The sequence below is a fragment of the Salinimicrobium aquimaris genome (assembly GCF_035607535.1).
Lineage (GTDB): Bacteria > Bacteroidota > Bacteroidia > Flavobacteriales > Flavobacteriaceae > Salinimicrobium.
The window spans coordinates 1-57671 of sequence record NZ_JAYDZX010000014.1 but is presented as its reverse complement, the minus strand read 5'-3'; the positions used below and the strand labels follow the sequence as shown (position 1 = coordinate 57671).

Annotated in this window: 55 protein-coding genes and 1 pseudogene (1 of these 56 running past the window's edge); 46 read left to right on the top strand and 10 right to left on the bottom strand. The window is 42.4% G+C overall.

What is annotated here, in order from left to right; all coding sequences use genetic code 11:
* On the bottom strand, positions 1-674 hold the 5' portion of the coding sequence (locus VR862_RS13180) for a tetratricopeptide repeat protein (protein ID WP_324721453.1). Its footprint begins 97 nt before the window's first position; 674 of the gene's 771 nt are visible here — the first part of the coding sequence; it begins with the start codon at positions 672-674; its stop codon lies beyond the left edge, outside the window.
* A 138-nt stretch (positions 675-812) separates the two neighbouring features.
* Between VR862_RS13180 and recF the strand changes: the two genes are divergently transcribed.
* The 4 genes from recF (at position 813) to VR862_RS13160 (ending at position 3645) form a co-directional block, all read left to right on the top strand.
* Positions 813-1892, top strand: a complete 1080-nt coding sequence (recF, locus tag VR862_RS13175; RefSeq protein ID WP_324721452.1) for a DNA replication/repair protein RecF — start codon at positions 813-815, stop codon at positions 1890-1892.
* Positions 1889-2326: a lipocalin family protein gene (locus VR862_RS13170; RefSeq protein ID WP_324721451.1), complete on the top strand. Its 438-nt coding sequence runs from the start codon at positions 1889-1891 to the stop codon at positions 2324-2326. The genes recF and VR862_RS13170 overlap by 4 nt, the downstream gene beginning before the upstream one ends.
* Complete coding sequence (locus tag VR862_RS13165; RefSeq protein ID WP_324721450.1) at positions 2307-2603, top strand: DciA family protein; 297 nt, start codon at positions 2307-2309, stop codon at positions 2601-2603. Before VR862_RS13170 ends, VR862_RS13165 begins: the two co-directional genes overlap by 20 nt.
* A 397-nt stretch (positions 2604-3000) precedes the next feature.
* Positions 3001-3645, top strand: a complete 645-nt coding sequence (locus tag VR862_RS13160; RefSeq protein WP_324721449.1) for a protein-L-isoaspartate(D-aspartate) O-methyltransferase — start codon at positions 3001-3003, stop codon at positions 3643-3645.
* 54 nt (positions 3646-3699) lie between these two features.
* Here VR862_RS13160 and VR862_RS13155 read toward each other — a convergent pair whose 3' ends face one another.
* A complete protein-coding gene (locus VR862_RS13155) occupies positions 3700-4119 on the bottom strand; it encodes a nucleoside-diphosphate kinase (RefSeq protein WP_265163058.1) in 420 nt (139 codons plus the stop codon).
* A gap of 165 nt (positions 4120-4284) precedes the next feature.
* On the opposite strand from VR862_RS13155, the gene VR862_RS13150 reads away from it, so the two are divergent.
* The 3 genes from VR862_RS13150 to VR862_RS13140 are packed head-to-tail and all read left to right on the top strand — an operon-like array spanning position 4285 to position 6999.
* Positions 4285-5301 (top strand): DHH family phosphoesterase, encoded by a 1017-nt coding sequence (locus VR862_RS13150; RefSeq protein WP_324721447.1) that lies wholly within the window; start codon positions 4285-4287, stop codon positions 5299-5301.
* Positions 5298-5861, top strand: coding sequence for a gliding motility-associated peptidyl-prolyl isomerase GldI (gldI, locus tag VR862_RS13145; RefSeq protein ID WP_324721446.1), 564 nt, complete (start codon positions 5298-5300; stop codon positions 5859-5861). Before VR862_RS13150 ends, gldI begins: the two co-directional genes overlap by 4 nt.
* Positions 5862-5877: 16 nt before the next feature.
* Positions 5878-6999: a peptidylprolyl isomerase gene (locus VR862_RS13140; protein ID WP_324721445.1), complete on the top strand. Its 1122-nt coding sequence runs from the start codon at positions 5878-5880 to the stop codon at positions 6997-6999.
* 77 nt (positions 7000-7076) lie between these two features.
* On the opposite strand, the gene VR862_RS13135 is transcribed toward VR862_RS13140, so the two are convergent.
* A complete protein-coding gene (locus tag VR862_RS13135) occupies positions 7077-8540 on the bottom strand; it encodes an aminoacyl-histidine dipeptidase (RefSeq protein WP_324721443.1) in 1464 nt (487 codons plus the stop codon).
* Between the two features lie 255 nt (positions 8541-8795).
* On the opposite strand from VR862_RS13135, the gene VR862_RS13130 reads away from it, so the two are divergent.
* The 3 genes from VR862_RS13130 (at position 8796) to VR862_RS13120 (ending at position 14215) form a co-directional block, all read left to right on the top strand.
* Positions 8796-9866, top strand: a complete 1071-nt coding sequence (locus VR862_RS13130) for a DUF3810 domain-containing protein (protein WP_324721442.1) — start codon at positions 8796-8798, stop codon at positions 9864-9866.
* Between the two features lie 65 nt (positions 9867-9931).
* Positions 9932-12889, top strand: coding sequence for an amidohydrolase family protein (locus VR862_RS13125; protein WP_324721441.1), 2958 nt, complete (start codon positions 9932-9934; stop codon positions 12887-12889).
* Positions 12890-12901: 12 nt separating this feature from the next.
* Complete coding sequence (locus VR862_RS13120; RefSeq protein ID WP_324721440.1) at positions 12902-14215, top strand: amidohydrolase family protein; 1314 nt, start codon at positions 12902-12904, stop codon at positions 14213-14215.
* A 54-nt stretch (positions 14216-14269) separates the two neighbouring features.
* Here VR862_RS13120 and VR862_RS13115 read toward each other — a convergent pair whose 3' ends face one another.
* Entirely contained in the window at positions 14270-14713 is a 444-nt protein-coding gene (locus VR862_RS13115; protein WP_324721438.1) for a hypothetical protein, read from the bottom strand.
* 108 nt (positions 14714-14821) lie between these two features.
* Between VR862_RS13115 and VR862_RS13110 the strand changes: the two genes are divergently transcribed.
* From VR862_RS13110 to VR862_RS12990, 25 genes and pseudogenes are all read left to right on the top strand, one after another.
* Complete coding sequence (locus VR862_RS13110) at positions 14822-15643, top strand: TrmH family RNA methyltransferase (RefSeq protein WP_324721437.1); 822 nt, start codon at positions 14822-14824, stop codon at positions 15641-15643.
* Positions 15644-15995: 352 nt separating this feature from the next.
* The gene (locus VR862_RS13105; RefSeq protein ID WP_324721436.1) at positions 15996-16484 is read left to right on the top strand and encodes an endonuclease domain-containing protein; all 489 of its coding nucleotides are present in this window, start codon (positions 15996-15998) and stop codon (positions 16482-16484) included.
* Positions 16485-17334: 850 nt separating this feature from the next.
* Positions 17335-18567 (top strand): annotated as a pseudogene (locus VR862_RS13100) (M48 family metallopeptidase).
* Positions 18568-18610: 43 nt separating this feature from the next.
* Complete coding sequence (locus VR862_RS13095; protein WP_324721473.1) at positions 18611-20815, top strand: RelA/SpoT family protein; 2205 nt, start codon at positions 18611-18613, stop codon at positions 20813-20815.
* A gap of 23 nt (positions 20816-20838) precedes the next feature.
* Positions 20839-21294, top strand: coding sequence for a Fur family transcriptional regulator (locus VR862_RS13090; RefSeq protein ID WP_265163223.1), 456 nt, complete (start codon positions 20839-20841; stop codon positions 21292-21294).
* 10 nt (positions 21295-21304) lie between these two features.
* Positions 21305-22576, top strand: a complete 1272-nt coding sequence (locus VR862_RS13085; RefSeq protein ID WP_324721435.1) for an adenylosuccinate synthase — start codon at positions 21305-21307, stop codon at positions 22574-22576.
* Between the two features lie 328 nt (positions 22577-22904).
* Complete coding sequence (locus tag VR862_RS13080) at positions 22905-23519, top strand: hypothetical protein (protein WP_324721434.1); 615 nt, start codon at positions 22905-22907, stop codon at positions 23517-23519.
* A complete protein-coding gene (locus tag VR862_RS13075; RefSeq protein WP_324721433.1) occupies positions 23516-23815 on the top strand; it encodes a winged helix-turn-helix domain-containing protein in 300 nt (99 codons plus the stop codon). Before VR862_RS13080 ends, VR862_RS13075 begins: the two co-directional genes overlap by 4 nt.
* 70 nt (positions 23816-23885) lie before the next feature.
* Positions 23886-24221, top strand: a complete 336-nt coding sequence (locus VR862_RS13070) for a hypothetical protein (protein WP_324721432.1) — start codon at positions 23886-23888, stop codon at positions 24219-24221.
* A gap of 15 nt (positions 24222-24236) precedes the next feature.
* Positions 24237-25484 carry a hypothetical protein gene (locus VR862_RS13065; protein WP_324721431.1) on the top strand — a complete coding sequence of 416 codons (1248 nt, stop codon included), beginning with the start codon at positions 24237-24239 and terminating at the stop codon, positions 25482-25484.
* A gap of 30 nt (positions 25485-25514) precedes the next feature.
* Positions 25515-25799, top strand: coding sequence for a hypothetical protein (locus VR862_RS13060; RefSeq protein WP_324721430.1), 285 nt, complete (start codon positions 25515-25517; stop codon positions 25797-25799).
* A gap of 16 nt (positions 25800-25815) precedes the next feature.
* On the top strand, positions 25816-26085 hold the full coding sequence (locus VR862_RS13055) for a hypothetical protein (protein WP_324721429.1): 270 nt from the start codon (positions 25816-25818) through the stop codon (positions 26083-26085).
* Positions 26086-26173: 88 nt separating this feature from the next.
* A complete protein-coding gene (locus tag VR862_RS13050; RefSeq protein ID WP_324721428.1) occupies positions 26174-26962 on the top strand; it encodes an oxygenase MpaB family protein in 789 nt (262 codons plus the stop codon).
* Positions 26963-27122: 160 nt separating this feature from the next.
* Positions 27123-27806 (top strand): hypothetical protein, encoded by a 684-nt coding sequence (locus tag VR862_RS13045; RefSeq protein WP_324721427.1) that lies wholly within the window; start codon positions 27123-27125, stop codon positions 27804-27806.
* Positions 27807-27946: 140 nt separating this feature from the next.
* Positions 27947-29260 (top strand): erythromycin esterase family protein, encoded by a 1314-nt coding sequence (locus VR862_RS13040; RefSeq protein WP_324721426.1) that lies wholly within the window; start codon positions 27947-27949, stop codon positions 29258-29260.
* A 299-nt stretch (positions 29261-29559) separates the two neighbouring features.
* The gene (locus tag VR862_RS13035; protein ID WP_324721425.1) at positions 29560-30594 is read left to right on the top strand and encodes a serine hydrolase domain-containing protein; all 1035 of its coding nucleotides are present in this window, start codon (positions 29560-29562) and stop codon (positions 30592-30594) included.
* A 169-nt stretch (positions 30595-30763) separates the two neighbouring features.
* Entirely contained in the window at positions 30764-31246 is a 483-nt protein-coding gene (locus tag VR862_RS13030; RefSeq protein WP_324721424.1) for a hypothetical protein, read from the top strand.
* A 223-nt stretch (positions 31247-31469) separates the two neighbouring features.
* Positions 31470-32702, top strand: a complete 1233-nt coding sequence (locus VR862_RS13025; RefSeq protein ID WP_324721423.1) for an MDR family MFS transporter — start codon at positions 31470-31472, stop codon at positions 32700-32702.
* Positions 32703-32828: 126 nt separating this feature from the next.
* Positions 32829-34661 carry an OstA-like protein gene (locus VR862_RS13020; RefSeq protein ID WP_324721422.1) on the top strand — a complete coding sequence of 611 codons (1833 nt, stop codon included), beginning with the start codon at positions 32829-32831 and terminating at the stop codon, positions 34659-34661.
* 4 nt (positions 34662-34665) lie between these two features.
* Positions 34666-35847 (top strand): aspartate aminotransferase family protein, encoded by a 1182-nt coding sequence (locus VR862_RS13015; protein ID WP_324721421.1) that lies wholly within the window; start codon positions 34666-34668, stop codon positions 35845-35847.
* A gap of 103 nt (positions 35848-35950) precedes the next feature.
* Positions 35951-37351, top strand: a complete 1401-nt coding sequence (locus VR862_RS13010) for a tetratricopeptide repeat protein (RefSeq protein ID WP_324721420.1) — start codon at positions 35951-35953, stop codon at positions 37349-37351.
* 33 nt (positions 37352-37384) lie between these two features.
* Positions 37385-38332 (top strand): DUF368 domain-containing protein, encoded by a 948-nt coding sequence (locus VR862_RS13005; protein WP_324721419.1) that lies wholly within the window; start codon positions 37385-37387, stop codon positions 38330-38332.
* Entirely contained in the window at positions 38310-39332 is a 1023-nt protein-coding gene (locus VR862_RS13000) for a DUF368 domain-containing protein (RefSeq protein ID WP_324721418.1), read from the top strand. Before VR862_RS13005 ends, VR862_RS13000 begins: the two co-directional genes overlap by 23 nt.
* Positions 39325-40059: a shikimate dehydrogenase family protein gene (locus VR862_RS12995; RefSeq protein WP_324721417.1), complete on the top strand. Its 735-nt coding sequence runs from the start codon at positions 39325-39327 to the stop codon at positions 40057-40059. The genes VR862_RS13000 and VR862_RS12995 overlap by 8 nt, the downstream gene beginning before the upstream one ends.
* A gap of 117 nt (positions 40060-40176) precedes the next feature.
* On the top strand, positions 40177-42633 hold the full coding sequence (locus tag VR862_RS12990) for a DUF349 domain-containing protein (protein WP_324721415.1): 2457 nt from the start codon (positions 40177-40179) through the stop codon (positions 42631-42633).
* A 106-nt stretch (positions 42634-42739) separates the two neighbouring features.
* Here the strand turns inward: VR862_RS12990 and mazG are convergent, their stop codons facing one another.
* The 5 genes from mazG to ruvX all read right to left on the bottom strand — a co-directional run bounded on the left by mazG (position 42740) and on the right by ruvX (position 45606).
* Entirely contained in the window at positions 42740-43513 is a 774-nt protein-coding gene (mazG, locus tag VR862_RS12985) for a nucleoside triphosphate pyrophosphohydrolase (protein ID WP_324721414.1), read from the bottom strand.
* Positions 43514-43598: 85 nt separating this feature from the next.
* The gene (locus tag VR862_RS12980) at positions 43599-44060 is read right to left on the bottom strand and encodes a DUF5606 family protein (RefSeq protein WP_324721413.1); all 462 of its coding nucleotides are present in this window, start codon (positions 44058-44060) and stop codon (positions 43599-43601) included.
* A gap of 56 nt (positions 44061-44116) precedes the next feature.
* Positions 44117-44707, bottom strand: a complete 591-nt coding sequence (def, locus tag VR862_RS12975) for a peptide deformylase (protein WP_324721412.1) — start codon at positions 44705-44707, stop codon at positions 44117-44119.
* A 48-nt stretch (positions 44708-44755) separates the two neighbouring features.
* Entirely contained in the window at positions 44756-45139 is a 384-nt protein-coding gene (locus tag VR862_RS12970) for a four helix bundle protein (protein ID WP_324721410.1), read from the bottom strand.
* A 59-nt stretch (positions 45140-45198) separates the two neighbouring features.
* On the bottom strand, positions 45199-45606 hold the full coding sequence (gene ruvX, locus VR862_RS12965; RefSeq protein WP_324721409.1) for a Holliday junction resolvase RuvX: 408 nt from the start codon (positions 45604-45606) through the stop codon (positions 45199-45201).
* Positions 45607-45795: 189 nt separating this feature from the next.
* Here ruvX and VR862_RS12960 point away from each other — a divergent pair, with 189 nt between their 5' ends.
* The 5 genes from VR862_RS12960 to VR862_RS12940 are packed head-to-tail and all read left to right on the top strand — an operon-like array spanning position 45796 to position 50522.
* Positions 45796-46611 (top strand): 2,3,4,5-tetrahydropyridine-2,6-dicarboxylate N-succinyltransferase, encoded by an 816-nt coding sequence (locus VR862_RS12960; protein ID WP_324721408.1) that lies wholly within the window; start codon positions 45796-45798, stop codon positions 46609-46611.
* A gap of 41 nt (positions 46612-46652) precedes the next feature.
* Entirely contained in the window at positions 46653-47738 is a 1086-nt protein-coding gene (locus tag VR862_RS12955) for a glycosyltransferase family 9 protein (protein ID WP_324721407.1), read from the top strand.
* A 4-nt stretch (positions 47739-47742) separates the two neighbouring features.
* On the top strand, positions 47743-48423 hold the full coding sequence (locus VR862_RS12950; protein WP_324721406.1) for a phosphocholine cytidylyltransferase family protein: 681 nt from the start codon (positions 47743-47745) through the stop codon (positions 48421-48423).
* A 2-nt stretch (positions 48424-48425) separates the two neighbouring features.
* Entirely contained in the window at positions 48426-49481 is a 1056-nt protein-coding gene (locus tag VR862_RS12945) for a CDP-glycerol glycerophosphotransferase family protein (RefSeq protein ID WP_324721405.1), read from the top strand.
* A gap of 51 nt (positions 49482-49532) precedes the next feature.
* Positions 49533-50522, top strand: a complete 990-nt coding sequence (locus VR862_RS12940) for a stealth family protein (protein ID WP_324721404.1) — start codon at positions 49533-49535, stop codon at positions 50520-50522.
* 50 nt (positions 50523-50572) lie between these two features.
* Here VR862_RS12940 and VR862_RS12935 read toward each other — a convergent pair whose 3' ends face one another.
* The gene (locus tag VR862_RS12935; protein WP_324721403.1) at positions 50573-51325 is read right to left on the bottom strand and encodes a lipopolysaccharide kinase InaA family protein; all 753 of its coding nucleotides are present in this window, start codon (positions 51323-51325) and stop codon (positions 50573-50575) included.
* A 278-nt stretch (positions 51326-51603) separates the two neighbouring features.
* On the opposite strand from VR862_RS12935, the gene VR862_RS12930 reads away from it, so the two are divergent.
* The 6 genes from VR862_RS12930 to VR862_RS12905 all read left to right on the top strand — a co-directional run bounded on the left by VR862_RS12930 (position 51604) and on the right by VR862_RS12905 (position 57502).
* Positions 51604-52710: a glycosyltransferase family 4 protein gene (locus tag VR862_RS12930; protein ID WP_324721401.1), complete on the top strand. Its 1107-nt coding sequence runs from the start codon at positions 51604-51606 to the stop codon at positions 52708-52710.
* Positions 52694-53263 (top strand): L-threonylcarbamoyladenylate synthase, encoded by a 570-nt coding sequence (locus VR862_RS12925; protein WP_324721400.1) that lies wholly within the window; start codon positions 52694-52696, stop codon positions 53261-53263. The genes VR862_RS12930 and VR862_RS12925 overlap by 17 nt, the downstream gene beginning before the upstream one ends.
* A gap of 90 nt (positions 53264-53353) precedes the next feature.
* Positions 53354-54775, top strand: coding sequence for a CCA tRNA nucleotidyltransferase (locus tag VR862_RS12920; protein ID WP_324721472.1), 1422 nt, complete (start codon positions 53354-53356; stop codon positions 54773-54775).
* Positions 54776-54803: 28 nt separating this feature from the next.
* On the top strand, positions 54804-55823 hold the full coding sequence (locus tag VR862_RS12915; RefSeq protein WP_324721399.1) for a COX15/CtaA family protein: 1020 nt from the start codon (positions 54804-54806) through the stop codon (positions 55821-55823).
* 50 nt (positions 55824-55873) lie between these two features.
* Positions 55874-56383: an IS1096 element passenger TnpR family protein gene (locus VR862_RS12910; RefSeq protein WP_324721398.1), complete on the top strand. Its 510-nt coding sequence runs from the start codon at positions 55874-55876 to the stop codon at positions 56381-56383.
* 60 nt (positions 56384-56443) lie between these two features.
* Complete coding sequence (locus VR862_RS12905) at positions 56444-57502, top strand: nucleoid-associated protein (RefSeq protein ID WP_324721397.1); 1059 nt, start codon at positions 56444-56446, stop codon at positions 57500-57502.
* Positions 57503-57671 lie beyond the last annotated feature (169 nt).

Here is a 57671-nt window from a genome sequence, read left to right as displayed (position 1 = left end):
GCAGTAGCTCCATCTCCTAATTTGATAGCTGTGACTGCAGCTTTCATAAGAAACTTGGGAGTAGTGAAGTTATTGTCCCTCATCTTTGCAGCCTCTTCGTAATATCCAAGAGCTTCTTCCGGCTGGTCGAGCTGAAGAAAAGCGTCTCCGATTCCACCTTTTGCCAGGGGAGCGAGAATTTGGTCATCACTTTCGAAGTCATCAAGAGCTTCGATTGCCTGCTGGTATTGATTTGTATTTAAGTAAGCCATTCCTGCATAATAGTGAGCAAGGTTTCCGGCTTTGGTAGAACCGTAGTTCTCAATAATATCTTCAAATCCATATTTTCCCTGTCCCCCTGTTAAAGCCAGGTTATACAGAGAATCACTTTGAGCTCCCGAAGCTTGCAAAGCATTGTCGAAGTACTGCTGAGCCATGAACATTTCATTGGCAGCTTCAGCCTCTTTTGGCTCCTGTATGAATTCCTCGTAAGCAAGATATCCAAGGATCACTGCAGCAGCAACACCAATAATAATAAAAATGTACTTCTGGTTTCGGGCAACCCATTCTTCGGTCTTACTCGCCCCTTCATCAAGAGTGTTAAATACTTCGGCAGTTGTTGATTGTTCCTCAACAGCAGCATCCTGTTCTTCCTTGCTTCTGGGCTTATATCCTCTTTTCTTGTAAGTAGCCATAAATAAACGTTAATTGAAGCGCAAAAATAGAATATTTCTTTAAAATTAAAAGGGAATTAAATTGTTTATTTATGCTAATTTGCGATGCTCAAAGGCCGGTTCACGGCTTCTTCTTATGATGCTGAATAACAGTTTTTTATGTTTCTTAAAAACCTTTCCTTACTCAATTACAAGAATTTTGCCTCGACAGAATTTGAATTTGATCGCAAGATCAATTGTATGGTAGGAAATAACGGAATTGGGAAAACCAATGTCCTCGACAGCATTTATCACCTCTCCTTTGGAAAAAGTTATTTCAACCCTATTACCAGTCAAAATATAAAACACGAGGCAGACTTCTTTGTGATAGATGGCATTTTTGAGAAGAATGAACGGGAAGAACAGATCATTGTTAGCGCCAAACGCGGACAGAAAAAGGTCATCAAACGGAATAACAAACCCTATGAAAAGTTCAGTGAACACATAGGTTTTATTCCCACCGTGATCATCTCTCCTGCCGATCGTGACCTTATTATCGAAGGCAGTGAAACCCGCCGGAAATTTATTGATGGCGTCATCTCTCAAAGCGACAATAAATACCTCAACAGTTTAATTGACTACAGCAAGATCCTGGCGCAGCGCAATTCCCTGCTAAAATATTTTGCAGCAAACAACAGCTTTGACCGCGACACTCTATCTGTTTACGATATGCAGCTGGAAGAATTAGGAAATATCCTGTTCCGTAAACGCAAAGCTTTCCTGGAAACTTTTATTCCCATATTTCAAAAGCGGTATACAACAATAAGTAATGGCCGGGAAGAGGTCTCCATAAGTTATAAAAGTCAGCTGGACGAGGGTGATTTTAAGACTCAGTTGGAAGAGAATCTACAAAAGGATATGGCTCTGCAGTACACCGGAGTGGGAACGCATAAGGATGATCTCGTCTTTGAAATTGAAGAACATCCCATAAAAAAATTCGGTTCCCAGGGGCAGCAAAAATCTTTTTTGATCGCTTTGAAGCTGGCCCAGTTCGATTTCATGAAGGAATTGAGTAAAGTCTCTCCTATCCTGCTAATGGATGACATCTTTGACAAACTGGATGAGCATAGAGTAGCTCATATTGTAGATCTTGTTGCTACAGATGAGCTGGGACAACTTTTTATTAGCGACACCCATGGAGATCGTACTGAAAAAGTGGTTAAAAGCACCGGACAAACCTATAAAATGTTTTACCTGTGAAAAAGGTCTTTTTTTTACTCTTTTTAGGCACCCTGTTGCAGTCCTGCGCCAGTGATACTTCCCGTGAAAAGATCGACAACCTCAACGGCTACTGGGAGATCACCAAAGCAGAACTTCCGGAAGGTATCATTAAAGAGTTTAAGTTCTCAGAGCTGGTAGACTACATCAAAGTAGACAGCACTGCCGGTTTCCGTAAAAAAGTACGTCCACAACTGGACGGCAACTTTATAGCTTCAGAAGATGTGGAGATCTTTGAAGTTAAAGTTGAAAATGACAGTATTAATTTGTACTATTCAACTCCCTACACAAACTGGAAGGAAACTGTTATTTCTTCCGAAGAAAATGAACTGGTGGTCCTTAATCAGGATGGGATCATCTACACCTACAAACGTTTTACCCCATATTCAGGAAATTATGGCCAAGAGGATCAATGATCACATAAGCATAAGCGAAGCATTAAATGAATTTGTTAGCCACAACAAGTTGCAAAAAGGGCTGGACAAGGTGCACGTGCGCGATGTGTGGAACAGCCAGATGGGCCCTGCCATTGAAAAATACACTACTTCGATCAAGCTTGACCGAGATACACTTTACGTGCAGTTAAGTTCCTCCGTCCTAAGAGAAGAATTGAGCTACGGCAAAGAAAAGATCGTGAAAATGCTCAACGAGGAACTGGGAAGAGACTTGATCAAAAAGCTAATACTGCGATAGCATAAGGCCTAAGGTTTAAGGTTTAAGGTTTAAGGTTTAAGGTTTAAGGTTTAAGGTTTAAGGTTTAAGGTTTAAGGTTTAAGGTTCAAGATTCAAGATTCAAGGTTCAAGATTCAAGATTCAAAATTTAAGATTCAGGATTTTTAATTACATTTCTAAACTTTCAATTCAAGATTGTTAGCTTCATTTTCAAATCTTCAAATTTCCACATCTTCAAATTTCCACATCTTCAAATTTCCACATCTTCAAATCTCCACATCTTCAAATTCTTTTCTGAAATTTCGTGCTTGTAATTTGAAATTTCTAAACTTCTGTCCTACAAAAAAAGGACCTCCAATTCCCTTTTCAAAAAGGTCATTTTTAAGTATCTTATTAGAAACCAACATTTTAAATAAAAATGGTTACCAAACAAGAAATGATCGAGCGACAACTCAAAGGTCGGGGCATTTCAGATCCCGGGGTGCTCAAGGCCATGGAGGAAGTCGATCGCAGCCTCTTTGTTCCCGAAGATCAGCAGGATAAAGCATATGAAGATAGACCGCTGCCAATAGGAAAGAACCAGACTATTAGTCAGCCATATATAGTCGCTTATATGGCCGAACAGCTACAGCTGCAAAAGGAAGAAAAAGTACTGGAGGTAGGTACCGGCTGCGGATATAATGCCGCTGTCATTTCCCGACTCGTAAAGCATGTCTATAGTGTAGAGATCATCGAATGGCTGGCAGAGCTAGCTAAACAAAATCTCGCAAAAACAGATTATGTAAATATCACAACCAAACACCGGGATGGATATGCAGGCTGGCAGGAGTTCTCTCCTTACGATGCTATTATCCTTACAGCTGCACCCTCCTCTATTCCCAAACCTTTAAAGGATCAACTAAAGATAGGCGGTCGAATTCTGGCACCGGTGGGTCGTATGAATCAGCAGTTGGTTATGCTTTACAAAACAGGAGAAGAAGAATTTGAAGAAAAAACTCTACTCCCGGTACGGTTCGTACCTATGACAGGCCGGGCAGATAAAGGCGGCAGCTACGGAAGATGAAAACAAAAAAACCACCCAAAAAGGTGGTTCTTTGAACTTATTTAAGAAGAGGTTTTAGAACATCTCTCTTCCGGCGAAATGGAAAGCACCTTCAATTTGTGCATTCTCATCACTATCACTTCCATGTACGGCATTTTCACCTACAGAAGCAGCATATTTCTTTCTAATGGTCCCTTCGGCAGCATCTTCAGGATTTGTAGCCCCAATCAGGGTTCTGAAATCTTCAACAGCGTTCTCTTTTTCAAGAATAGCGGCAACGATTGGCCCGCGGCTCATGAATTCAACCAGCTCTCCGTAAAATGGACGCTCACTGTGCACTTCGTAAAATTTTTCAGCATCACGACGTGTCATTTGAGTAAGTTTCATTGCAACAATTCTGAAACCGGAAGCGGTGATCTGCTCTAAAATAGCGCCAATGTGTCCTTTTTCAACTGCATCGGGCTTAATCATGGTGAAAGTTCTATTTCCTGCCATTTCTTCAATTTTTAATTTGGCTGCAAAAATAGACAAAACAAACCCATATACAAGGTGCTTAGGCTTTTATTCGTTCTAACGGAAAGAAAGCCCTTCAAAAATGACATTTTTGGAACTTGATCCAGGGCTTTTTACATCTTTAAATATTCGGTATCTTCGCCCTCTATGACAAACGAAGATATTTCGCGTGTAAAGGAGTTGCTTGGAGGCAAGAGGAAAATAGTTATTGTTCCCCATAAAGGTCCCGATGGGGACGCCATGGGTTCTACCTTAGCACTTAAGATTTTACTCGAGGGACAGGGACATTACGTACAGCTTATTGCTCCAAATGACTATCCCGATTTTCTAAAATGGATGCCTTACCAGGACGAGGTTTTAGTCTATGAAAAGGACACTAAAAAAGGAAATGAACACATAGCTGCAGCAGATGTGATCTTTACCCTCGACTTCAACCACCTCTCCCGTGCAGGAGAAATGTATGAACCCCTTAAGGAATCTAAGGCTGCTTTTATTATGATCGATCATCACCAGCAGCCCGATGACTATGCCGAGGTCACCTATAGTGATGTGACCATGTGCTCCACCTGCCAAATGGTCTACCACTTTATTGAAAATATAGGTTTAGCTGAACATATCACTCCGCAGATCGCGACCTGCCTCTACACCGGGATCATGACCGATACCGGCTCCTTTAGGTACCGCTCTACCACCAGTCTTACTCATCGTGTGATTGCCGACCTTATTGAAAAAGGTGCCGATAATACTTCTATTCATGAGAATGTATTTGACACCAGTTCCTACGGGCAGCTGCAGTTACTGGGTTGTGCGCTTCAGAATTTAAAAGTAGTGGAAGGACTTCGCACCGCTTACATCACTCTTTCCCAGGAAGAACTCGACAGGCATAACTTTAAAAAGGGAGACACAGAAGGTTTTGTGAATTATGGCCTTTCTTTGCAAGGGATTGTATTTGCCGCAATTTTTATTGAAAATGCAGCCGATAAAATTGTAAAGATCTCCCTTAGATCAAAGGGAACTTTCTCTGTCAATGATTTTGCCCGAAAGTACTTTGACGGGGGCGGTCATATCAACGCCGCAGGAGGTAAAAGTGATCTCTCTCTGCAAGAGACAGTTGATAAATTTATTAGTATCTTGCCCTCCTACAAAACGAATCTGGCGCTATGAAGATAAAATTTTTAATGCTACTTGCCGGACTACTCCTTTTTTCCTGCAAGTCGCCCGAAGCAAGAAGGCCGGTAACGCAAAAATCGGGTTCCTACATCAATGAAGCCGTAGAACGAAACCGCGCCATTGTAGCCGAAGAAGAAGCCCGAATTCAGAAGATCATCGAAAACGATTCCACCAGAGAATACATCTCCTCTCCCAACGGTTTCTGGTATTACTATAACACAAAGGACACTACCTCAACTAAAACCCCGGAATTTGGTGACGTAGTGGAGTTCGATTACAACATCAAATCCCTGGGTGGAGAAAACATATATAGCGATGAAGACATCGCGCCCCGCACCTATGCCATTGACCAGGAAGAGCTGTTTAGCGGATTAAGGCAGGGGTTGAAACTTATGAAAGAAGGTGAGACAGTCACTTTTCTTTTTCCGTCGCATAAGGCCTTCGGGTATTATGGAGATAAGAACAGAATAGGTTCGGATGTTCCGGTGATCTCTACCGTGACACTTATAGACATTTCAGAAGCATCTGAACCTGAACAGGAGAATAACAACTAAAACAATCAATTACGAAATGAAGAAAATCAGTTTTTTGCTTTTATGCAGTATTTTATTTGCCTTTACTGCCTGTAATGAAGAATATCCCGAACTTGAAGACGGGATGTATGTGGAATTCAACACCAACAAAGGGCCTTTTGTTGCAGAACTTTATTACCAGGCTACACCAATGACAGTAGCCAGTTTTGTCTCTCTTGCTGAAGGTGAAAGCACCATGGCCGAAGAGCAGTTCCGCGATAAGCCTTTTTATGACGGACTTGTTTTTCACAGGGTGATAGGAGATTTCATGATCCAGGGAGGTGACCCACAGGGAACCGGAAGCGGAGGCCCGGGGTACAAGTTCCCTAACGAGATCGTTGATACCCTTACCCATGATTCTGCAGGAATACTTTCAATGGCAAACTCCGGTCCTAATACCAATGGAAGCCAGTTCTTCATTACCCTTAAGGAAACTCCATGGCTTAATGGAATGCACACTGTATTTGGAGAAGTGGTAAAAGGAATGGACGTGGTAAATGCTATCGGAAATGTGGAAACCGATCCAGGTGACCGTCCTGTCGAAGAAGTTGTAATGCAGGAAGTGAAGATCATTCGCAAAGGAAAAGAAGCAAAGAACTTCAATGCTACCGAAGTACTTTCTCAAAAGCTTCAGGATTTCAAAGCCGAAGCTGAAGCAAAACAAAAAGAAATGGAAGAAAAGCGCACTACTAATGCACAGCGTTATGAGGAGCTAAAAGCCGAAGCTAAAGAACTGGAAAGTGGCTTGCAGTATACCGTTCTTGAAGAGGGTGAAGGGCCACAGCCAAAACAGGGAGATACTGTGATGGTGAACTACAAAGGATATTTAAGCACCGGTGAACTTTTTGACACCAATATTGAGCAGGTAGCCGAAGAAGCAGGCATGGTCAATGAGAGAAGAAAACAAATGGGCGGTTATGCTCCAATGCCGATGCTTTACAGCAAAGATGCACCTATGATCCCCGGATTCAAGGAAGGAGTACAACAGCTACAGGTTGGAGACAAAGCAGTCATTTTCATTCCTGCCCACCTGGGTTATGGAGAGCGTGGTGCACCACCGGTAATTCCTCCGTCTGCCGACCTTATATTTGAGGTAGAGCTTATGAATATTAAGGAATAAATAAAAAGCCTATAAACTAAAACACCTCCCAAAAATGATCTTTTTGGGAGGTGTTTTTATTTTGAAGCTTTTCAGTATCAATTCTTCTGCGGAATATTCTTTAATACTTCCAGCACAAATTTCCAGTACTTCTGTGCAGAAGAGATACTTGCCCTTTCATCGGGCGAGTGAGCACCGCGAATAGTGGGTCCAAAGGAGATCATATCAATCTCGGGATAATTCCTTCCCAGGATCCCGCATTCAAGACCAGCATGGCAGGCAGCAATATCCGGCTCATCTGTATTCATCTTTCTGTATAAATCATCCAGCACTTTGAGTATTGGCGAATCCATGTTAGGACTCCAACCCGGGTAAGCTCCCGAGAGTTCTACCTCAAATCCTGCCAGTTCAAAACCTGCACGCAAACTGTTGGCAAGATCGGTTTTTGAAGAATCAACCGAGGAACGGGTTAAACAAAGTACCTCAATTTTGCCATTTTTGACAGTTACACGGGCTATGTTGTTTGAAGTTTCTACAAGACCTTCAATATCCGGGCTCATTCTGTATACCCCGTTATGAGCAGTGTAAACCGACTTTAGCAGCAATTCCTGAGCTCCCAGCTCCATAACTTTTTCTGGCGCTTCCGTTTCTGAAACCTCTATATGTAGTTTTGGCTCCAGCGATTTGTATTCCTGCTGAATTTCCTGAATGATCTTCCCTACTTCGGAATTAAAGTCCTCCTTCTGGATCTTTTCAACCACCACCACAGCTTCGCTTTCCCGCGGAATTGCATTGCGGAGTCCGCCACCGTTGATCTCTGCGATCCTCATTCCGAATTTTTCAAATCCTTCGAAAAGAATGCGGTTCATCAGTTTATTGGCATTTCCCAGGCCTTTGATGATATCCATTCCTGAATGTCCACCCTGTAAGCCTTTTACAACAACTTTATACGAAATAGTATCTGCAGGAACAGGTTCTTCCTTATAGGTTCGGGAGGCAGTAATATCGACTCCGCCTGCACAGCCTATTCCTATTTCGTTATCTTCTTCGGTATCCAGGTTAAGGAGGATATCTCCTCTGAGCACTCCCGGCTTTAATCCCATTGCTCCGGTCATTCCGGTTTCTTCATCAATGGTGAAAAGTGCTTCCAGGGCAGGGTGTTGGATATCTTTGCTCTCAAGAATTGCCATCATGGTAGCTACTCCAAGGCCATTATCGGCCCCCAAAGTAGTTCCCCGTGCACGAACCCAGTCACCATCTACATACATCTCGATCCCCTGATTCTCAAAATCAAAATTGGAATCGTTGTTTTTTTGGTGCACCATGTCCAGGTGAGACTGCAAAACCACTGCCTTTCTATTCTCCATTCCCGGAGTGGCAGGTTTCCTTATGATCACATTTCCTACTTCATCAACTTCGGTCTCCAACCCAAGGTCATTTCCAAATTTTTTCATGAATTCGATCACCCTTTCCTCTTTTTTGGAAGGTCTTGGTACAGCATTAAGATCGGCGAATTTATTCCAGAGTGGCTTTGGCTCCAAAGCTCTTATTTCATCATTCATTGTTGTAAATTTTTGATTCAACACAAATATAAGTCATGCAATCGGGAAAAAATAAAATGCATAGAAGCTTAAGTGGCTTTATAAACTTCAGCCTAGAAGATAATATCCAGCTACTCTTCCTCCACCCTTTTTGGAACTCTTTAATTCCAAATCCTAAAACAGGGAATCCGCAACAGGCAACAGGCAAAAGGGTTTTATCAAAGTCTTGGCTTTTGTCTCTTGCATCTTGATTGTGAAAAAACCTATTTTTGAAAGGTGAAGAAAAAAGTAGCTATCATTCTGGTAATTCTTCTACCACTTCAGATCCTTCTAAACAGGATACTGGCTGCTAATCCATTATTTGTTGAACAATGGTACAGCAACGGCATTTACCCTATTACCTCTGCCCTGCTAAGAAGAACCCTTGGTTTTTTACCTTTTTCGATAGGAGATTTCTTATACGCTTTATTGGTCATCATGATCATTCGTTGGATCGTGCTAAGGATTAAGCAGCGCTTTCGCAATCCGAAGCGCTGGATCCTAAATTCAATAGCCGTACTTTCCCTTATCTATTTTTGCTTTAATCTCTTTTGGGGCTATAATTACTACCGGTTACCACTGCATACTGCCCTGGAGATCGAGAATGACTACACGACCGAAGAACTTGTTGAGCTCACCAGGGACTTGATCGCCACTTCCAATGAACTTCATGTAACCATCACCGGCGATGATTCGGTCAAGGTTGAGATCCCCTACTCCAAATCGGAGATCCTGGAGCTTTCTTTTGCAGGCTACGAGAATATAGAAGATGATTTCCCGGAGCTGGTCTATGATGTACCGAGCCTAAAGAGATCTGTTTATAGTATACCGTTAACCTACATGGGTTTTAACGGATATCTCAACCCCCTCACCAATGAAGGGCAGGTGAACACGAGAATAGTTCCTTATAAGATCCCTACTACTGCCAGTCATGAAATAGGCCACCAATTAGGATTTGCAAAAGAAAATGAAGCCAATTTCCTGGCTTGTCTCACGACCATGAATCACCCGGATAAATATTTCAATTATTCCGGATATACTTTCGCCTTAAGCTATTGCCTTAGCGAACTCTACAGGCGTGATCCTGCCCTGGCTGAAGAACTTGTGGAGGAGCTAAATTTTGGGGTGAAGGAAAATTACCGGGAAGTGCGGGAGTTCTGGGAGAGTCACAAAAATCCCTTTGAACCCATGTTCATGTTCGTGTATGATTCCTTTTTAATAGCTAATAACCAGCCTGGTGGGATGCGGAGTTACAGTTATGTGGTAGCACTACTGGTGAATTATCACAAAAGCAGGGGCAGGTTGTAAGAAAATTTTTCATTTTCAATTTTTTGCTAACTTACCCGCTCTTAATTACAATCCTAAACTATTTTATGAAAATCAAACTATTAATTTGCCTGCTGCTTATTGCCGTTACCGGGCTGCAGGCGCAGGAGTATTTTCCTAAGAATGATGCTGTTAAGGCTCAGGAAAATACCAATTTTACGGTTCTTAAGAACGCCAACATCTACGTTGATCCTTCCAATTACATTGAGAAAGGTATGTTGGCCATGCGCAATGGAAAGATCACTGCTGTGGGTAAAAACATCAAAATCCCTGCAAATGCAGTGGTGATCGATCTTAAAGGAAAAACAGTTTATCCTTCCTTTATTGATCTTTACACAAGCTTTGGGATAGAAAAGCCGAAAAGTAACGGCGGAAGCCCTTTCAGCGGAAATCCGCAGTATGATGCCGGGCGGGAAGGATATTATTGGAATGATCATATTAGGCCCGAAACTTCGGCTGTTGAAAATTTCAAGTACAATAAGGAAGACGCTGAAAAACTGAGAAAGCTTGGCTTTGGAGTTGTCAACACCCATACCCCCGACGGAATTGTGCGCGGTACAGGGATGCTTGTCGCCCTTAATTCCGAAGGAACTGAAGGAGACAGGATCCTGGATGAAGAATCGGCTCAATATTTCTCTTTTGAAAAAAGCGCCAAATCCCGGCAGGTCTATCCTTCTTCAAAAATGGGTGCCATGGCTTTGCTCCGTCAAACATATCTCGATGCCGACTGGTATGCCAAAGGAAATGCGGACAATAAGGACCTTGCTCTTGAGGCCTTCAATGAAAATAAAAACCTACTCCAGATCTTCAAAACCGATGATCTCCTGGACGAATTACGTGCCGATAAAGTAGGAGATGAAGTCGGGGTACAGTATGTGATCGTGGGCAGTGGAAAAGAGTTTGAACGTCTTGACGCCATTAAAGCAACTAACGGAACTTTTATCGTGCCTTTGAATTTCCCCGAGCCTTTTGACATGGAAGATCCATATATGGCAAATTACGCTACCCTGGGAGACATGAAGGAATGGAACCAGGCACCGGCAAACCTGAAAATGCTTTCTGAAAAGAAGGTACCTTTTACCATCACTACACATGATGCCGAAAAGAACTTTAGGGAAAACCTGCTGAAAGCGGTAGCATATGGTCTGGACAAAAAAGATGCCCTTGCAGCACTTACCACAGTCCCCGCAAAACTCATTGGCCAAGAAAATGAACTGGGAACTTTAAAAGAAGGTGCCTGGGCAAACTTCATTGTTACTTCCGGAGATTATTTTGATAAGGAAACTACTATCTATGAGAACTGGGTTCAGGGTCAAAGAGGAGTCTTTGAAAATATCGACCTGGTGAACCTCAACGGAACCTATGAGTTAAAGGTTGGTGGAAACACCTATGAGATGAAGATCTCCGGCGAGCCCACTAAACCAAAGGCTGAAGTTAGGACGAACAGCAGCAAAATTGGTTCAAAGATCAATTACAAGAACAACTGGGTAAACATCCTGCTTTCGGCTCCCGATACAACTAAGGCCGAATACACGAGGTTGAGCGCCAGAATTGCGGACAATCCAAAAAACTTCAGCGGAAAAGCCATTTTAGGAGATGGTACAGAAACCACCTTTTCGGCAAGACAAACTGCGGAAGCTTCAGACAAAAAAGATCAGAAGAAAAATGACTATCCTGAAGTCCTGCCTGTCACTTTTCCGAACATGGCGTATGGATTCAAAGAGCTTCCGAAGCAACAGAACATCCTCTTCAAAAATGCTACAGTGTGGACAAATGAAGAACAGGGGATCATGGAAAACACAGATGTACTGGTGCGCAATGGAAGGATAGCCGAAGTAGGCAGAAACCTTAGCGCCCGCGGTGCAACTGTGATCGACGCTACAGGAAAGCACCTCACCACGGGAATTATTGATGAGCACTCTCACCTGGCAGCATCGGCCGTTAATGAGATGGGACACAACTCTTCTGCCGAGGTACAGATGGAAGACGTTGTAGATCCCGACGACATAGGGATTTACCGCAACCTTGCCGGGGGAGTTACTACTATGCAGCTCCTGCATGGATCGGCCAACCCAATTGGTGGACAATCGGCTATCCTGAAGATGAAATGGGGGGCTACCCCGCAGGAAATGGTGATCGACAATTCTCCTAAATTCATCAAATTCGCTCTTGGAGAGAACGTGAAGCAGGCGAACTGGGACAGCAATTCGCGTTTTCCACAAACCCGAATGGGTGTTGAACAGGTATTTGTAGATTACTTCACCCGTGCCCGTGAATATGAGGAACTAAAAAAGAGCGGGAAACCTTACCGTAAGGATATCGAGATGGAGACCATCCTGGAGATCCTCAACGGGGAACGCAAAGTAACTGCTCACTCTTACGTTCAAAGCGAGATCAACATGTTGATGAAAGTTGCAGAAGAATTCGGTTTTAACATCAACACCTTTACCCACATTTTAGAAGGTTACAAAGTAGCCGATAAAATGGCCGAGCACGGTGCCGGAGGATCTACTTTCTCCGATTGGTGGGCTTATAAATATGAAGTAAAGGACGCGATCCCGCAAAATGCTGCCATTATGCATAACGCCGGAGTCACAGTTGCGATCAACAGTGATGACGCCGAAATGAGCAGAAGGCTCAATCAAGAGGCAGCAAAAAGTGTAAAATACGGGGATATTTCTGAAGAGGAAGCCTGGAAATTCGTGACGCTGAACCCGGCAAAACTGCTTCAAATAGATGACCGGGTGGGAAGCATCAAGGAAGGTAAAGATGCAGATCTTGTACTCTGGAACGCCCATCCCCTTTCGGTATACGCCAAGCCCGAAAAAACACTCATTGAAGGAGTGGTGTATTTTGATATCGAAAGAGATGAACAACTGCGTGAGGAAGTGGAAAGACAGAAGAACCTGCTTACCACTCAAATGCTCAAGGCCAAGAACAACGGCTTGAAAACACAGCCGGTAAAGGATTCCAAGAAAGAAGAAATGCACTGTGACACCCTATAAAAAAACAGAAGTATGAAAAATTTGACTAAATATATCCTGCCGGTCCTGCTCTTTTTTGCAGGCACGGCGATCGCACAACAAACTCCGGCGCCACCACAAGATGAGGCGATAAGCATTGTAGGTGCCACTGCACATATTGGGAATGGAGAAGTAATTGAGAACAGCCTTATCATTTTTGAGAACGGTAAGCTCACTACTGTGACCGATGTGAATTCAACTGACCGACAGTATCCCGGAAAGATCATCGACGCAAAGGGAAAACACGTTTATCCGGGTTTTATCTCCCCTAATTCCACTCTGGGATTGGTTGAGATCGATGCCGTGGTACAAAGTGATGATGAAGATGAACTTGGAGAGCTGTTACCTCACGTACGAAGTATCATTGCCTATAATGCAGAGAGCCAGGTGGTAGAAAGCATGCGTCCAAACGGAGTACTGGTTGGACAGATCACTCCCCGTGGCGGAAGGATCTCCGGCACCTCTTCTATAGTTCAGTTCGATGCATGGAATTGGGAAGATGCCGTATTAAAAGAAGATGACGGGCTGCACATCAACTGGCCGAACAGCGTAAGCAGAGGCCGCTGGTGGCAAGGTGAAGATCCCGGCATCAAACCCAATGATGATTATTCCAAAGACCTGGAAGAGCTGGGCTCTTTCTTTAGAAATGCAAAAGCGTATTTAGCAGGGCCAATGGAAGAAGCAAACCTGCCATTCCAGGCTATGGAAGATGTATTTAACGGAAACAAAAGAGTTTACATTCATGCCGATTCTGAAAAAGAGATCATTGATGTACTTGCATTTAAAAAAGAGCACGGACTGAAAAATGTAGTGCTTGTTGGCGGTTATGATTCCTTTAAAATTGCCGACCAACTGAAATCAGCAGAAGTTCCGGTATTAGTTGGAAGGGTACACGAGACACCACAAATGGAAGATCAGGACTATGATTTGCCATACAAACTGGCTTATTTGCTCAACCAGCAGGGTATCCTGGTAGGTTTGGAAAGCAGTGGAGATATGGAAAGAATGAACAGTCGTAATTTGCCATTTTACGCAGGTACAGTGACGGGATATGGCGCCAGTAAGGAAGATGCCCTCAAAATGATCACTTCCAATACCGCAAAGATCCTGGGGATCGATGACAGCCTTGGCACACTGGAAGCTGGCAAAGACGCTACGCTTTTTATTAGCGAGGGTGATGCGCTTGATATGCGCACCAACAAAGTTTTACAGGCCTTTATCCAGGGACGTGAAATTAGTTTGGAAAGCCATCAGACTGAGCTGGCAAAAAGGTACACAGATAAATACGGTCAACTGGAAAAAAAATAGTTCCTGAAAATGTCATTTTTGAAAGGCTGCCCGAAAGAACTTCGGGCAGTTTTTTTATACCTTAAATTCTCCCGAATTCAGGACCACCTGGGTTGAAGGCAAAATAGGTTGCTTATCATCTTCGGCCGTTATAAAAATGCGAATAGGCTTGTAAGGAGTATTGGTTTTAAGCTCGCCATTATTCTTCCGGTTGATATCCAATCTGCCAATATTGATGGTCCCATGTTCCCTGGTCACCATCCAGACCACGTAGTATCGACGCTTTGGCGACAGCCTGTCGGGTGCTGCAAGATTATTCACGTCCAATTCGACCTCGTAGTTTCCGTTCGAATCTTCATTTACTTTGACAACCGCCTCGGCTGCAGGCACAACTTCCGAAACCGGAAAAGTTATATTCTTACTACAGGCACTAATCAAAACGGCAGCGAAAATAAAACTCAGAACTTTAAATGCATCTTTAATTGTAAGCGGCTGCTTTTTTTTGTTATTGTTTTCCATATAATTGATTTTCAGTTAATTTACCTCTTTTTTGTCATTTTTGAAAGTCGGCACCTGCAGATTTGTAGAAATCCCTCTCCTCAACCTGTAGTTTTCTATCTTTGTCTCATGCACAAAATGATTAGCAGTCTTCAAAACCGGACAGTGAAAAGGATTCTGCAATTGCAGGAGAAAGCCCGAACCCGGAAAAATGAAAATGCCTTTATAGTAGAAGGTATCCGGGAAATTGGTCTCGCTATAAAAGGCGGCTTTAAGGTGTTGGAAATATATTTCAATGCCGATCTTTTTCCTCCTGAAAATGTTGAGAAGCTGCTTTCCAAACCTTCGGAAGTTGAAATCACCGAACTTACTGCGGAAGTCTATCAAAAGATTGCTTACCGCGGAAGTACAGAAGGTGTGATCGCTGTTGTAGCTGGCCGGGAACTTTCCCTTGAAAGATTCGAACTCCGGAATGAAAATCCGCTGATCCTTGTCGCCGAGGCCCCCGAAAAACCCGGAAATATTGGGGCGCTATTAAGAACAGCCGATGCCGCTGCAGTCGATGCCGTACTTATCGCAAATCCCAGGACCGATATGTTCAACCCAAACATTATTCGCAGCAGTGTGGGATGTGTCTTCACCACCAGGATCGCCACCGGCAGTACTTCAGAGATTATTTCATTTTTAAAGGAGCGTAGAATTGCCATTTTTGGTGCCGCATTGCAGGCTTCTGTCCCCTACCACAGCGTGGATTTCACCGGGGGCAGTGCAATCGTGGTCGGCACCGAAGCCACGGGACTAACTGAAGAATGGCAGCAAAACACCACACAGAATATCATCATTCCAATGGAAGGCGAGATCGACTCCATGAACGTCTCGGTAGCAGCGGGGATACTTATTTTTGAGGCGAAAAGGCAGCGCCTTCGGCGCGATTCCGGGTTCAGGATTTAAAATCCAAGATTTTTTTTCGAGTTGGGTGCTTTAGGATGCGAGTTCTGGTTTCGGGTAGATTCCAGATTTGGACATTCCCCCGTCCTTGCAGGCACACCTGGCGACAATAATGAGTATTGAAAAAAATTCGAGTATTAGTGGCCGAGAGTTTCTGATCACTGATCCCTAATCACTGACCACTCTTTAGCTCCCACCCCGCCTTGCAGGCACCCCTCCGGAGGAGGGGACGGTTCTAAGGTTATGTTCATTTACACAAGTACATTCTTTTATCCATTATCTTCCCTGGATTCAGATCAATTTCATATTTACTTTTATTTCTCGGCCTTAAAAAATTAAAATCCTATCTTAGAATATGGCCAAGAAATCAAATGTTCCTTCTGAAAAGTCCCCTCCCAGGGTGGGGTGGCCGAAGGCCGGGGTGGGAAGGGACGATAACATCCTTACCACTATCGATTCTTTCAAAATAAAAAAGAGAAAGATTCCTTTCCTACCTGCAGAAAAAAATTTGAGAAGAAGAGCAAGGGCTCTTCGAAAAATGGGTAATCTACCGGAGATCATTTTCTGGCAACAGGTTCATAAAGACAAATTCCATAAAATTGATTTCGACCGGCAGCGAGTGATCGGTAATTACATAGTGGATTTTTATGTGAAGAGCCTCGGACTAGTCATAGAAATTGATGGCAGCAGTCATAATGAAAAGATTAATTATGATGAACATCGGGAAAATTACCTAAAGAATCTTGGGCTACAGGTTTGGAAGACAACTTCAACAGAAGTATTAATGGATGTGGAGGGTGTAATGGAACGTTTGAAGTGTTTTATTATAGATAATTATTCGTGACGAATTTCCCACCCCGCCTTGCAGGCACCCCTCCGGAGGAGGGGACACCTTGCAACAATAATTAGTATTAAAAAAATTTTCGGGTATTCGTGGCTAAATTTTCTGATCACTCGTCATTGATCACTGGTCACTCATTCGCTCCCACCCCGCCTTGCAGGCACCCCGCCGCAGGAGGGGACACCTTGCGACAATAATAAAGTATTAAAATGTTCGAGTATGTATGCTGAATTTTCTGATCACTGATTCCTGGTCACTGATCACTCTTTAGCTCCCACCCCCGCCTTGCAGGTACCCCTCCGCAGGAGGGGACACCTTGCGACAATAATTATTAAAAATATTCGAGTATTCGCAGCTAAATTTCCTGATCAATGATCCCTGATCACTGATCACTCATTCGCTCCCACCCCGCCTTGCAGGCACCCCTCCGCAGGAGGGGACACCTTGCGACAATAATTATTAAAAATATTCGAGTATTCGCAGCTAAATTTTCTGATCAATGATCCCTGATCACTGGTCACTCATTCGCTCCCACCCCGCCTTGCAGGCACTTCACCGCAGGAGGGGACACCTTGCGACAATAATTTAGTATTAAAAAAATTTTCGGGTACTCGTGGCTAAATTTTCTGATCCCTGATCACTAATCACTCTTTAGCTGCCAGCCATCCATACAGGCACGTCTCCATAGGAGGGAATTTTTTCAAGAAAGAAGACAGAATGAATTCAGCTATCATGGCCGACCGGCTTCAGAATCTAGAATTATTTGATTTGACATGTAAAACCTCTCAATTCTAAAATCGTACTTCTAACTTCGCCATGATTCTGCTTATATTAGCCCTTAAATTTTAAGAAATTGACCGCAGACACTCTCTTTTTCATCATTGTCGGAATCATTTTAATTGATTTTCTAGTTGACAAGTTGTTGGACGCTTTAAATGCACGTCATTATAACGATCCTATTCCAGACAACCTGCAGGATGTTTTTGATGAGGAGGAATATGAGAGATCTCAGCAGTACAAAAAGGCAAATTACAGGTTCGGGGTAGTTTCCTCCACGTTTTCTGTGGTTGTTTTGTTACTGTTCCTTTACCTTGATGGATTTGACTTTGTAGACGAAATAGCGAGATCCATATCAAATAATTCCATTGTCATCGCGCTTATTTTCTTTGGGATCATTATGATTGGAAGCGACCTGCTGTCCCTGCCATTTTCATGGTACCACACTTTTGTTATTGAAGAGCAGTTCGGGTTCAATAAAACAACGCCAAAAACTTTCATTTTAGACAAGCTAAAAAGCTGGGGAATGATGGTCGTGCTCGGCGGCGGAATCCTGGCCTTGATAGTTTGGTTCTACCGGTTTGCGGGAGATGATTTCTGGTGGTATGCCTGGATCCTGGTGGCTGTATTCAGTATTTTTCTCAATATGTTCTATGCCAGGTTAATTGTACCAATCTTTAATAAACAAACTCCTCTTTCCGAAGGTTCCCTGCGCGACAAGATCGAAGCCTACGCAAAGAAAGAAGGCTTTAAGCTGGAAAAGATCTTTGTAATAGACGGCTCTAAAAGGAGCACCAAAGCCAACGCCTATTTCTCGGGCTTTGGAAATGAGAAAAGAGTGACCCTTTATGACACGCTTATCAATGATCTGGAAGATTAGGAGATCGTGGCTGTACTGGCACATGAAGTGGGACATTACAAAAAGAATCACATCATTATCAACCTCATCATAAGCATCCTCACGACCGGCTTTACCCTGTGGATCCTTTCACTGTTTGTGGGTAATCCCTTGCTTTCCGCGGCACTGGGTGTGGAGCAGCCGGGTTTCCATATTGGGTTGGTTGCTTTTGGTATTTTGTACAGCCCAATTTCAGAAGTAACGGGGATCATCATGAACTATCTTTCCAGAAAATTCGAATATCAAGCCGACAATTTCGCGAAGCAAACCTATAAGGCACAACCTTTGATCACAGGATTGAAGAAGCTGTCAAAGAACAGCCTTAGCAATCTTACTCCGCATCCGGCCTATGTCTTTGTACATTACTCTCACCCACCGTTGTACAAAAGGTTCAGGAATCTGCAGGGGTAATTATATTGTCTGTTTTCAATCTTAATCGTATTTTTAGAACATGATGACGGAAGCCGCTATAGAAAAAGAAAACAAGGAGATCGCCCAGCAGTACAAGGAACTTCTGCGTATAAGCTATCAAACCCTTACCGATGATGATAAAAAACTCATTAGGCAGGCTTTTGATATTGCTGTAGATGCTCACAAGGATCAGCGGCGAAAATCGGGGGAGGCTTATATCTTCCACCCTATTGCTGTGGCCAAGATCGTGGCTTCCGAAATTGGTCTGGACGCCACTTCTATTGCCGCCGCCCTGTTACATGATGTGGTGGAGGACACTGCATATACTCTTGAGGATATTCGGCAGATGTTTGGCGATACTGTGGCCAGAATTGTCGACGGGCTAACCAAGATCTCTCACCTGGAGCACGACAAGGATGTTTCCCTGCAGGCAGAGAACTTCAGGAAAATGCTTCTTACCCTCAATGACGACGTGCGGGTGATCATCATCAAAATAGCCGATCGACTGCACAATATGCAGACCATGGACTCCATGCGTACAGACAAGCAGGAAAAGATCGCTTCAGAAACCCTTTACATCTACGCGCCGCTTGCTCACCGTATCGGGCTCTATAACATAAAGACTGAACTCGAAGATCTTGGTTTAAAATATACTGAACCAGATGTTTACCACGAGATCCTTCAGAAGATAAGAGAAAGCAAGGAAGAACAGGACAAGTACATTGGAGAATTCACACAAGTGATTCAGGATTCGCTGGACAAGGAAAACCTGGAGTACACTATAAAAGGCCGGCCGAAATCGATCTATTCGATCCGCCGGAAAATGAAGAATCAAAATGTCACTTTTGACGAGGTATACGACAAGTTTGCAGTCAGGATCATCTACAAGAGTGATTCGGCTAACGAAAAGTTTCTCGCCTGGAAGATATACTCAATAGTTACAGATCACTTTAGGCCAAATCCTACCCGGTTAAGAGACTGGATCTCCTCCCCCAAATCCACAGGTTATGAAGCCCTGCACATTACTGTAATGGGTCCCAAAGGTCGCTGGGTGGAAGTACAGATACGCAGTGAGCGTATGAACGAGATTGCCGAAAAAGGTTATGCCGCCCATTACAAATACAAGCAAGGCAGCAATCAGGAAGATGGGCTTGAGGAGTGGGTCAATAAACTTCAGGAAGCGCTGGAAAGTTCGGAAGTGAATGCCGTTGATTTTGTCGAGCAATTCAAACTGAATCTTTATTCCAAGGAGATCTTTGTCTTTACTCCGCAGGGGGAATTAAAGTCCCTGCCCAAAGGTGCTACCCCGCTGGATTTTGCTTTTAGTATACATACAGAAGTTGGCCTGCGCACACGGGGAGCCAGAGTGAATGGAAAACTGGTTCCGCTAAGCACTACCCTTAACAGCGGCGACCAGGTGGAGATCATAACTTCAGAAAAAGCAAAGCCGAATTCAAACTGGCTGGACTACGCCACTACAGCACGTGCCCGGGCGAAGATCAAGTCTTCGCTGAAAGAGGAAAAGAAGAGTATAGCCGAAGAAGGAAAAGCCATTCTTTCGAGGAAGTTGCGGGCTCAAAAAATCCCCTTTAATGAAAAGACGATCAATGAGCTGGTGATCTATTTCAAACTTAAGACCAGTTTGGATCTATTCTACAGAGTGGGGGTTGGAACAATTGACAATCAGAAACTAAAGGATTACGCCGCCTCACGTAGCAACGCTCTGGTGAGCTTCTTCAAAAGTAAGATAAGAAAGCAGAGCACGGTTGAAGACATTGATAAGGATGAAATCACTGCAAAATATGATCAGCTGGTATTTGGGCGGGACGAAGAGATCCTGGATTACAAGCTCGCCAATTGCTGTAACCCGATTCCCGGGGATAGTGTTTTCGGATTTATAACAGTTAGTGAAGGCATTAAAGTTCATAAAAAGGACTGTCCCAATGCCATTCAGCTACAGAGTAATTTCGCCTACAGGATAATTCAGGCGAAGTGGAAAGACTCTACCCAGGAAGACTTTAAGGCGGTGATCAAACTTACGGGAATTGATAACATCGGACTAGTGAATGATGTGACCCGGGAGATCTCCAATAATATGAATGTCAACATCAAGAACATTAATTTTGACAGTCAGGACGGGATCTTTACAGGGAAGATCACAGTGGTCGTAAAAAACAACAGTATCCTTAAAAAATTGATGGAACACCTTAAAAAAATAAACGGTATAGATAAGGTGTCACGTGAATAATCTTATACCTTTGCACCCATATCATGAGCAAAAAAGTAGTGAATAAAAATGACCAGGCGGTTGTAAAGAATGTCTTTACAAAGTACCTGGAAGAAAAGGGTCACAGAAAGACTCCCGAACGCTTTGCTATCCTGCAGGAGATCTACAACAGCGAAGAACATTTTGATATCGAATCCCTCTATATCAAAATGAAGAATAAGAAATACCGTGTAAGTCGGGCTACTTTATACAACACCATTGAACTTCTTCTGGAATGCGGACTGGTGCGAAAGCATCAATTTGGTAACAACCAGGCACAATATGAGAAATCATATTTTGACCGCAACCACGATCATATCATACTTACCGATACAGGGGAGGTGATCGAATTTTGCGATCCCCGCGTGCAGGCCATTAAGCAAACCATCGAAGAGGTCTTTGACATTGAAATAAATAATCATTCCTTATATTTTTACGGAAACAAAAAATCAACCGAATAACCTGAATTTTATGGCAGTAGACTTACTTCTTGGATTACAATGGGGGGATGAAGGAAAAGGAAAGATCGTAGATGTATTCACCAAAAAATACGACATCATCGCCCGCTTCCAGGGAGGCCCAAACGCCGGACATACTTTAGAATTTGACGGCCAAAAGCACGTACTTCACACGATACCTTCGGGAATATTTCATGAAAACGCAATCAACCTGGTTGGAAACGGAGTGGTGATAGATCCGGTTATCTTTAAAAGAGAACTGGACAACCTCAGCAAAGCCGGAGTGGATTACAAACATAAGCTTGTAATTTCCAGAAAAGCCCACCTTATCCTTCCCACGCATCGTCTCCTGGATGCTGCAAGTGAAGCTTCAAAAGGAAAGGCCAAGATAGGCTCCACCCTTAAGGGAATAGGACCTACTTATATGGATAAGACAGGACGTAACGGAATAAGAGTTGGAGACCTGGAGCTTAGCGACTGGAAAGAAAGATACCGAAACCTTGCCGATAAGCACGAGGCAATGATAAGCTTCTATAATGTAGATGTACAGTACAACCTGAGTGAACTGGAAGCAGAATTCTTTAAGGCAATTGAAACCTTGAAGTCACTTCAGTTCATAGATAGCGAGGAATACCTGTACCAGGCACAAAAGAACGGCAAGTCCATACTGGCTGAAGGTGCCCAGGGATCCTTACTTGATATCGACTTCGGGACCTATCCGTTTGTAACTTCTTCCAATACTACTGCTGCAGGAGCCTGCACAGGCTTGGGAGTTGCCCCGAACCAGATCAAAGAAGTATTCGGAATTTTCAAAGCATACACCACCCGTGTTGGAAGCGGCCCCTTCCCTACCGAACTTTTTGACGAGGACGGAGAAACCATGGGAAGAGTTGGTAGAGAATTTGGGGCGACTACCGGAAGACCTCGCCGCTGTGGATGGTTGGATATGGTAGCACTCAAATATGCAGTGCAGGTAAGCGGTGTGACTCAGCTTATCATGATGAAAGCTGATGTTTTGAGTGGGTTTGAAACCTTAAAGATCTGTACCGCCTATAACTATCAGGGGAAAGAGATCACTCACCTGCCTTACAATATTGAACATCAAAATGTAACGCCGGTTTATACTCACTTTGACGGATGGGAGAAGGACCTTACACAGCTTACTACTGCAGAGGAATTGCCAAAGGAGTTGAAGGACTATATAGCTTTTATAGAAAAAGAACTGGAGATCCCGATAAAGATCGTTTCTGTTGGTCCCGACAGGCTGCAGACCATCGAGCTTTAAGAGGTTCCATAAATGACATTTTTAAAAGGTGTTGCGAAAGCAGCACCTTTTTTTATTCGTATTCGTTTTAATGCCTGAGCGGTCCATAAGTTCTTCAACCTTTTATAACATTTGGTCGCAAACTTCATTCTGAATTTTTTTGAGAATCCTTGGAGGTTTTGGAAACTTCTCATTTGAAAAAAAACAAGTTCAGGTTGACGGGAGCATGTTAGTAGAGCATTTTCCCTGATTTTATTCGCAACAGAAGCTTCGGCACTACTCCATTAATAAATTTTTTCTTGCTTATAAAAATTTAATTGTTAACTTTGAATTGCAAAGTACTTTTTAAATGAAGAAAACAGAAGAAGACTACATGCAGGACCTTAGGGAGATACGTTCCATTATGGAACGCTCCACCAAGTTCCTCTCTCTTAGCGGAATTTCGGGCGTTTTGGCCGGACTATATGCCCTGGCAGGGGCTTATCTGGTATTTGGGATCTTTGCCGATCAGGAGGCGTTGGTGCCGGGAATTCCTTCGGGAGAACAGGTGTGGGATCTTCTTCTAATCGGGCTAATTGTTTTGATCCTCGCGGTTACAACAGCTGTAATATTTTCAGTGAACAAGGGGAAGAAAAAGGGGCAAAAAGTTTGGAACTCGGCAGCCAGGAGAATGCTTTCAAATATGATGGTGCCGCTGGTGGCAGGAGGTTTGCTCACGCTGGTCTTCCTTTTAAAAGGGCTCATCCTTTTAATGGCGCCAGTTACCCTCATCTTCTATGGAATAGCTTTGTATAACGCCAGTAAATTCACTTATGAGGATGTGAAATACCTCGGATTTATCCAGATCGCACTGGGATTACTGGGTGCTTATTTTACAGAGTACAGCATCCTCTTCTGGGCATTTGGTTTTGGGGTGATGCATATTATTTACGGGATCTATGTGAACTACAAGTACGAAAGGTGAAAATATCTATAGATGGTTTGCATAAAGCGTTTGAGAGCAGGATAAGGCTCGGCATTATGTCGGCCCTGGCTGTGAATGATACGCTGGATTTTTCCTCGCTCAAGGAATACCTGGAAGTGACCGACGGGAATTTGGCAAGTCATTTAAAAGCCCTCGAAAAGGAAAAGTTCGTTGCTGTAACAAAAACTTTCATTGACAGAAAACCTAATACGAAATATGCTATGACAAAAAAGGGAAGAAAAGCTTTTGAAGAACACCTGACAGCACTTGAAAATTTGATAAAGTCTCAAAAATAATTTTTTTACCCCTGTACTTTGAAATTCAAAGTACTCTTTAGAATTATAGAACTCAATAATTAAATATTAAATGGAAACCAGAACACACTTTTTTGAGAACAGCTTTACAGCAGCCCTGCCCAGACGGATCTTAATTGGGGCAGCCTTTGCTTTCGTCCTTATCACCTTTTTCATAATGGGAGTTAATAATCCCCATCCCAATTGGCCCACCTACTGGAAAATTCGGCCGATTGTGGTGACCACTATTGCAGGGGCAATTGGTGGTGCTTTTGCAGATTTCATGCACCTAATGAGACGAGAAGGAGGCATCTACAGGGCGCTTGGTATTGTTCTGAGCCTGCTGGGATATGTGATCGTGCTTTGGCTGGGAAGTGTTTACGGGCTCGCCGGAACTCTGTGGAACTAGAAAAACCTGGAAATCATGAAAGAGAACATCTTATCAGCAATCAAGGATCCGGGGCAAATGGAAAGGTACTACCGGAGCAACAAAAGTCAATTCAGGAGGGATTTCAACTCAATTTATGCCGGGATCCGGGAATATCCGTTGGCGCAATTCTGGTATGAGAGATTGAATTTTGAGAAGGAAGAAGTCAGCCGGGGCAACAGGAAAGAGCTCCTGTACGTTTTGGTACTCGCTCTGGCAGCAGGATTTCTGGCTAAAATTCCCCACATATTCGGGATCAGTGAAGAATTTTTTTACCCGCGCAATATTGGCTTTATTTTTCTGCCCCTACTTACAGCATATTTCGCCTGGAAGAACAAACTGCAAACGAAGCGACTTATCTTCATTGCTGCGGCCTTTATAGCCTGCCTGCTCTACATTAATTTCTACCCTGCCTCCTCCCCGGAAAGTGACGTCTTTATCCTGGTTTGTATCCATTTGCCTTTGTTGCTGTGGGTGTTGCTGGGAACGGCCTTTGTTGGCAACGATCCTTCAGATCATCAACAGCGTCTTTCCTATTTAAGCTATAACGGGGACCTGCTGGTCATGACAGGATTAATTATGATCGCCGGCGGGATCATGACAGGGGTAACCCTGGGTCTGTTTTCAGCAATTGGTTTAAACATTGAAGATTTTTACTTTAGGAATGTTGTGATCTTTGGGCTTCCGGCCGCACCCGTCCTTGGCACTTATCTTATCCGCACGAACCCGCAACTGGTGGGAACAGTTTCTCCTGTGATCGCCAGGATCTTTAGTCCGCTGGTGCTTCTCATGCTGGTCATTTACCTTGGCGCCATGTTTTTTGGAGGCGGAGATCCTTATAATGACAGAGATTTTTTGCTGGTCTTCAACCTGCTGCTCATTGGAGTGATGGCAATCATCTTCTTCTCAATCGCCGGTGGTTCAGAAACAACAAAAACAAAAATTGAGAAATGGATGCTGTTCCTGCTTTCCATAGTGACCATCCTTGTTAATGGAATAGCGCTTTCAGCAATCATGTTTCGCATTGCGGAATGGGGAATTACACCCAACAGACTGGCCGTTATGGGCGCAAATATTTTGATCCTTACCCACCTGTTACTGGTGGCAAACAACCTTTATAAAACAGCTTCAGGAAAAGGGACTTTAACTAACCTTGGGCGCTCAATTGCCCGTTATATACCGGTATATGTGGTATGGTTGCTTATCGTTGTTTTCCTTTTCCCATTATTATTCAGTATTACCTAAACCTTATATTAATCTTTAAAAACAATCATTATGAAAATTACAAGACTTCGCGCACTACTGCTTACTGCAGCATTTATTTTACTCCTGCCTCTCATAGGTATGATATTCACCTCGGAAGTTGACTGGGGGCTACCGGACTTTATCATTATGGGAGTACTACTATTTGGAACCGCATTCATTATTGATCTCATCTTCAAAAAAGTAAGAACCACCGAAAAGCGTATTATTTATGCAGCTGTTGTCCTGGGGATACTTTTCCTGGTTTGGGCAGAACTGGCAGTAGGGATCATTGGCAGCCCATTTGCCGGTAGCTGATCATTATCCGTATAACATGAAGAATTCCATAAGTATTACAGCAGTGGTGAGTAACTTCCTCGGGCTAATTATTTTTTGCCTTGGGATCCTTAACCTCATCCTTGTACATCCTGTCCCCGGGATCGTCTATGTCGTCCTCTCCCTGCTTTACTTTTCTCCTGTAGAAAGCTTTTTCAAGCGGAAGTTCGGTTTTTCGATCCCTATTGCAGCGTTACTGGTGCTTGCACTGGTAATCTTTTGGTTTACTCTCGGGGTGAGTGACCTGGCGGAAATGTACGGATTGTAGATATTTGAGATCTTTATCCGGAATGTAAGATGTCCAATGGGCAATGGCGGGATTATTGCACAATTTCTGAAAACAAAATGGAAAGCTGATGGAGTACTTTGTAGATGAAAATTCTATTGTGCGAAAGATTTGGGGCAAGAGTGATACCATACTTTTCATCTTTGCCGGAGCATCAGCCGAATTCGCTTTGAACAAGGCAGTGGACTGGCTCTATTTTACCGGAAAACTTCCTGCCGATCCTCTGGGCAGGTTGTTTTCAACGGTAGCCTATGCCCGGCAGATCGTTTTCCTTTCAAAGACCGAAGCTGAAGCCGCTATAGGCAGGATCAATTCCATTCATGCCGGTGTAGAGAACAGTCGCGGCAGTAAAATTCCGGAGTGGGCATACCGGGATGTGCTTTATATGTTGATTGGCTACTCCATTCGCGCCTACGAACTGCTGGAACAAAAGCTGAGCAGGGACGAAAAACAAGAGGTTTTTGATGTGTTTTACAGGGTGGGACAGGCAATGGGAATAGAAGATCTGCCGAAGAACTATGAAGACTGGTTGCCCCAAAGGAAATTGCACATGGAACAGGATCTTGCAGAAAGCAGGTACAGCAAAGATCTTTACCGGCAGTACAGGAAACACCTGGGCCCGGTTCGCTATTGGTATCTGCTACAGGTACAGGGAATGGTTTGTCCGCCGCGGATAAAAAATCTGCTGCACCTCAAAAGAAATGCGGTCATCCCTCCTGCCCTGAAATTTTATAGAACTGGTCGCAAAATAAAACTAGACCACCTCTTCAAATCCCTCCTACTCCCCAAAGATTATAAAGAGCAGATAAGGGAACTGGACAGATTCCAGAAGCCGCTGGCAGAAAGTGCTAAAGCATAATGTTTCTGGACGCCTTCAGAAATGCCAAAGGCCCGGTGTAACCCAGCCTGGTTCCTCAACTAAGATTTTATTCAATATCTTGCAGTGAGTTGTCTTTATTCTGTATATAAAGATAAACGAGTATTTATGTTTTGATATAAGGAGTTACATCCAATTTTTTATGAGAAATTTTCTACTTCTAATCTTCTTATTTTCTATTTCAGAATCAATAATTGGTCAAAATTTAGAAGGTATTTGGATGTCTTATAATGACAGAATCATAGATAAAAACAAAGGGTACTCAAGTAATATTGAGGGTGTAATTATAAATTTTGATCAAAGTGAAATAAGTCAAATCCTATCCGATACTTCATATCAGATTAGAATTAATCGAAATGAAAGTTTTATCAAGAGTGAATTTGCTAATCTCAATACCAAGTATAAACTATATCAAACAGATTCATTAGAAATTGAAATTGCTTCAAATACAAATTCAGTATTTCATCCCCTAAATCTAAATTACCCAATAAATTCTACAAGAGAGAAAATTGAGAATTTAATTGTTGGAGATTGCTGGAGAATTCTAAACGATTCGATCAAAACAAAATTTCTAAATAATATTCACCCGATTAGTGATCGGAATGGAAAGATTAAAATATTAGAAACAATTTGGGACCAAAGCAGACCATTGGTTGGAAATTGGTTTATCGGAGAAATTAAAAACAACTTCTTTCTTTTCCTGACAGTAGAAGATACAACTGAAAGAAACATATATCAGATTTTATCTGTAGAAAAAGATAAAATTGATCTGATTCCAATGCAGGAACATCATTACAGGCTTAGAGAAATAAAAACCTGTATGTAACAATCAATAACACAACTGCAATTTACCTGTCAAAAATGACATTTTAGACTACCTTACCTGACAGTTTTATTCGTCCATCCCCCAACTCGCATTAACCAAGACCGTGTGCAACGTTTATAACCTAAAAAATCATTTCCGTAATGAAAAATACTATTTCCCTGTTCATATTTTTTTTGGCCGTCGTTAGCTATTCTCAAAAAAAGCAAACAGTGGATTGGATAAATAAGAATTCTATTCTTATTGAAGACGCTAATCCCAACTCTAAACTGCTTGTTTTTGGGCAAAATACTCCTGCTAAATTTTCCAATGCCAAGATTTTTGGTTTTGGAGAAGCTTCCCATAATACAAAGGAATTTTTCCACCTTAAGGCAAAATTTTTTAAACATCTAGTCATAACTCAAGGTGTAAGAGTTTTTAGAATGGAAGAATCATATCAGGCTGAATCTGGTATCAATGAATGGATAGGTGGTGGAAATGGCGACATAAATACAATAGCTGACAATTTTAACATTGGATTCTGGCGTTCTAAAGAAGTAGTAGATCTATTACAGTGGATGAGAAATTTCAACTTAGATAAATCCAAAGAAGATCAAATCCGCTTTTACGGAATGGATATTCAAAATGGCGAAAACATCAATAAAGAGATTCGAAGGTTCATTGATGGCAGTGAAATCGAAATTGATGAAAGCCTCTTATCTACTGTAGATAGTTGTTCAAAGAAAAAAATCAACTATAATAATCCCGACGATTGGTGGCAACTTCAGATTCCAAAATTAACCAAACTAAAACAGCAAATATTAACTTCAAAAAATGAAAGGGAAGAGTATAAATCATTAATAAGAAGTTTAGATTATTTAATAGGTTACACCCGGTACGCATCCTATGTAAAGGATGAATATCCCAAAAGCACTGAACTTAGAGACTTAAGAATGTTCGAAAACGTAAAATGGATTGTGGAAAATCTTTCACCGAACGGAAAAGCTTTTATTTGGGCTCATAATGAGCACATAAATAAAAAAGGAATGTACTACGCTGGGAGTGATATTATTAATTTGGGTCGACACTTAAAGGATCACTACTCAGAAGATTATTATAGTGTAGGCTTTGACTTTGCGACAGGAAAGATTAAAGGTCATGTGGTAGATAAAGAGAATGGAAATCACTGGAAAACCTACCATATCAAGAAACCATTTAAAAGAACTTATGCCAATACATTGAATGAGGTTAACAAGGAAATTTACTTTATCGATTTAAATAAAGCAGCTAAAAAGGGACCAGGAGAATTCTTTGGTAAGAAAAACAAACATTTACTTATAGGTGGAGGCGGATATCAACCTAAACCATTACATAAGATTAAAATTTCTAAAATTTATTCAGAATCCTATGATGGTTTGATCTTCGTGAAAAAAATATCACCTGCGGAGTATAATTTATCTGTTCTTCAGGATTCGTGAGAGGTAAAATAGATATTCATAAATTGCAGGAAGTTTTCGTAGGAAACCTGTGAAGAGGAGTGAATCCGGCACTGGCAAGAATGCATTTACCATTAAATTCACAGATATGATGAAAACTGGATTTCACAAAGGACAATGGTAACTTCGGGAATGACTTGCTGAAAATGGATCCGAAGATAAAACTAACCGATAAAATCAGAGTCAAAAAAATGTTTCCTGAATTGGCAGTTTTCAGCTGACAAGCTTTAACAAAATAGCATTATATTTTTTCAGACTTATCTTTAAATTGGTCACCTGTCATGACAAAGAAACAAAGAACCTGGATTCTTCGCCTGTTGCTATTTACCGGAACTTTAATCTCCCTGTATTTCGTTCCATGGCCCATACTTAAAGCCCGTCTAAGCCCCTTACCCAAAACCGTTGAGGCACAGGTAAATAAAGCGGCCGACTATGGCTTTGATGGGATAATCGTGTATGTGGATCAAAAAGGAAAAAAACCTGCATATTATACTGCCGGGCATAATAACCGGATAACCAAAAGCCCTGTCGAACCTAATCTTTTATTTAAAATTGCCAGTATAGATAAGCTGTACACGGCAGTTGCAATAACCAGGCTGGTAAATGAAGAACAGCTCTCTTTGGAAAAGACTGTTGCCGATTATTTTCCTGAGCTGGAGGGAAGAATAAAAAATGCAGATGGAATAACCCTGGAAATGCTGGTCAAACACAGAAGCGGAATTCCAAATCTCACCGAAACTCCTGACTTTTGGATTGATCCTCCTAAAAATAATCAGGAGGCTCTTGAAAGGATTTTTGATCTTCCGGCTAATTTTGAACCTGATGAGAGTTACCAGTACTCCAATACTAATTATTTGCTGCTTTCCTTGCTAATTGAAAAGGTTTCAGGAAAAAGTAAATTTGAATATATCAGGGAAAAGATATTAGCTCCTCTTGGACTGAAAAACACCTTTTCTTCCATTCATGATGTCAATCTCGATGAGGTAATGAGTGGATACTATGTTGGTGTCGAAGAAGACATTAAAACAACCGACTACAATTCCATGGTGGCAACCGCAGAAGATGTGGGAATATTTATAAGAGCCCTGAATGATGGTTCCCTACTCGAAGACAGGGAACAAGAGATCTATTCTTCCATTTATGCCTATGACCATACCGGGTTAATTCCCGGATATCAAAGTATTGCAAAATATCATCAAGACATAGACACGGTGGTCATTCAATTCACCAACACTACAGATTTTGACGGCTATAACTGGAGTCTGTCCGAAATTATGTATGATAGAATTGTGAAGATTATCAGGAAAAGAAAATAATTATGGTTGATCTCAATTCCGGTCAAGTGAATAGACTTCATGGCTCACAATTCTTTTGAAAAATTGATTAAACGTTCTTCGCTTCCTATTTGGAAATACCTAAGGTAAATGTGACAACCCTGAAGACTTATTTATAAAATTTAATTTAGCGCTGTTATATAAAGGAGTTATGCAATTAAAGTTAAGGTGGAAAAAGAAATTCTTTTCTAACGTTTATAGAATTTATAATGAAACACAACAAATAGGAGAACTGAGAAAGAGATCTTTTTCCAGAACCTCAACTGCGGCATTAAATAATAAGAAATATTCCTTCCGAACTTCAGGCTTTTTTGAGCAATGCACTGAAATATTGGATGGATCTGAAAATAGGATCGGGGAAATAAGATATGGCAGCTGGATGACCAAAGCTACAGTTAGGTTAGGGGAAGAAACTTATCAATGGAAATACTGTAATACCTGGAATTCAAAATGGTCCTTGCATGATGAAGATGGACTTAGAATAACCTACAATGGCTCTTCCAACAGTGGCTACATTAATTCAACTACAAATAACCCCCTGCTTCTTTTGATCGGGTTATACATTAGTGATTACTATTGGGAAACACTTCTTGTGGTGTTGCTCGTGATTTTTATACCCATTTTTCTCACTTAGCTTTAACGGCTATTCTTGAATGCAGCCTTTTACTAGAATCATTGGTTAAAATATCATTTTTGGGTCCCCTGCCTCCCCGTCCTCCATCCTTCCGGAGAAAATTCCGGGACCCTGGAACTCCTCAGCATCAGCTCCTGCATGAGAGATTTTTCACGAAAAATTTTGAATAATTCCGGTAAAACGGACTAGTATTTAACTTAATTTCGGGCCTTTACTTCAGTAAATGTTACAAAGATTATTTCGGGCTTATGTTGGTTCTTTTAAAGACCTGAGACGGGAGGTATGGCTCCTGGCCTTCATCACCTTTATCAACAGGGCCGGAACCATGGTAATCCCTTTTTTGTCGCTGTATTTAACCGAGAACAGGGAATTTTCGCTTGAAGATGTAGGCTGGATCCTTACCTTTTTTGGTCTGGGCTCTGTTGCCGGGTCCTGGCTTGGTGGAAAGCTCGTAGATCGAATTGGGCATTACAAAACCATGGCATTAAGCCTTCTGGTATCGGGGGTATTCTTTATTTTCTTACAGTTCCCGGTTTCCTTCTGGGGGATCTGCGCCGGAATCTTTATTGTTATGTTGGTAGCCGACGCTTTTAGACCTGCAGTTTTTGTCGCTATAAATGCCTACAGCAAACCCGAGAACAGGACGCGATCGATCACCCTAATAAGGCTTGCCATTAATCTGGGCTTTTCTGCAGGTCCGGCAGTAGGCGGTTTGATCATTGCAAGCGCCGGCTACAGCGGACTCTTCTGGGTAGATGGCATTACCTGTATCCTCGCCGGATTTCTTTTGCTGAACCTCCTCCACCCGAAAAAAGCTATTGAAAATCCAAAAGAGGTGATCAAAATTCCGAAATCAATGATGAGCGATAAGCCTTATTTGATCTTTATAGGAGCTATGATCTTGTTTGGATTTATCTTCCTTCAATATTTCTCCACCATGCCTCTCTATTATTCCAGGATCCATTATTTAAGCGAGTTCGAGATAGGAGTTCTACTGGGATTGAACGGTTTCCTGATCTTCCTCTTTGAGATGCCCCTCATCAAATATCTGGAATCAAGACACCGCTCTCCGCTTTTCCACGTTATAACGGGAACTGTGCTTGTAGCCATAAGTTTTCTTCTTATCAATCTAACCGGCTGGGTTGGAATACTGCTCGTGGGCATGATCTTTATGACCATTGGAGAAATGATTGCTTTTCCTTTTTCAAATAGTTTTGCCTTAAAAAGAGCCGAAGGCGGAAAACAAGGCTCCTACATGGCACTCTATAGCATAGCTTTTTCTATAGGACATATCTTCGGTCATAACTCCGGAATGCAGCTTATCAATAAGTTTGGATACAGCCTTACCTGGAATGTCATGATCCTCCTTTCTCTGATCTCCTGCGGACTTATTATCTACGTAATCTACCTGGTGAAAAAGGAGAATGGATCTCCCGTAGTGGAAAACGGGGCTTAGAGATTTTCTAAAGAGCTGTAGGAACTTTCCACACTATAAAAGATGCTGATGTTCCAATCTTTAAAAGATTAGTGGCTTCCCGCATTTTCCTTCAGAATTCACTACTTTTGACTGAAAATTTTGTCGGTGAAGTACGTTCCCATTTTTTGTCTTTTTTCGATCCTCTTTTTTTGGGGCACTTCTGCTTACGCCCAGGAGGAAAGGAAGATACGCTATGAAAGTGAACGCTTTTCACGTGATGACCAAAAATATCCCGGCGCACTTATTTTAACCAAGATCAATGAACAGGTGCATTTTATTCACCAGGGGATCGAGGTTTGGTGCGACCAGGCCATTCACTATGCCGAAGAAAACTTTTTTAAGGCTTACGGAAATGTGCGTATGGAGCAGGGAGATACCATCACCATGACCAGCCAGTATGCTGAATATAACGGAAATACCCGTTTTGCATTTGCCAGCGGAAATGTCTTCATGAGAAACCCGCAATCCAGTCTCCAGACCGACACCCTCTTTTTTGACCGTACCAAACAACAGGCATATTATCGCAGTGGCGGCACAATAAGAGATACGGCGAGTGTATTAAAGAGCCGGATTGGCCGTTATTTTCTAGAAGATGAAAAATACTCCTTCACTTCTGAAGTAGTGATCACTAATCCCGATTACGTGCTTCGATCCACCCAGCTGGATTTCTACTCAGAAACCGGCCATGCCTATATGTACGGCCCCTCCACCATCACCAGTGACGCTTCCACTATTTACTGTGAGCGAGGATTCTACGATACCCGTGGAGATACAGGTTATTTCGTAAAGAACTCCAGAATCGATTACGAAAACCGCATTTTAGAGGGGGATAGTCTTTACTTCAACCGGAATACGAATTTTGCTTCGGCAACTAATAATATTAAAGTCACAGATACCATCAATCGGAGTATAATTCGTGGACATTATGCTGAAGTGTTCCGGGAGAAAGATTCGGTATTTATTACCAAACGTGCTGTGGCTGTAAGTGTACAGGAACAGGATTCGATCTACATCCATGCCGATACCCTCATGGTTACGGGTAAGCCGGATGACAGGGTGATCCGCGGATTTTATGACGTGCGCCTGTTCAAAAGTAACATGAGCGGTAAAAGTGATTCTATCCATGTGCGCGAAGCTACGGGACTTACACAAATGCTGGGTCGGCCGGTACTATGGTCGGAAAATAACCAGCTTACCGGCGATACTATCCACCTCCTCAACAATGTAGAAACCGAAGAGCTGGATTCTCTTAAGGTATATGACAATGCCTTTATGATACAGAAAGATAGTGTTGGAGGATACAATCAGCTAAAAGGTCTGCAGATGTACGGGAAGTTCAAAGATAACGACCTCCAACAGGTAGACCTGGTAAAAAATACCGAAACCCTCTATTATATGAGGAACGATGGCGGAGATCTTATTGGGATCAACAAGACCTTGTCCAGCTCCATAAGTATTTTTATGGAGGAGCAGCAGGTTGTGGACATTTACTATTACAACCAGATCGATGGAATACTTTATCCTGAAAGTCAGCTGCCGGAAAGTGACAGGACTTTAAAAGGTTTCAACTGGCGTGGGGAAGAGCGGCTCAACTCGGTAGATGATCTCTTTGAAGATGACCCCGACTATGAACCGGTACTCATAGAGGGAATTCCCTTACCTGAAGAAGAGGGCAGTTTCTTTGATAAGGAAAAGCGGGACAGGCCGCTACTGAATAATAAAAGTCGCTTAAAAGAAAAAGACCTGCAGGAGCGACCTGCAGATACAATACCTGCCGCGACTAATAAAGCGGCAGAGCCGCAACCACTTTTAAGGCAGGAAGAAATAGAGAATCTTCCTGCACAGGATACTGTGCAGCCACAGCAACAGTTGCCTTTGCCCGAAAAACAGCAGGACACCATCACCCCTGCCGTAGCTATTCAACCCAAAAAGGACTAGTAGATTGAGACAGGATTTTTTTAAATATCAGGCGCAAACATCGCCTCATCCGCTGGCGCTGGAAGTTTCCCATGCCCAAGGCTCTTATATTTTTGATTCTGCCAATGAAAAATACCTTGACTTTGTGGCAGGCGTTTCTGCCTGTACCTTGGGCCACTGCCACCCCCGTGTGGTCAACGCGATCAAACAGCAGGCAGAGAAATATCTTCATGTGATGGTTTACGGTGAATATGCCCAGGGCCCTGCTGTAGAATTGTGCAGGTTGCTGGCTTCACAATTACCTGCCCCACTGGATAAAACTTATCTGACCAATTCGGGGACCGAGGCTATTGAAGGAGCTTTAAAGCTGGCCAGGCGATACACCGGCAAGACCGGCATCATCGCTGCAAAGAACGCTTACCACGGTAATACTATGGGCTCCCTGAGCCTTATGACTTACGAGGAAAGACAAAAACCCTTTCGCCCGCTCATTGGAGATGTGTCCTGGATAGAATTTAACAAGGAGGAAGACCTTCTAAAAATCTCAGAAAATACTGCCGGGGTGATCCTTGAGAGCATACAGGGTGGTGCGGGATTCATTCAGCCGGAAAAAAATTACTTAAAGAAGGTAAAATCCAGATGTGAAGAAGTTGGAGCCCTGCTCATCCTGGATGAGATCCAGCCGGGCTTTGGCCGTACAGGAAAGCTCTTCGGCTTTGAAAATTACGATATGGTGCCGGATATTGTAGTGATGGGAAAAGGCATGGGTGGCGGAATGCCTATTGGCGCCTTTACTTCTTCTTCAGAAATAATGGATACCCTGAGCGATAACCCGAAGATGGGTCACATCACTACCTTTGGTGGCAATCCTGTTATCGCGGCTGCTGCTTTGGCTACGCTGCAGGAATTAATTGAAGGAGACCTTCTGGAACAGACCCTCCAAAAAGAGGAATTATTCAGAAAACTTTTGGTTCATCCGCTCATTAAAGAAATTAGAGGGAGAGGATTAATGCTCGCTCCAATACTAAAATCTGAAAAAATTGTTAACGAATTGGTGATTCGAGCGCAGGCTAAAGGTCTCATTTTGTTTTGGTTACTCTTTGAGGGGAAAGCGGTTAGAATTACGCCGCCACTAACTATATCAATGGATGAGATAAAAAAAGGATGCGGCATAATTATTGAAATACTAGACGAAATAATGCAGTAGGCTAACATGTTAATTACTTTGTTAACAACATATTTGGTTTTTAACCCGGTCGCTGTAGAACATTTATAACTTTAATACTGTAGAAATCAGTAACAAACTGCTTATGCTGTTAAGCCATAACGAAGAAAACAATTTCTCCCTTACTCGTTTTGAATCGATGCTGAAGACTAATGATATATTATTCTTTGATTCGGATGAGTTCGAGAATATCATTCATTATTATTTAGAGAACGGGAAAATTGCTCTTGCCAAAAAAGCTGTTAAACTGGGTCTTTCTCAACACCCTTCTTCGGTTAACCTGAAGTTGTTACGTGTAGAGATCCTGGTTTTTGAAGACAAGCTTGACCAGGCCGAGGGAATACTGAACGAAATTTACGAACTGGAATCTTCCAACGAAGAGATATATATTCAGAAAGCCAATATTTTGTCTAAGAAAGACTTGCACCGCGAGGCCATTGAGATGCTTGAGACGGCGCTGGAAATAACTTATGATGAGGCAGATGTCTATTCTCTTTTAGGAATGGAATACCTTTTTCTGGAAGATTTTGAGAACGCCAAGCTCAACTTCATGAAATGTCTCGAAGCCGATGAGGAAGACTATTCGGCGCTATACAATGTCATGTACTGCTTTGATTTTCTTGAACAAAAACAGGGGGCAATAGATTACCTCAACAGCTTTCTCGACAGGAATCCCTATTCCGAAGTTGCCTGGCACCAGTTGGGGAAACAGTATTTTGACCTGAAGAACTATAAAAAAGCCCTTTCTTCTTTTGATTTTGCGATCATTAGCGATGACACCTTCATTGGTGCTTACCTGGAAAAAGGAAAGGTGCTGGAAAAATTGGGCAGGTTCAACGAAGCCATTGAGAACTACACCATCACTATGGACCTTGATGATCCCACTTCCTTTGCCTATTTGAGGATCGGGAAGTGTTATGAGAAACTGGGACTGGATGAACTGGCGCTTAAGAACTATCGTCAAACCGTACATGAAGATCCCTTGTTGGACAAAGGCTGGATCGCTATTACCGATTTCTTTTACAAGAAAAAGAATTACCACAAGGCTCTTTACTACATCAACAAGGCTATAGCTATTGACGGAGAGAATGTGCTGTACTGGAAGCGATATGCGCGCATCAACAACAGACTGCAACATCTTGAAGAAGCCGAAAGAGGCTACCGTAGAACACTCGAATTGGGAAACTACGAATTGGAAACCTGGATCAAGAGGTGTGATATACTTATCGATCTTGGTGAGTTTGAGGCTGCTTTACAAAACCTGCTACAGGCCATCGAGTTCTATCCAGAAACAGCCGAAATTGAATACCGCCTAGCCGGACTTTATTTCATGCTGCACGAACCCGAGAACGGAAACAAGCACCTGAACAATGCTCTCAAGATGGACTCAGAATATTACATCATTATTGAGGAACTTTTCCCTTCAATTTTCGCGAGAAAATCTGTCCGGGATAAAATAAGGATGCACCTTAAATCTTGCAGTTAATTCTTTTAACTTTGCGCACTTCAAAACAAGACGATGCGACGAAGTTTTAAAGATTATCTTCTTATTTCGGCAAAAGGAATGGCCATGGGAGCCGCAGATGTGGTCCCGGGAGTTTCCGGCGGTACTATAGCATTTATTTCAGGAATTTATGAAGAGCTCATTTCCACCATTAGCGGTGTGAAAGTGAGCCTTCTTTATACCTGGAAAAATGAAGGTTTTAAGGCCTTTTGGAAAGAATTCAACGGCAACTTCATTATTGCCCTTTTAGGAGGTATACTTTTCAGCATTTTCACCGTTATGCGAGTGACCAATTATCTGCTGGAAAACAACCCTATTCTCATCTGGGCTTTCTTTTTCGGACTTGTACTTGCCAGCGTTTACTATGTTGCCAAACAGATCCCGAAATGGACCTTTAACGTCTTCCTTTTTCTAATTATTGGAGCCGGGATCGCTCTTTACATCACCTCTCTGCCACCTTTGACTGCCGCAGCAAGTGACCTGTTCCTGTTTTTTGCCGGCGCAATTGCCATTTGCGCAATGATCCTGCCGGGAATTTCGGGGGCTTTCATCCTGGTCCTGTTGGGTGCGTACAAAACCGTGAGCGAAGCAGCGCACGACTTTGACCTTAAGATCCTGGGAATTGTGGCCCTGGGAGCCATTTTTGGATTGCTGTCTTTTTCCAGACTTTTAAAGTGGCTTTTTCTCAACTACAGCACACTTACACTCGCCACTTTGACGGGGTTTATTGCAGGGTCACTAAACAAGATCTGGCCCTGGAAAAGAGTTTTGGAAACTGCAACTTACGGAGACAAATCTGTAGTACTTAGAGATGAGTCGGTTATGCCGTGGAATTTTGCTTCAGAACCACATACCATTCAGGCTTCTGTTCTTATGCTTGCAGGATTTGCCCTTATTCTTATCTTAGAGGGCCTCGCAGAAAAAAAGCCGGTGCAGGAAAATGCAGCAAACCCGAACGTTTAGCGACAAGGTATTTCTCGTTATCAAAGGCATCCTAATGGGTGCCGCAAATAAAGTTCCCGGTGTTTCCGGCGGAATGGTGGCCTTTGTGGCAGGTTTTTATGAGGAATTCATCTATTCCCTGCGCCGCATTAATTATAATTCCCTGAAATTACTGGTCAACGGAAGATTTCGCAGCCTATGGTATTACGCGAATGGCCGCTTTATTTCCCTGCTCGTTCTGGGAATGGTGATTAGCTACTTTTCGGTGTCTCTCCTGTTGGACTATCTCATTACCCGCTATGAACTTTACGTATGGGCAGCTTTCTTCGGAATGATCCTGGGTTCGATCTATTACATTAGTAAAGATTTTAAAGAATGGAACCGGCGGAATATCGGCTTTATGCTGCTGGGGATCATTGGAGGTGTCAGCATCAGTTTTCTTGAGCCCGCAGCCGAAAATGATAACCTGTGGTTCGTCTTTTTCTGCGGAATTGTGGGCGTTTCGGGAATGACCCTTCCCGGTCTTTCGGGTTCTTTTATTCTTATACTTCTCGGGAATTATGTCTTGCTTCTTGTAGATTCGGTGAATGCTTTATATCTCACCCTTTCTGAAGTGTTCATGCTGGATTTTTCCTTTTGGAACAATGAAGAAAGGCTGCGGTTACTTCAGGTTCTAATGGTCTTTACGGCGGGTTCGATAACAGGGCTGGTTTCCCTTTCTCACATTTTAGGATATCTCCTCAAGCATTATAAGAGCGCCACTTTTGCCGTGATCATTGGATTTATTACCGGTTCCCTCGGAGTCGTCTGGCCTTGGAAAGAGGCAGAATACCGGCTTAATACCGATGGGATCTTTGTACTTGATCAAAGCGGCAACAGGATCATAGACAACTATGACCGGTATTTGCCACAACTTGACCAGGGAAGTACCTGGCTTGCCATCTTCTTGATCATCCTGGGAGCTTTATTGGTTCTCTGGATTGCTCTTGCAGAACTAAAAAATAAAAGATCCCATGCGTAAATTTGGCTTAATAGGTCGCGATATTTCCTATTCCTTTTCAAGAAAATATTTTTCAGAAAAATTTAGCCGGGAAAATATAGCAGCAACCTATGAAAATTTTGATCTTCAGGAAATCACTGAATTTCCCCGGGTAATTTCAGCCAATCCGCAGTTGAAGGGCTTGAATGTCACCATTCCATATAAAGAGGCTATTTTCCCCTTTTTGGATACTCTTGATCCCGTTGCTGAAGAAATTGGAGCCGTAAACACCATCAAGGTTGGAGAAAATGGAAAGCTCACAGGCTATAATACCGATTATTATGGGTTTGCTGAAGCTTTAAAGCCACACCTGAAACCTCATCATAAAAAAGCGCTCATCCTGGGAACCGGTGGTGCCTCAAAGGCAGTGAAATACGCCCTGGAAACCCTGGGGATCACCCCTAAATTTGTTTCCCGCACACCTGCCAAAAATGCTATTTCTTATAAAGATCTTTCTGAAGAAGTACTTGCCGATCATACGGTGATTGTGAACACTACACCTTTGGGTACCTTTCCCAGAACGACCGAATTTCCTGCAGTACCCGTGGAATATCTAGATGCCCGACACCTTCTATTCGACCTCATTTACAATCCGGCCAAAACGGCATTGATGCAAAAGGCTGAAGATCGGGGAGCAAGGGTTCTTAACGGACAGAAAATGCTGGAATTGCAGGCCGAAAAAGCCTGGGAGATCTGGAATAAAAGTTAGCCTCCACAGCACAATTTTACCTTCACAAATAGCCGCAAAGCCTTGTTAGGTACGCGGGGAGTTGTTATCTTTCAGCTTTATTATATTATTGAATATTGAACCCTAACATTGAAAGATATGTCTGAGAAAGAAAAACTGTCTAATCAAGAGCAGCCGGAAAAACCGAATAATGAACTTGATCCCCGGGAAAAATCCGCTGCAGAAGAGACAGGAAAAACAGCTGAAAAAACTTCCGACCAAGCGGAAGAAAGAGATTCCATTGCAGATGCAATGGTAGATGAAGCCAAAGCGACCGAAGAGAAAAGAGATGCCGAACCCGGCACTACTGCCGAAGCGGCTTTGGACCATGATGATGAGGAGGAAGAAAAACCAGCTTCTCAGAATAAAGAAACCGCTAAACCCGCTGCAAATAAACCGGCTTCTTCAGATAAACCCGATGAAAATAAGGAAGAGAAGGACTCCATCGCCGATGCCATGGTAGATGAGGCCCAATCCACCGAAGATAAGAAATCTGCCGAACCGGCGACCTCCCCCGAAGCGGCTTTGGAAACTGATGAAGAAGATGAGGAAAAAGCAGCTTCAAGGTCAGGATCTTCAGAAGAATCTGCTACTATTCAGGAAGAATCTTCAGAAGAAAAAGAAGGCGCCAAAAATCCCTTTTTTGACTCTAATAGTCCGGGAACTTCAGATGAAAAAGTAGACGAAAGAGCTTCCGAAGCAGCGGAAGATCCTTCAGAAGAAGGTGATGAAGAGTCCGGCGCACCAAAAAAGCCACGGGATGCGCAAAGTGAGGTAGACGAGGCCGTAGCTGAGGATAGTGAAGATGAAACTACGCATGAACGCCACGGGATTGAGAAGAAGGATTATCACGCTATGAGCAAGGAAGCTTTGGCCGATGAGCTGGAAAAACTGGTAAAAAAAGAGAAGGTCCAGGCTATCAAGGAACACGTGGAAGAAATTCGCGCCGAATTTAATGCCAAGTTCGATGAGGAAATGGAGGAAAAGAAAGAAGAATTTCTAGCCGAAGGCGGAAATATCATCGACTTCCACTACTCTACTCCTTTAAAAAAACGCTTTAACTCGTTGTATTTTGATTACAAGGAGAAACGAAATAAATACTACCAGCAATTAAAACAGGACCTCAACCAGAATCTTGAAAAGAGACTCGAGATCATTGAGGAACTAAAAAGCCTGATCGATGTTGAGGAAAATATCAACACAACCTACAGGCATTTTAAAGACCTGCAGGATCGCTGGAAAACTGCAGGACCTATTCCACGGGATAAGTACAATACCGTTTGGAACACCTACCACCATCACGTGGAGAATTTCTATGATTTCCTACATCTCAACAGGGAATTCAGGGATCTTGATTTCAAACATAACCTGGAGCAAAAACTAAAGATCATTTCCCGTGCCGAAGAACTCACCCAGGAAACAGATACTAACCGCGCATTCAGGGAGCTACAGATGCTTCATAAAATGTGGAAAGAGGACCTCGGGCCGGTAGAAAAGGAATACCGCGAGGATATCTGGCAAAAATTCAGCGATGCTACCAAACAGATCCACGATAAGCGACAGGAATATTTTGAGCAACTCGAAAAAGAGTTCGAAAAAAACCTGGAGAAAAAACAGCACATCATTGAGCAGATCAAAGAAATAGCTGCAGGAAATTATAATTCCCACAAGCAGTGGCAGCAAAAGATCACAGAGGTGGAAGCTTTGAGAGAGGCTTTCTTCAATGCCGGGAAAGTTCCGCGCCATGTGAACGATGAGACCTGGAAGAAATTCAAGGAGGCTGTGCGCAGTTTTAATCGCAACAAAAATGCTTTTTACAAGAATCAGAAAAAGGAACAATACGAGAATCTGGAGAAAAAGCAGGAGTTGGTAAAAATTGCAGAAGAGCATAAAGACAGTGAGGACTTCAAGGCCACCACTCCTCTTATGAAAAAGATCCAGGCCGACTGGAAGAGCATTGGTCATGTGCCACGCAAGGACAGTGATAAGATATGGAAGAAATTCAAGGCTGCCTGTAATCACTACTTCGACAGGTTGCATGCTTCAAGAAATGAGGAAAACAAGGAAGAGAATGAAGCTTTTGAACAGAAAAGAGAACTTCTGGATAAGCTTAAGAACGTAGAATTTTCCGGAGATCGCAAAAAAGATCTTCCTACTATTAAAAACTTCATTGAAGAGTGGAAGAAGCTGGGTCGAGTACCACACAGCAAACGGTATATTGAAGGAAAATTCAATAAAGCTCTTGATCAGGCTTTTGATAAGCTCGATCTCGACAAGAAACAGAGCGAAATGCTCAAGTATGAGAATAAGGTGCAGGCGTTGGAAAATTCCGACGACTCCAGAAAGCTCAACAATGAGCATTATTTTCTAACTAAAAAGATAGAGGAAACGAAAGCTGAGATAAGACAGCTGGAAAACAACCTTCAGTTCTTCTCTAATGTGGATGATAAAAATCCGCTGGTACAGGAAGTGCACAAGAACATAAAGAACCACAAAGAACAACTGAAGATATGGAAGGAGAAACTTGAAAAAGTAAAATCTCTTTACGACGAGTAGAAAAACCAGGACTGAAATAAAAACGCCCTTCAAAAATGCTTTTTTTGGAGGGCGTTTTTATTGTATTTCCGGGTTCCCCGTTTCTGGTTCTAAATGCGAAAGCGATCTAAATCTTCTTGGCTTCTTCCCAATAAACATCCATTTCGGCCAGCGTCATGTCTTTTAGGCTTTTTTTCTGCTCTTTTGCCTTGCCTTCCAGGTATTGAAATCTCTTGATGAATTTTTTATTGGTCCGTTCCAGGGCATCTTCGGGATTTACTTTCAGGAACCGGGCGTAGTTGATCATACTGAACAATACATCCCCAAATTCCTCTTCTATTTGCTGTTGATTATGGCTTTCCACCTCATGCTGCAGCTCCTCCAGTTCTTCTTTTAACTTTTCAAATACCTGTTGTGGCTCTTCCCAGTCAAATCCCACGCCGGCGACTTTATCTTGGATCCGGCTTGCTTTCACCAGGGCCGGCAAAGAGGCAGGCACTCCTTCCAGAACACTCTTTTTACCCTCTTTTAGCTTAAGCTGCTCCCAGTTTCGCTTTACATCCTCTTCATTATTAACTTTGGTATCGCTGTAGATATGTGGATGACGGCTGATCAATTTTTCGCAGATCCCATTGGCGACATCGGCAATGTCAAAATCTTTGGTCTCGCTCCCTATCTTCGCATAGAAAACAATGTGCAGTAAAAGGTCTCCCAGTTCCTTCTTTACCTCCTGCAGGTCATGATCCAGAATAGCATCGCCGAGTTCATAGGTTTCCTCAATGGTGAGATGCCGCAGACTTTCCAATGTTTGTTTTCGATCCCATGGACACTGCTCCCGCAGTTCATCCATAATGGTTAGTAAACGGTCAAAGGCTTTGAGCTGTTCTTGTCGTGAATTCATATGCTTTGGTTGAAGGAGGTAAGTTAGGTTTTACGGAAACAAAAAACCAACTGAAATCAGTTGGTTTTTTGTCATTTTTGAGAGGCTATTCTTCTTCGCCGCCGGTTTCTTTCGGAGTCTTTTCGACTTCCGCAGTTTCTTCAGAAGGTTTTTCATCTCCCTTGCTAAAATCGGTGTAGCCTTTGCTCACCAGCAGGTTATACCACTGGATGATCTTTTTGATGTCGCTTACATATACGCGATCCTCATCATAATCTGGCAATACTTCGCTGAAGTATTCTTCCAGTTTTGCTTTGGATTCTTTATGGCTGATGGCTTCTCCTCCATTCTCTTTTTCGTAGATCTTCTGAAAAACCTCCCGCAAAGGAACTTCTTCGGTATAAGTATATATAGCGATCTCGCTAAGCAGGCTCACATTGTGACGCATGTTCACAGAGATCTTTTTTCCATCTAACATAGATTCAGCAACAAAACCTCCGCGGGTTTGGGCTTTAAGTTCATACAATCCCGGTTTACCGGAGATGGACAACACTTTATCTAACTTCATATTTTTTAAATTTTGGAAGGCAAATATCTTACCTCCTGCCTAGAAAACAAAACTAATTAACGGCCTTTTTTAAGTTCGGGAAACTTCATGCGGTAATCTACCTGGATCTTCCCTTTTGAAATGTTGGAGAGCTTTCCCTTGATCAACCTCTTCTTAAGGCTACTCAGCTTATCGGTAAAGAGTATTCCCTCAATATGGTCATATTCATGCTGAATTACACGAGCTGCAATTCCTTTGTATTCCTCAACGTGCTTGTTGAAATCCTCGTCGTAATATTCGATCCTGATCTCGGGCTTTCTGAAAACATCTTCCCGAATATCGGGAATGCTTAAACAGCCTTCATTAAAAGCCCATTCGTCACCTGATTCTTCCACGATCTCAGCATTAATGAAAACTTTCTTAAGACCTGCCAGTTCTTTTTTCTCTTCTTCTGAAAGTTCTTCATCTTCCGCAAATGGCGAAGTGTCTACCAGAAAGATCCTTATAGGTAATCCCACCTGTGGTGCCGCGAGCCCGACTCCATAAGCGCCATACATGGTCTCCCACATATTCTCAATCAATTCTTTCAGGTTCGGATAATCTTCCGAAATGTCTTTCGCTTTCTTTCTTAATACCGGATCTCCGTAGGCGGTTATTGGTAAAACCATATTCAATGTTTAAGGTTTAAGGTCTAATGTTTAATCTCTGAGGCGATTTCACGTCTCGTTCTTATCTCCATCAGATAATCTGTCCAAGGATCTTTGAGCAGTTCTTCTCGAAGCAACAAAAATGGAAGTCAACTCCCTAGCTTCAGAAAGAACCTCTTCATAACATCCCTTCTTCAGAATATTTTCTTCCTCAAGAAATTCTATCCAAAATATACATTCGTCAGCTTCTTCAATAACTATGCTCAGTTTTGATATAAATCCTCTTTTTGTCTGCCCCAAATTTGCTGCCCTGTAATTTGCAGCTACAGAAGTGCAAGCTCTAATTAACTGTTTCTGCACATGCCATTCGAGAACTCCTTTTGGAAGAGACAGTGCCAGCTTTACACAGTTGTGGGCAAATTTGTTTGAACGTTTCTTCAGATCTCTTTCCATTTTCCGAAATATTGCCTTCCTCTCTGTTTTTTTGTTATTCCTTAATCCTTAGCCCTTAATCATTTATAAAGGTACGACTGCAAAATGATCGTCGCGCTTATTTCGTCAACAAGGGCTTTGTTTTGCCGCTGTTTTTTTTTGAGTCCGCTGTCGATCATGGATTGGAATGCCATTTTGGAAGTAAAACGTTCGTCAACTCTTTCGAGCTTCATTTCCGGAAAAATTTCACTGAACTTCTTAAGGAACTCCTGAATATTTACTTCACTGCCCGATGCTGTGTTATCCATTTGTTTGGGTTCCCCCAACAAAACAAGTTCCACCTGCTCTTCAGAAAAATATTTTTTCAGGAATGGCAAAAGCTCGGCGGTGGGAACTGTGGTAAGCCCCGATGCTATGATCTTTAGCTCATCGGTAACCGCAATTCCGGTGCGTTTGGTGCCGTAATCTAATGCCAGTATTCTTCCCATAATTTGCCGGCAAAGATACGCCTTAATTCGGGAACCAAAAAAACCATACAATCACAGGCATGAACGGTAAGGGTTCAACTAATTTCGGCTAAATGTTTTACCTTCGCGCTTTCGAAAGTCTGTCCAAAAAAGATGACTTTAAATACGATCTGAACACACCAGATCTTTAGAAACTGAAAAATTATTTACATGAAAAATCTTCAAGAGATCATCGAGAAAGCCTGGGACAACAGGGAACTTCTTAATAAAACTGAAACTACAGATGCCATTCGCGAGGTCATCGACCTGCTTGACAGCGGAAAGCTTCGCGTAGCCGAACCTACAGTCGACGGTTGGCAGGTGAACGAATGGGTAAAGAAAGGGGTTGTTCTTTATTTCCCCATTCAACAAATGGAGACCCTGGAGGCCGGGATATTTGAATACCACGATAAGATTCCGCTAAAGAAAGGTTACAAAGACAGAGGGATAAGAGTAGTTCCCAATGCGGTAGCCAGACACGGAGCCTATATTTCCAGCGGAGTGATCATGATGCCCAGCTATGTCAATATAGGAGCTTATGTTGACGAGGGCACTATGGTGGATACATGGGCTACTGTTGGAAGTTGCGCACAAATTGGAAAAAATGTGCATTTGAGCGGCGGAGTAGGAATTGGAGGGGTGTTGGAACCTCTACAGGCTGCACCTGTTATCATTGAGGACAATGCTTTTCTTGGCTCAAGAAGTATCGTTGTTGAAGGTGTAAAAGTGGAAAAAGAAGCTGTTCTTGGGGCTAACGTGGTATTAACCGGATCAACTAAGATTATCGACGTTACGGGAGATGAGCCGGTGGAAATGAAGGGAATTGTTCCGGCACGTTCGGTAGTAATTCCGGGAAGCTACACGAAAAAATTCCCTGCCGGAGAATACCAGGTGCCATGTGCATTGATCATTGGTAAAAGAAAAGAGAGCACAGACAAGAAAACCTCTCTAAACAACGCTTTGAGAGAGCACAACGTAGCCGTTTAGAAATCAATTATTCTTCCCTCTCGGGAGGCCAGGCCGGGTCTATGAAAATACTCGTAATACAGCAAAAAATGATAGGGGATGTACTCGCATCCTCTATTCTTTTTGAAGCCCTTCGGAAGAAATTTCCGGCTGCCGAACTGCACTACCTTCTTCAGGCTCACACCTTGCCCGTCGTTCAAAATAATCCGAACATTGACAAATGCATCATCTATGATCCCCGATGTAATCTGAATCCATTAAGTTTTGCGAAATTTCTCGAGTCGATAAGGCATCAGAATTACACTACTGTTATAGATGTATATTCAAAAATAAGCACCGGTTTAATGTCCTTTTACTCGGGAGCAGAATGCAGGTTGAGTTATGAAAAAAGGTACACGAGACATTTTTATACACGCACTTTTCATCCCATTAAAACCCCTCGCTCCTGTGCGGGTTTGGCTATAGAAAATCGCATGCAGTTTTTGCAGGGGTTTCAGGAAGATTTTCCTTCACATCTACGGCCAAAAATTTATCTGGACAAACATAAAAAAGAACTAGCCGCGCAGCGGTTAAAAAATGGAGGAGTTGACTTTAGCCGCCCTCTCATTATGTGCGGAATTTTAGGAAGCTCAAGAAAGAAAAGCTATCCGCCTGCTTATATGGCCCTTCTTCTAGACAGAATTGTACAGCATTTGAAAGAGCCCCAAATCCTCCTGAATTACTTACCCAATCAGGAGAAAGCTGCCTTAGAAATTGTCAGTTTATGTTCTCCCACCACCCAATCCAAGATCTTCCTGGATCTTTACAACAGGAAACTTGAAGATTACATTGCCAGTTGCGCCAATTGCCATGCCTTCATTGGCAACGAAGGCGGTGCCGTTAATATGGCAAAAGCTCTTGAAATACCCACTTTTTCGATCTTTTCACCGCAAATCGACAAAGAGGAGTGGAGCATTTATGAAGATCCCTACCAGAACGTCTCTGTACATATCAGCGACTTCAAACCCGAAATAAAAATGCTTTCAAAAAAGGAGATCAGGAAAAAGTCAGCTGCTTTTTATGAATTACTGCAGCCAAACCTTATCTTCGCCAAACTCGATATCTTTTTAAAAGAAACAGTCGATTCGAAAATTCAGGAGACAAAGTAACTCTATGAAAATCATTATTCTAGCCGCAGGAATAGGCTCTCGTCTTGGAAATCCTTTCCCAAAACCACTTACCCCTCTAAAAGGAGGAAAAAGTATAATGGAGAGGCAAATTGACAACCTTTCCACCCATTTTTCTGTACACGATATTACTGTAGTTGTAGGTTTCAAAAAAGATCTTATCATGGAGCGGTTTCCCGATCTCACCTATATCTACAACCAATTTTTTGATGCTACAAATACCTCCAAGAGTTTACTGAAAGCCCTGAAGAAATATCAGCAGGAGGATGTGCTCTGGCTTAACGGGGATGTGATCTTTGATGCAGAACTTTTCTCTGTCCTCAAAAAGGAAATTTCAGTTGAGAATTCTTTTGTTTCGGTAAACACTTCAAGAGTAGCCGAAGAAGAAGTTAAATATACCCTCAAAAATGGCTTTATTGACGAACTTTCCAAACAGGTAAAGGAGGGATTGGGTGAAGCCGTAGGCATTAACTACATTTCAAAAAGGGATATGCCGGTTTTGCTAAAACATCTTGAAAAATGCAGAGATAATGATTACTTTGAACGGGGCATCGAAACTGCAATTCAGGAAGATGGTTTAAAAATAAAGGCCGTTGACATTTCAGATTTTCGATGTATGGAAGTCGATTTCGAAGAAGATCTCGCCGCCGCAAACAAAATGTTTTAGAAATGAAATTCATTCTTTTCTGTCAATATCCCTATGCCTTCGGGATCATGCAGCCTATCATGCAGGTGCTTAAGGACAAGCAGCATGAATATCTCTGGTTTCTAACTGAAAATTTAAGAGGAAAATTCCCTTTTCCGGACGAACCTCACACCTTTGAAATAGAAGAGATTGAAAATTATAGAAGCGATGTAATTTTTTGCCCGGGAAATGAAGTCCCGCATTACCTCCGCGGGCTTAAAACGCAGATCTTTCATGGGCTTGCCGGTGAAAAAAAGGGTCATTTCAAAATTCGGCATTACTTTGACCTTTACCTTACGCAAGGTCCCTATTTCACCCGGAGATTCCAGCGACTAAAGAGGAGGCATAAAAACTTTGATGTTATTGAAACAGGATGGCCAAAGCTGGATATCTATGGAAATGAGCGAGATAAATATGGGGAAGAAAAAAAGGAGCTGCTGAAACAACATTCAGCTAAAAAGATCCTGCTTTACGCACCCACCTTCTCCCCTTCCCTTACTTCGGGGCCTTTCCTGCTGAAGGATCTGAAGAAAGTTGCAGATAATGAAGACTACCTGTTGTTGATCAAGTTCCATGACCTGATGTCTCCTGAACTTATCAAGCAGTACAGGCAGTTTGCCGCCGAAAGGTCAAATGTTATTTTTGAGGAGGAACCAAATATTGTGAAGTTCCTGCTAATGGCAGATTTGCTAATTAGCGATACTTCGTCTGTAGTCTACGAATTTCTTCTGCTGGATAAGCCGGTAATCACCTTTAGAAGCAATTCCCAAATTAAACTCTGGGAAAATATAACTGAAGCCTCAACTTTATCTGATAAGATTCAGCAGAATCTCGGGAAGGATCCTTATGCTGAACAACGGCAGACTATCATTGCAGAATATCACCCATACAATGACGGACAAAGTGCACTGCGCATGGTCAATGTGGTAGAGGATTACGTGGAAGAGCACGGAGTTCCGGAAAGACGAAAGCTGCCATTCGTTAGAAGACGTAAGATGAACAGGATGTTCAGAAGAAAGAAAAAGCAGTCCAGAAGTTAAGCACAAATACCCAAGTCTAGACCTTTGTTCCCTCAATTAAACCTATAGTGAATGACAGAACCTCAAGAAAATATTCCGGTAGATGCCGTTCTAACATGGGTAAATGGGAACGATAAGAAGTGGCAGGAAAAAATTAATGCTTATTCGGAAACTAAAATCAATTTCTCTTCCGAAAATCACCTTAAGCGATACAATTCTATTGGGGAAATTGATATTGCGATCAAATCAATAATCAAGTTTGCTCCATTTATAAGGAATATTTTTCTGGTAACAGACGACCAGTCTCCTGAGTCGTTTGATTCCCTGAAATCGTTAGCTCAGGAAAAAGGCATTAACCTGGAACTGGTAGATCATAAGATAATATTCAACGGATATGAAGAATATTTACCCACCTTCAACTCGTGCTCAATCATATCCATGTTATTCAAAATACCCCACTTATCAGAGCACTTTATAATTTTCAATGATGATACTTTTTTAATGAAAGAAGTATCAGTAAATGATTTCTTTATTCAAGGAGAACCAATTATAAGGGGTAAATGGCAGCCCTTTAATGAAGACAGAACGATTAGAAAATCCTACCATAAATTATTGAGTACTTTTAGGATCCCGGTAAAAAAGGCCAAAATAAGTTTCAAAAGATTACAACAAAACAGCGCCAGATTGGCTCAGGCGGATAAATATGTCAGACGTTTTCACACGCCGGTCAGCGTGAGAAAATCAACTCTGACAAACTTCTTTGAAACAGACAGTTTACTACGAGAGAACATACAGCACAGGTTTAGAAATGAAAATCAGTTTCTATTATCTTCCTTGTCTGAACATTTAGAAATTAAAAACAATACTTATCATTATCGGGATTACTCGCAACTAACCTACTTTCGATCGTATAGGAATTTATGGTGGACAAAGCTAAAGCTGAAGTGGTTCAAGGCAAACCGGCGGAAGCTCTTCATCACATTCCAAAGCCTGGACATGGCAGACGATAGAATTTTAGATTACATATTGCATTGGTTAGAAGAACGATTAGGTAAAGACTAGGCTGTTTTTGATTTTACAGGAAAAAAGGCAGATTTATTTCCAATTCCAAACTATTTTTTCCTACGCTTAAACTTCTTCTTTATAACTGCTGCTCTGTCTCGTTTTGAAAAGAAGATTTGATTGAAATTAAACATTTGCTCAAAAACTTCAGAGGCCGGCCGCTTTATTAGCTTTGCATATTCATCGGCCATGATCTCATAAACCGCCTTTTCTCTTGACAAGCGCTCAAAATTCCGAAGTCTTTGAGAGATATCTAAGGTTTTAAAATTCATCCGGTTGAGATCAACCAGGAAAAAATCATAGCCATTATCACCGATTTTGATAAGGGTATTTCCGGGGGAATGGTCTAAAAATTCAATTCCTTTTTCGTGGAGATCATAAGTAAACCGCGTAAAGGCGCGAAGAATCTCCTCGTGTCCTTCTTTTGCGAGATCTATATCTCTAAACGTAAGATCATAATCCAGATGTTCGCTCACATAAAAGCTTTTGAGGAAAGCTAGGCTTGTAACTTCTTCAGCATAAGCAATGGGAGCCGGGGTTTTTATGCCCCTTGCCAGAAGTTCTTTGGCATAAATAAAAGATCTTTCGGCTTTTGATTTTCTAAAAAATCGGTAGGCAACTTTGTTGACGGCATTCGGGATCTTGAAAGCTTTAATATTGACCTCTGTACGATCCAGCTTAATCGCCTTCAAAACATTTCTTTTTCCCGGTCCTATTTTTCGTCCCTCCTCTTCAAAATTCTCAAGAGCCTGAAAAATTTCTTCCTGGTAAGAAGAATATGCTTCATCTATGATTACTTTCATATGATTTCCCGAACTTTTTGGCAAAGTTAACCTTTTGAGTTTGCATAAACTTTAAACTTCTCAAATTATAAGATTCCTTACCGCTAATAGGTCCCGGGCTCAAGATTTAGGTAGATCTGTGAATAGAACTAATTATTCCACAAAATGAAGGTTGTGAAAAAATAGGTTTCTTTCCTTATAGAAATAGCGGTGTAGACACTTCTGGCGTTCATTTCTACTTGAACAGATTTATTATACCTTCGCAGTTACAGCCATAGAAAGGCAGTTCAAAAAAGGTTATGAAAATCCTTCATTTATCGGCAGTAAGAAATTGGGGTGGCGGTGAAAGCCATATTGAAAACCTGTGTCATGAGCTGAAGGAAAAAGTATGCAACGTGATCTTTTGTGTTCGGGACGGTATGCTTCACCAGCGACTAAAGGCACAGGACCATCAGGTAATTACTGCGCCGCTTGCTAATAAAATGGATCCTCGTTTTATACTGAAGCTCGCTTACCTCTGTAAAAAGCAGAATTTTGACCTGCTTCATATTCACGACAGTACAGCACTCACCCTCGCTGTAATGGCCGACCACTTTGCATCCCTGCCGCCTTTTATCCTTAGTAAAAAAACTTCATTTCCAATCCGACCGAGACGGCAAACCCTCTTTAAATATAACTATCCAAAGATCAGGAAGATCCTTTGTGTTTCTGAAGCTACTAAAAATATCAGTTCTAAAACTTTATGCCGTGCGGGCAGACTAGAGGTTGTCTACCATGGAACACGATTAGATAATAAAACCCAAAAATCCCCTTTTGAGATAAGAAGAAAATTTGGTCTGCCGGAAGCTGCTGTAATTGTGGGAAACATTGGCAACCATATCGAGGCCAAGCACCTGGAAACTTTTATTTACACTGCAGATTATCTCATCAACCGGAAAAAGCAAAAGCAACTTTATTTTGTTCAGATAGGAAACTTCAGCCGTAGAACTGAAGCCCTTAAAAAGCTTGTACAGCAGTTGGCTCTTGAGGATCATATCTTGTTCACCGGCTATATTCCTGAAGCTTCAGCTTTAATTCCCCAGTTTGACGTCCTGCTCCTCACTTCAGAAAACGAGGGAATACCGCAGGTGATCTATGAATCCTTCTATTACAACGTGCCGGTAGTGAGCACGAATGTCGGCGGAATTCCTGAAGTAATAGAAAATAAAGTGAACGGTCTTCTAACAGATCCTTATGATCACGTGGGATTGGGCGAAAACCTGTTGTTTTTGCTTGGAAATCCGCAGGTAATCCCGAACTTTGCAAAAATTTCCAGGGAAAAATTATTTCAAAACTTCACGAGCAAAATTATGGCCGGGAAGACACTGGAAATCTATAAAACAGCACTAAATGGGAGAGTACACTGAAGAAATCAACAATGCCTACAATGTCCTTAAAAGAGGCGGAATTATATTATATCCTACCGACACGGTTTGGGGAATTGGGTGTGACGCCACCAATGCAGATGCCATAGACAAGATCTTTGCACTTAAGAAAAGAAGTGAAGAGAAAGCCTTGATCTGCCTGGTATCCGATTTTAAGATGCTTAATCAATATGTGGAAGATGTGCCTGAGGTAGCTTATGATATTCTGAAGTATGCTGCCAAACCAACAACTATAGTCTACGACCAGCCTATTCGTGTTGCCGAAAACCTGGTGGGTGCAGATAACACCCTTGGAATTCGAGTGACGAAGGATAAATTTTGTCAGCAACTTATAAGGAAATTAAAGAAGCCACTGGTCTCTACTTCTGCTAATCTAAGCGGACAGCCAACCCCGGAAACATTTGGAGATATAAGCAAGGAAATTTTAGAAGGTGTGGACTATGTGGTAAATTTGCACCAGTCTATTAAAACTCCAAAACCATCGGCTATTATTAAGCTTAGCAATGATGGAAAGGTGCAGGTGATTAGGAAATAATTGTAAAAGAACCACCGATAAAAGACCTCACAGGTTTTGAAAACCTGTGAGGTCTGAGCAGATCAATTCTCGGGGACCGGAAACAAAGACATTAAAGTGAACAACTACAAACGGGCATTAACCAATAACATTTTTAAAGTAATTTCTCTTGCCTCTCAGGAACTGGGACTGGAGAGCTATGTAATTGGAGGTTTTGTAAGGGATTATATCCTGCAGCGGGGAGAGCACAAAGACATAGATGTGGTTGCTGTAGGAAGCGGAATAGAATTGGCTCAAAAGGTGTCAGATCTACTTCCCCACAAGCCTAAAGTTCAGATCTTCAAGAACTATGGAACGGCAATGCTGCGCGCCTATGACATGGAAGTGGAGTTTGTTGGTGCACGAAAAGAAAGTTATTCAGAAGAAAGCAGGAATCCCGAAGTGGAAAGCGGCACCCTGGAAGATGACCAGAACCGCAGGGACTTTACCATAAATGCCCTGGCGCTGAGTCTGAATGAAAGTAGTTACGGAGATCTACTGGACCCTTTTCACGGATTACAGGATCTTAGCGCCGGAGTCATCCGCACCCCTCTGGATCCTGACATTACTTATTCTGATGATCCCTTGCGAATGCTAAGAGCAGTGCGCTTCGCCTCTCAACTACAATTCAGGATCGAGAAAGATTCCCTACAGGCCATCATAAGAAACAGGAGCCGCTTAAAGATCATTTCCCGGGAAAGGATAGTCGATGAACTGAACAAGATCCTCCTCTCTCCAAAGCCTTCTGTAGGATTTAGCCTGTTGCATAAAACCGGACTTTTAAGATTGATCCTTCCGGAGTTGACTGCATTGGAAGGTATAGATGAAATTGAAGGTCAGCGGCATAAGGACAACTTTTGGCACACCCTGGAGGTGGTCGATAATATTTCGGAAAATACAGATGATCTTTGGCTGCGCTGGGCTGCGTTGTTACACGATATAGGAAAAGCACCTACAAAGAAGTTTGATGACAAACTGGGGTGGACCTTCCATGGTCATGAATTTGTTGGTTCCAAAATGGTGTACAAGCTGTTTAAGCGCTTGCGAATGCCTTTGAATGAAAAGATGAAATTCGTTCAGAAAATGGTCTATATGAGTTCAAGACCGATTGTTCTTTCGCAAGACGTAACAGATTCGGCTGTGCGAAGGCTTATTTTTGATGCAGGAGAAGACATTGAAGACCTTATGACCTTGTGTGAAGCCGATATCACCACGAAAAATCCGCGGCGATTCAGGAAGTACCACAACAATTTCAAGATCGTAAGGCAAAAGATTAAAGAGGTCGAGGAACGGGATCACGTGCGGAATTTCCAGCCGCCCGTTTCCGGAGAAGAAATCATGGAGACATTTGATCTTAAGCCTTCCAGAGAGATCGGGATTATCAAGGATGCTATTAAAGAAGCCATTTTAGAAGGAGAAATCCCGAACGATTATGATGCTGCCAAAGCATATATGCTTCAAAAAGGAAAAGAAATAGGTTTATCCCCTAAATAAATTATGCTTTACCTTCACATTTACCCCCATGAAAAACAAGGACAATAAAAAGGTTGTTTACTGGCTGTTCACCGGCTGTTTTTTAATTTTTATAATGGTCGTGGTGGGAGGAATTACCCGCCTTACCAACTCCGGACTCTCCATTTCAGATTACAAGTTGATCACCGGAACCATTCCGCCTCTAACCGAGGAGCAATGGATCGAAGAATTTGAGTTCTATAAACAGTTCCCCGAGTATCAAAAATTGCACTACCACTTTACTCTTGAAGATTTCAAAGGGATCTATTTCTGGGAATGGATCCATAGGGTGATTGGCCGCCTCATAGGACTGGTCTTTATAATTCCGTTCCTGTATTTTCTAGTTACAAAACAACTTAGCAGGCCAACCATTTATAAATCAATTGTACTTCTCTTCCTGGGAGGATTTCAGGGATTTCTAGGCTGGTATATGGTCAAAAGCGGACTGGTAGATATGCCTGCGGTGAGCCACTACAGGCTGGCTGCCCACCTGACTACGGCTTTCGTAACTTTCGCCTACTGTTTCTGGGTCGCAATGGACCTCCTTTATCCAAAGAAAAAGGTCGTAAACAAAAGCTTCAGAAATCTAATTTGGGTGGGGATGATCGTCCTTATGGTACAGATCATTTGGGGAGCATTTGTGGCCGGACTTGACGCGGGATGGATCCACAATTTCTGGCCCTGGATGACAGGTGGGGAATGGGTGCATGAGACCGTATATATTGAACAGAAACCCCTGTGGCGAAATTTTATAGAAGGTAAGAGCGGTGTGCAGTTCGTTCACAGATACCTCGCATACGCAGTGGTAGCGGCCGTCCTCTACATCTGGTACAGGTCCAGGAGCTTGCAACTTACACTTCCGCAGCAAAGAGGAATTCAGTGGCTCGTGGGATTGGTATTTTTACAATTTGTTTTAGGTGTGCTCACTCTAATTTACGCTGTGCCTTTATGGCTGGGGGTCGCGCACCAGGTAGGAGCATTTTTCCTGCTTACAGCAATGACTTTTACCCTGCATAGATTTAGTCGCTAAATTTAATTTCTCATCTAAAAACGTATCTTTGCACTCCAAATTTTTGACTTATGCTGTATAGATTTAGAATTATCCTCGATGCCGAAGAAGATGTGTTTCGCGACATAGAAATAATGGCCGATAACACCCTTGAAGATTTACATAATACGATCCTCCAGTCCTTTGGATTTGACGGCACCGAGATGGCTTCTTTCTATATTAGCGATGACGAATGGAACCAGGGGGAAGAGATCTCTCAGTTTGATGTCACCGAAGGCACAGGATCGGTCCGGCTAATGAATGAGACCACTCTTGATGATGTGGTTTCTGAAGAGCAGACCAAGCTGATCTACATCTATGACTTTTTTAGCATGTGGACTTTTCTCGTGGAACTGGCAGAGATAGCAGAACCCGATCCTCAAATGGATTACCCAAACCTCCTCTTCGTTCACGGACAGCTCCCTACAGCAGCTCCCGAAAAGGAGTTCCAGGCCGAAGATGATGATCTCAACCTCGACTACGATGATGACTTCGACGTAGACGACTATGACGATCTTTCTTTCGACGAAAACTGGAACTAGACCAAATTTTCCTATTTTTCAGCCTTTATTAATCCGGTAACTTAACCGCACTTTTTCAATATGATCAATTTATATAACGCTCACATTGACTCTCTTTCTATTCACAGGGTTGGCAACAAAAGCCGAAATGAGAACATTTTCCTTTCTGCCCAGCCATTTCACCTGAATGACGAGATCACCCCTCTTATAAAAGAGTATTTCCTCAAGCCATTTAGAGATAAAGAGGAAAATTATTTTCAGTTTGCCAATGATGTGGATGTTGAATTCAACCCGTTGTATGAGATCGCATGTAAGATCTTTGACGCTCCTCAAACTATCCACGAGCAATCAAAGAAGATCACAACTTTGCTTTTTGAACAGTCCTCTCACCCGCATATTAAAAGTGGGGAAGTTTATGTTGTCTATTTCGACAACATGATGCTCGACAATGAAAAGACAACTGCTATCGGAATTTTTAAATCCGAATTAAAGCACGATTTTCTACAGTTCCAGGAAAAAGAAAGCATTCTGGAAATGATTATTCAGCAGGGAATCAACCTGAACAAGCTGGATAAAGGCGCTATTATTTTCAACAAGAACAGGGAAGAAGGATTTAAGATCCTTTCTGTGGATTCAAACAAGTACGATACCAAATACTGGCTCGAGAACTTCCTCGGAGTAGATGTTCTTGCCGATGAGAATTTCCATACCAAAAAGTACCTGAAATTTTGCCAGAACTTCGCCAAAGACGTGGTACTTCCTGCGGAAGACAAAAAGGAAGAAGTCATGTTCATGAACCGAAGTGTTGATTATTTTGCAAAGAACGATGCTTTTGAAGAAAGTGCTTTCCTGAATTCAGTTATTGATAACCCGGCTCTCGTCCCGGAGTTCCAGAACTACAAAACTGAGAAAGCACCAAAGTACAAGATTGAGGATCTTACCAGTTTCCCCATCTCCAACACCGCAGTAACTGCCGCGAGGAAATCAATTAAGAACACCATAAATCTCGATACTAACATCCAGATCAAAATGGATTTCATTAATCCTGAATCGGCCGAGAAGTTTGTTGAAAAAGGCTGGGATGAGGAAAGGCAGATGTATTATTACCTGGTGTACTTCAACAAAGAACAAAAGAGCTAAGACGGCGGTGTTTCTGGAGCCAAGAGCCAGGAGCAGAAGGCAAGAGCCAGGAGCCAGGAGCCAAGAGCCAGGAGCCAAGAGCCAGGAGCCAAGAGCCAAGAGCCAAGAGCCAAGAGCCAAGAGCCAAGAGCCAAGAGCCAAGAGCCAAGAGCCAAGAGCCAAGAGCCAA

What these genes read in the sequence shown, in the direction of transcription:
- recF (WP_324721452.1), top strand. Translation starts at nt 813, where the DNA reads ATGTTTCTTAAAAACCTTTCCTTACTCAATTACAAGAATTTTGCCTCG.
- VR862_RS13165 (WP_324721450.1), top strand. Translation starts at nt 2,307, where the DNA reads ATGGCCAAGAGGATCAATGATCACATAAGCATAAGCGAAGCATTAAAT.
- VR862_RS13160 (WP_324721449.1), top strand. Translation starts at nt 3,001, where the DNA reads ATGGTTACCAAACAAGAAATGATCGAGCGACAACTCAAAGGTCGGGGC.
- VR862_RS13155 (WP_265163058.1), bottom strand. Translation starts at nt 4,119, where the DNA reads ATGGCAGGAAATAGAACTTTCACCATGATTAAGCCCGATGCAGTTGAA.
- VR862_RS13150 (WP_324721447.1), top strand. Translation starts at nt 4,285, where the DNA reads ATGACAAACGAAGATATTTCGCGTGTAAAGGAGTTGCTTGGAGGCAAG.
- gldI (WP_324721446.1), top strand. Translation starts at nt 5,298, where the DNA reads ATGAAGATAAAATTTTTAATGCTACTTGCCGGACTACTCCTTTTTTCC.
- VR862_RS13140 (WP_324721445.1), top strand. Translation starts at nt 5,878, where the DNA reads ATGAAGAAAATCAGTTTTTTGCTTTTATGCAGTATTTTATTTGCCTTT.
- VR862_RS13135 (WP_324721443.1), bottom strand. Translation starts at nt 8,540, where the DNA reads ATGAATGATGAAATAAGAGCTTTGGAGCCAAAGCCACTCTGGAATAAA.
- VR862_RS13125 (WP_324721441.1), top strand. Translation starts at nt 9,932, where the DNA reads ATGAAAATCAAACTATTAATTTGCCTGCTGCTTATTGCCGTTACCGGG.
- VR862_RS13120 (WP_324721440.1), top strand. Translation starts at nt 12,902, where the DNA reads ATGAAAAATTTGACTAAATATATCCTGCCGGTCCTGCTCTTTTTTGCA.
- VR862_RS13115 (WP_324721438.1), bottom strand. Translation starts at nt 14,713, where the DNA reads ATGGAAAACAATAACAAAAAAAAGCAGCCGCTTACAATTAAAGATGCA.
- VR862_RS13110 (WP_324721437.1), top strand. Translation starts at nt 14,822, where the DNA reads ATGCACAAAATGATTAGCAGTCTTCAAAACCGGACAGTGAAAAGGATT.
- VR862_RS13105 (WP_324721436.1), top strand. Translation starts at nt 15,996, where the DNA reads ATGGCCAAGAAATCAAATGTTCCTTCTGAAAAGTCCCCTCCCAGGGTG.
- VR862_RS13095 (WP_324721473.1), top strand. Translation starts at nt 18,611, where the DNA reads ATGACGGAAGCCGCTATAGAAAAAGAAAACAAGGAGATCGCCCAGCAG.
- VR862_RS13090 (WP_265163223.1), top strand. Translation starts at nt 20,839, where the DNA reads ATGAGCAAAAAAGTAGTGAATAAAAATGACCAGGCGGTTGTAAAGAAT.
- VR862_RS13085 (WP_324721435.1), top strand. Translation starts at nt 21,305, where the DNA reads ATGGCAGTAGACTTACTTCTTGGATTACAATGGGGGGATGAAGGAAAA.
- VR862_RS13080 (WP_324721434.1), top strand. Translation starts at nt 22,905, where the DNA reads ATGAAGAAAACAGAAGAAGACTACATGCAGGACCTTAGGGAGATACGT.
- VR862_RS13070 (WP_324721432.1), top strand. Translation starts at nt 23,886, where the DNA reads ATGGAAACCAGAACACACTTTTTTGAGAACAGCTTTACAGCAGCCCTG.
- VR862_RS13065 (WP_324721431.1), top strand. Translation starts at nt 24,237, where the DNA reads ATGAAAGAGAACATCTTATCAGCAATCAAGGATCCGGGGCAAATGGAA.
- VR862_RS13060 (WP_324721430.1), top strand. Translation starts at nt 25,515, where the DNA reads ATGAAAATTACAAGACTTCGCGCACTACTGCTTACTGCAGCATTTATT.
- VR862_RS13055 (WP_324721429.1), top strand. Translation starts at nt 25,816, where the DNA reads ATGAAGAATTCCATAAGTATTACAGCAGTGGTGAGTAACTTCCTCGGG.
- VR862_RS13050 (WP_324721428.1), top strand. Translation starts at nt 26,174, where the DNA reads ATGGAGTACTTTGTAGATGAAAATTCTATTGTGCGAAAGATTTGGGGC.
- VR862_RS13045 (WP_324721427.1), top strand. Translation starts at nt 27,123, where the DNA reads ATGAGAAATTTTCTACTTCTAATCTTCTTATTTTCTATTTCAGAATCA.
- VR862_RS13040 (WP_324721426.1), top strand. Translation starts at nt 27,947, where the DNA reads ATGAAAAATACTATTTCCCTGTTCATATTTTTTTTGGCCGTCGTTAGC.
- VR862_RS13035 (WP_324721425.1), top strand. Translation starts at nt 29,560, where the DNA reads ATGACAAAGAAACAAAGAACCTGGATTCTTCGCCTGTTGCTATTTACC.
- VR862_RS13030 (WP_324721424.1), top strand. Translation starts at nt 30,764, where the DNA reads ATGCAATTAAAGTTAAGGTGGAAAAAGAAATTCTTTTCTAACGTTTAT.
- VR862_RS13025 (WP_324721423.1), top strand. Translation starts at nt 31,470, where the DNA reads ATGTTACAAAGATTATTTCGGGCTTATGTTGGTTCTTTTAAAGACCTG.
- VR862_RS13010 (WP_324721420.1), top strand. Translation starts at nt 35,951, where the DNA reads ATGCTGTTAAGCCATAACGAAGAAAACAATTTCTCCCTTACTCGTTTT.
- VR862_RS13005 (WP_324721419.1), top strand. Translation starts at nt 37,385, where the DNA reads ATGCGACGAAGTTTTAAAGATTATCTTCTTATTTCGGCAAAAGGAATG.
- VR862_RS13000 (WP_324721418.1), top strand. Translation starts at nt 38,310, where the DNA reads ATGCAGCAAACCCGAACGTTTAGCGACAAGGTATTTCTCGTTATCAAA.
- VR862_RS12995 (WP_324721417.1), top strand. Translation starts at nt 39,325, where the DNA reads ATGCGTAAATTTGGCTTAATAGGTCGCGATATTTCCTATTCCTTTTCA.
- VR862_RS12990 (WP_324721415.1), top strand. Translation starts at nt 40,177, where the DNA reads ATGTCTGAGAAAGAAAAACTGTCTAATCAAGAGCAGCCGGAAAAACCG.
- mazG (WP_324721414.1), bottom strand. Translation starts at nt 43,513, where the DNA reads ATGAATTCACGACAAGAACAGCTCAAAGCCTTTGACCGTTTACTAACC.
- VR862_RS12980 (WP_324721413.1), bottom strand. Translation starts at nt 44,060, where the DNA reads ATGAAGTTAGATAAAGTGTTGTCCATCTCCGGTAAACCGGGATTGTAT.
- def (WP_324721412.1), bottom strand. Translation starts at nt 44,707, where the DNA reads ATGGTTTTACCAATAACCGCCTACGGAGATCCGGTATTAAGAAAGAAA.
- VR862_RS12970 (WP_324721410.1), bottom strand. Translation starts at nt 45,139, where the DNA reads ATGGAAAGAGATCTGAAGAAACGTTCAAACAAATTTGCCCACAACTGT.
- ruvX (WP_324721409.1), bottom strand. Translation starts at nt 45,606, where the DNA reads ATGGGAAGAATACTGGCATTAGATTACGGCACCAAACGCACCGGAATT.
- VR862_RS12960 (WP_324721408.1), top strand. Translation starts at nt 45,796, where the DNA reads ATGAAAAATCTTCAAGAGATCATCGAGAAAGCCTGGGACAACAGGGAA.
- VR862_RS12955 (WP_324721407.1), top strand. Translation starts at nt 46,653, where the DNA reads ATGAAAATACTCGTAATACAGCAAAAAATGATAGGGGATGTACTCGCA.
- VR862_RS12950 (WP_324721406.1), top strand. Translation starts at nt 47,743, where the DNA reads ATGAAAATCATTATTCTAGCCGCAGGAATAGGCTCTCGTCTTGGAAAT.
- VR862_RS12945 (WP_324721405.1), top strand. Translation starts at nt 48,426, where the DNA reads ATGAAATTCATTCTTTTCTGTCAATATCCCTATGCCTTCGGGATCATG.
- VR862_RS12940 (WP_324721404.1), top strand. Translation starts at nt 49,533, where the DNA reads ATGACAGAACCTCAAGAAAATATTCCGGTAGATGCCGTTCTAACATGG.
- VR862_RS12935 (WP_324721403.1), bottom strand. Translation starts at nt 51,325, where the DNA reads ATGAAAGTAATCATAGATGAAGCATATTCTTCTTACCAGGAAGAAATT.
- VR862_RS12930 (WP_324721401.1), top strand. Translation starts at nt 51,604, where the DNA reads ATGAAAATCCTTCATTTATCGGCAGTAAGAAATTGGGGTGGCGGTGAA.
- VR862_RS12925 (WP_324721400.1), top strand. Translation starts at nt 52,694, where the DNA reads ATGGGAGAGTACACTGAAGAAATCAACAATGCCTACAATGTCCTTAAA.
- VR862_RS12915 (WP_324721399.1), top strand. Translation starts at nt 54,804, where the DNA reads ATGAAAAACAAGGACAATAAAAAGGTTGTTTACTGGCTGTTCACCGGC.
- VR862_RS12910 (WP_324721398.1), top strand. Translation starts at nt 55,874, where the DNA reads ATGCTGTATAGATTTAGAATTATCCTCGATGCCGAAGAAGATGTGTTT.
- VR862_RS12905 (WP_324721397.1), top strand. Translation starts at nt 56,444, where the DNA reads ATGATCAATTTATATAACGCTCACATTGACTCTCTTTCTATTCACAGG.